The 54,720-nt window shown below is 64.4% G+C and carries 60 protein-coding genes, 1 tRNA gene and 1 pseudogene (1 of these 62 only partly in view); 17 read left to right on the forward strand and 45 right to left on the reverse strand.

Annotation, left to right across the window (positions count from 1 at the left end):
- From RIN79_RS15195 to RIN79_RS15215, 5 genes are all read right to left on the reverse strand, one after another.
- Positions 1–553, reverse strand: a 553-nt coding sequence (locus RIN79_RS15195; protein WP_309085519.1) for an electron transfer flavoprotein subunit beta/FixA family protein, incomplete at its 3' end; no start/stop codon positions are given.
- A 213-nt stretch (positions 554–766) separates the two neighbouring features.
- On the reverse strand, positions 767–1,480 hold the full coding sequence (locus tag RIN79_RS15200; protein ID WP_309085520.1) for a rhomboid family intramembrane serine protease: 714 nt from the start codon (positions 1,478–1,480) through the stop codon (positions 767–769).
- 30 nt (positions 1,481–1,510) lie between these two features.
- Positions 1,511–2,089 (reverse strand): cob(I)yrinic acid a,c-diamide adenosyltransferase, encoded by a 579-nt coding sequence (locus tag RIN79_RS15205; RefSeq protein ID WP_309085521.1) that lies wholly within the window; start codon positions 2,087–2,089, stop codon positions 1,511–1,513.
- Between the two features lie 21 nt (positions 2,090–2,110).
- Positions 2,111–2,311, reverse strand: a complete 201-nt coding sequence (locus tag RIN79_RS15210; RefSeq protein WP_309085522.1) for a twin transmembrane helix small protein — start codon at positions 2,309–2,311, stop codon at positions 2,111–2,113.
- A gap of 27 nt (positions 2,312–2,338) precedes the next feature.
- Positions 2,339–3,172 carry an SDR family oxidoreductase gene (locus RIN79_RS15215; RefSeq protein ID WP_309085524.1) on the reverse strand — a complete coding sequence of 278 codons (834 nt, stop codon included), beginning with the start codon at positions 3,170–3,172 and terminating at the stop codon, positions 2,339–2,341.
- Positions 3,173–3,257: 85 nt separating this feature from the next.
- Here RIN79_RS15215 and RIN79_RS15220 point away from each other — a divergent pair, with 85 nt between their 5' ends.
- Positions 3,258–4,109, forward strand: a complete 852-nt coding sequence (locus RIN79_RS15220) for a YihY/virulence factor BrkB family protein (protein ID WP_309085525.1) — start codon at positions 3,258–3,260, stop codon at positions 4,107–4,109.
- Here the strand turns inward: RIN79_RS15220 and RIN79_RS15225 are convergent.
- Together RIN79_RS15225 and gluQRS are read right to left on the reverse strand one after the other, a co-directional pair.
- Complete coding sequence (locus tag RIN79_RS15225) at positions 4,069–4,965, reverse strand: DMT family transporter (RefSeq protein ID WP_309085596.1); 897 nt, start codon at positions 4,963–4,965, stop codon at positions 4,069–4,071. The two genes, RIN79_RS15220 and RIN79_RS15225, sit on opposite strands and share 41 nt — an antisense overlap.
- An 88-nt stretch (positions 4,966–5,053) precedes the next feature.
- On the reverse strand, positions 5,054–5,941 hold the full coding sequence (gene gluQRS, locus RIN79_RS15230) for a tRNA glutamyl-Q(34) synthetase GluQRS (protein ID WP_309085526.1): 888 nt from the start codon (positions 5,939–5,941) through the stop codon (positions 5,054–5,056).
- Positions 5,942–6,021: 80 nt separating this feature from the next.
- Here gluQRS and RIN79_RS15235 point away from each other — a divergent pair, with 80 nt between their 5' ends.
- Together RIN79_RS15235 and RIN79_RS15240 are read left to right on the forward strand one after the other, a co-directional pair.
- A complete protein-coding gene (locus tag RIN79_RS15235) occupies positions 6,022–6,666 on the forward strand; it encodes a DNA-3-methyladenine glycosylase (RefSeq protein WP_309085527.1) in 645 nt (214 codons plus the stop codon).
- Between the two features lie 128 nt (positions 6,667–6,794).
- Positions 6,795–7,352 carry an HNH endonuclease gene (locus RIN79_RS15240; RefSeq protein WP_309085528.1) on the forward strand — a complete coding sequence of 186 codons (558 nt, stop codon included), beginning with the start codon at positions 6,795–6,797 and terminating at the stop codon, positions 7,350–7,352.
- A 43-nt stretch (positions 7,353–7,395) separates the two neighbouring features.
- On the opposite strand, the gene RIN79_RS15245 is transcribed toward RIN79_RS15240, so the two are convergent.
- The gene (locus tag RIN79_RS15245; protein WP_309085529.1) at positions 7,396–7,899 is read right to left on the reverse strand and encodes a disulfide bond formation protein B; all 504 of its coding nucleotides are present in this window, start codon (positions 7,897–7,899) and stop codon (positions 7,396–7,398) included.
- 355 nt (positions 7,900–8,254) lie between these two features.
- On the opposite strand from RIN79_RS15245, the gene RIN79_RS15250 reads away from it, so the two are divergent.
- Positions 8,255–8,339, forward strand: a tRNA-Leu gene (locus RIN79_RS15250).
- A 482-nt stretch (positions 8,340–8,821) separates the two neighbouring features.
- On the opposite strand, the gene RIN79_RS15255 is transcribed toward RIN79_RS15250, so the two are convergent.
- The 5 genes from RIN79_RS15255 to RIN79_RS15275 form a co-directional block, all read right to left on the reverse strand.
- Positions 8,822–9,319, reverse strand: a complete 498-nt coding sequence (locus RIN79_RS15255; protein ID WP_309085530.1) for an N-acetyltransferase — start codon at positions 9,317–9,319, stop codon at positions 8,822–8,824.
- 36 nt (positions 9,320–9,355) lie between these two features.
- Complete coding sequence (locus RIN79_RS15260) at positions 9,356–10,090, reverse strand: SIMPL domain-containing protein (protein WP_309085531.1); 735 nt, start codon at positions 10,088–10,090, stop codon at positions 9,356–9,358.
- A 44-nt stretch (positions 10,091–10,134) separates the two neighbouring features.
- The gene (locus RIN79_RS15265) at positions 10,135–10,629 is read right to left on the reverse strand and encodes an AAA family ATPase (RefSeq protein WP_309085532.1); all 495 of its coding nucleotides are present in this window, start codon (positions 10,627–10,629) and stop codon (positions 10,135–10,137) included.
- 69 nt (positions 10,630–10,698) lie between these two features.
- Positions 10,699–11,406: a glyoxalase superfamily protein gene (locus tag RIN79_RS15270; RefSeq protein WP_309085533.1), complete on the reverse strand. Its 708-nt coding sequence runs from the start codon at positions 11,404–11,406 to the stop codon at positions 10,699–10,701.
- A 3-nt stretch (positions 11,407–11,409) separates the two neighbouring features.
- The gene (locus tag RIN79_RS15275; protein ID WP_309085534.1) at positions 11,410–12,915 is read right to left on the reverse strand and encodes an amidohydrolase family protein; all 1,506 of its coding nucleotides are present in this window, start codon (positions 12,913–12,915) and stop codon (positions 11,410–11,412) included.
- A gap of 230 nt (positions 12,916–13,145) precedes the next feature.
- Here RIN79_RS15275 and RIN79_RS15280 point away from each other — a divergent pair, with 230 nt between their 5' ends.
- From RIN79_RS15280 to RIN79_RS15290, 3 genes are all read left to right on the forward strand, one after another.
- A complete protein-coding gene (locus RIN79_RS15280) occupies positions 13,146–14,585 on the forward strand; it encodes a pyridoxal-dependent decarboxylase (protein ID WP_309085535.1) in 1,440 nt (479 codons plus the stop codon).
- Positions 14,586–14,736: 151 nt separating this feature from the next.
- Entirely contained in the window at positions 14,737–15,078 is a 342-nt protein-coding gene (locus RIN79_RS15285; RefSeq protein WP_309085536.1) for a TfoX/Sxy family protein, read from the forward strand.
- A 144-nt stretch (positions 15,079–15,222) separates the two neighbouring features.
- Positions 15,223–15,807 (forward strand): TetR/AcrR family transcriptional regulator, encoded by a 585-nt coding sequence (locus RIN79_RS15290; RefSeq protein ID WP_309085537.1) that lies wholly within the window; start codon positions 15,223–15,225, stop codon positions 15,805–15,807.
- A gap of 124 nt (positions 15,808–15,931) precedes the next feature.
- On the opposite strand, the gene RIN79_RS15295 is transcribed toward RIN79_RS15290, so the two are convergent.
- Entirely contained in the window at positions 15,932–16,702 is a 771-nt protein-coding gene (locus RIN79_RS15295) for a class I SAM-dependent methyltransferase (RefSeq protein WP_309085538.1), read from the reverse strand.
- Between the two features lie 434 nt (positions 16,703–17,136).
- Here RIN79_RS15295 and rlmN point away from each other — a divergent pair, with 434 nt between their 5' ends.
- The 3 genes from rlmN (at position 17,137) to RIN79_RS15310 (ending at position 19,570) form a co-directional block, all read left to right on the forward strand.
- Entirely contained in the window at positions 17,137–17,976 is an 840-nt protein-coding gene (gene rlmN, locus RIN79_RS15300) for a 23S rRNA (adenine(2503)-C(2))-methyltransferase RlmN (RefSeq protein WP_309085539.1), read from the forward strand.
- 1 nt (position 17,977) lies between these two features.
- Positions 17,978–18,508 (forward strand): GNAT family N-acetyltransferase, encoded by a 531-nt coding sequence (locus RIN79_RS15305; RefSeq protein ID WP_309085540.1) that lies wholly within the window; start codon positions 17,978–17,980, stop codon positions 18,506–18,508.
- Between the two features lie 126 nt (positions 18,509–18,634).
- The gene (locus RIN79_RS15310; RefSeq protein ID WP_309085597.1) at positions 18,635–19,570 is read left to right on the forward strand and encodes a LysR family transcriptional regulator; all 936 of its coding nucleotides are present in this window, start codon (positions 18,635–18,637) and stop codon (positions 19,568–19,570) included.
- Positions 19,571–19,578: 8 nt separating this feature from the next.
- Here the strand turns inward: RIN79_RS15310 and RIN79_RS15315 are convergent, their stop codons facing one another.
- From RIN79_RS15315 to trbB, 11 genes are read right to left on the reverse strand one after another with little or no spacing between them, the layout of a single operon-like run.
- A complete protein-coding gene (locus RIN79_RS15315) occupies positions 19,579–19,827 on the reverse strand; it encodes a DUF2274 domain-containing protein (protein WP_309085541.1) in 249 nt (82 codons plus the stop codon).
- Between the two features lie 2 nt (positions 19,828–19,829).
- A complete protein-coding gene (locus tag RIN79_RS15320; protein WP_309085542.1) occupies positions 19,830–21,023 on the reverse strand; it encodes a TrbI/VirB10 family protein in 1,194 nt (397 codons plus the stop codon).
- Complete coding sequence (gene trbG / locus RIN79_RS15325) at positions 21,020–22,006, reverse strand: P-type conjugative transfer protein TrbG (RefSeq protein WP_309085543.1); 987 nt, start codon at positions 22,004–22,006, stop codon at positions 21,020–21,022. Before trbG ends, RIN79_RS15320 begins: the two co-directional genes overlap by 4 nt.
- Positions 22,003–22,686: a conjugal transfer protein TrbF gene (gene trbF, locus RIN79_RS15330; protein ID WP_309085544.1), complete on the reverse strand. Its 684-nt coding sequence runs from the start codon at positions 22,684–22,686 to the stop codon at positions 22,003–22,005. The genes trbG and trbF overlap by 4 nt, the downstream gene beginning before the upstream one ends.
- On the reverse strand, positions 22,686–24,047 hold the full coding sequence (gene trbL / locus RIN79_RS15335) for a P-type conjugative transfer protein TrbL (protein WP_309085545.1): 1,362 nt from the start codon (positions 24,045–24,047) through the stop codon (positions 22,686–22,688). The genes trbF and trbL overlap by 1 nt, the downstream gene beginning before the upstream one ends.
- A 4-nt stretch (positions 24,048–24,051) precedes the next feature.
- The gene (gene trbK-alt, locus RIN79_RS15340; protein WP_309085546.1) at positions 24,052–24,384 is read right to left on the reverse strand and encodes a putative entry exclusion protein TrbK-alt; all 333 of its coding nucleotides are present in this window, start codon (positions 24,382–24,384) and stop codon (positions 24,052–24,054) included.
- Positions 24,385–24,395: 11 nt separating this feature from the next.
- Positions 24,396–25,166 carry a P-type conjugative transfer protein TrbJ gene (trbJ, locus tag RIN79_RS15345; RefSeq protein WP_309085547.1) on the reverse strand — a complete coding sequence of 257 codons (771 nt, stop codon included), beginning with the start codon at positions 25,164–25,166 and terminating at the stop codon, positions 24,396–24,398.
- Positions 25,163–27,601, reverse strand: a complete 2,439-nt coding sequence (gene trbE, locus RIN79_RS15350) for a conjugal transfer protein TrbE (protein WP_309085548.1) — start codon at positions 27,599–27,601, stop codon at positions 25,163–25,165. The genes trbJ and trbE overlap by 4 nt, the downstream gene beginning before the upstream one ends.
- 12 nt (positions 27,602–27,613) lie before the next feature.
- Positions 27,614–27,895 (reverse strand): VirB3 family type IV secretion system protein, encoded by a 282-nt coding sequence (locus tag RIN79_RS15355; protein WP_309085549.1) that lies wholly within the window; start codon positions 27,893–27,895, stop codon positions 27,614–27,616.
- The gene (locus RIN79_RS15360) at positions 27,895–28,227 is read right to left on the reverse strand and encodes a TrbC/VirB2 family protein (RefSeq protein WP_309085550.1); all 333 of its coding nucleotides are present in this window, start codon (positions 28,225–28,227) and stop codon (positions 27,895–27,897) included. The genes RIN79_RS15355 and RIN79_RS15360 overlap by 1 nt, the downstream gene beginning before the upstream one ends.
- Positions 28,224–29,207, reverse strand: coding sequence for a P-type conjugative transfer ATPase TrbB (gene trbB, locus RIN79_RS15365; protein ID WP_309085551.1), 984 nt, complete (start codon positions 29,205–29,207; stop codon positions 28,224–28,226). The genes RIN79_RS15360 and trbB overlap by 4 nt, the downstream gene beginning before the upstream one ends.
- A gap of 433 nt (positions 29,208–29,640) precedes the next feature.
- Between trbB and RIN79_RS15370 the strand changes: the two genes are divergently transcribed.
- Positions 29,641–30,243, forward strand: coding sequence for a hypothetical protein (locus RIN79_RS15370; protein WP_309085552.1), 603 nt, complete (start codon positions 29,641–29,643; stop codon positions 30,241–30,243).
- A 93-nt stretch (positions 30,244–30,336) separates the two neighbouring features.
- Here RIN79_RS15370 and RIN79_RS15375 read toward each other — a convergent pair whose 3' ends face one another.
- The 18 genes and pseudogenes from RIN79_RS15375 to secA form a co-directional block, all read right to left on the reverse strand.
- Complete coding sequence (locus tag RIN79_RS15375) at positions 30,337–30,771, reverse strand: CopG family transcriptional regulator (protein WP_309085553.1); 435 nt, start codon at positions 30,769–30,771, stop codon at positions 30,337–30,339.
- A 10-nt stretch (positions 30,772–30,781) separates the two neighbouring features.
- On the reverse strand, positions 30,782–32,767 hold the full coding sequence (locus RIN79_RS15380; protein ID WP_309085554.1) for a conjugal transfer protein TraG: 1,986 nt from the start codon (positions 32,765–32,767) through the stop codon (positions 30,782–30,784).
- 24 nt (positions 32,768–32,791) lie between these two features.
- Entirely contained in the window at positions 32,792–34,531 is a 1,740-nt protein-coding gene (locus tag RIN79_RS15385) for a DUF3363 domain-containing protein (protein ID WP_309085555.1), read from the reverse strand.
- Between the two features lie 244 nt (positions 34,532–34,775).
- Positions 34,776–35,540, reverse strand: a complete 765-nt coding sequence (locus RIN79_RS15390; RefSeq protein ID WP_309085556.1) for a lytic transglycosylase domain-containing protein — start codon at positions 35,538–35,540, stop codon at positions 34,776–34,778.
- A 3-nt stretch (positions 35,541–35,543) separates the two neighbouring features.
- Positions 35,544–35,891, reverse strand: coding sequence for a DUF736 domain-containing protein (locus tag RIN79_RS15395; protein ID WP_309085557.1), 348 nt, complete (start codon positions 35,889–35,891; stop codon positions 35,544–35,546).
- 45 nt (positions 35,892–35,936) lie between these two features.
- The gene (locus tag RIN79_RS15400) at positions 35,937–36,482 is read right to left on the reverse strand and encodes a S26 family signal peptidase (protein ID WP_309085558.1); all 546 of its coding nucleotides are present in this window, start codon (positions 36,480–36,482) and stop codon (positions 35,937–35,939) included.
- Positions 36,479–36,997: a DUF2840 domain-containing protein gene (locus RIN79_RS15405; RefSeq protein ID WP_309085559.1), complete on the reverse strand. Its 519-nt coding sequence runs from the start codon at positions 36,995–36,997 to the stop codon at positions 36,479–36,481. Before RIN79_RS15405 ends, RIN79_RS15400 begins: the two co-directional genes overlap by 4 nt.
- Positions 36,994–37,248 (reverse strand): hypothetical protein, encoded by a 255-nt coding sequence (locus tag RIN79_RS15410; protein WP_309085560.1) that lies wholly within the window; start codon positions 37,246–37,248, stop codon positions 36,994–36,996. Before RIN79_RS15410 ends, RIN79_RS15405 begins: the two co-directional genes overlap by 4 nt.
- A complete protein-coding gene (gene parA / locus RIN79_RS15415) occupies positions 37,245–37,883 on the reverse strand; it encodes a ParA family partition ATPase (RefSeq protein ID WP_309085561.1) in 639 nt (212 codons plus the stop codon). Before parA ends, RIN79_RS15410 begins: the two co-directional genes overlap by 4 nt.
- Positions 37,884–38,091: 208 nt before the next feature.
- Positions 38,092–38,979, reverse strand: coding sequence for a replication initiator protein A (locus tag RIN79_RS15420; protein ID WP_309085562.1), 888 nt, complete (start codon positions 38,977–38,979; stop codon positions 38,092–38,094).
- A gap of 11 nt (positions 38,980–38,990) precedes the next feature.
- A complete protein-coding gene (locus RIN79_RS15425; protein ID WP_309085563.1) occupies positions 38,991–39,278 on the reverse strand; it encodes a helix-turn-helix domain-containing protein in 288 nt (95 codons plus the stop codon).
- Between the two features lie 126 nt (positions 39,279–39,404).
- Positions 39,405–40,157, reverse strand: coding sequence for a DNA -binding domain-containing protein (locus RIN79_RS15430; protein ID WP_309085564.1), 753 nt, complete (start codon positions 40,155–40,157; stop codon positions 39,405–39,407).
- 36 nt (positions 40,158–40,193) lie between these two features.
- Positions 40,194–40,550: an XRE family transcriptional regulator gene (locus RIN79_RS15435; protein ID WP_375165948.1), complete on the reverse strand. Its 357-nt coding sequence runs from the start codon at positions 40,548–40,550 to the stop codon at positions 40,194–40,196.
- A 13-nt stretch (positions 40,551–40,563) separates the two neighbouring features.
- The gene (locus RIN79_RS15440) at positions 40,564–40,929 is read right to left on the reverse strand and encodes a type II toxin-antitoxin system RelE/ParE family toxin (RefSeq protein WP_309085566.1); all 366 of its coding nucleotides are present in this window, start codon (positions 40,927–40,929) and stop codon (positions 40,564–40,566) included.
- A gap of 515 nt (positions 40,930–41,444) precedes the next feature.
- A pseudogene (locus RIN79_RS15450) lies at positions 41,445–42,635 on the reverse strand (tyrosine-type recombinase/integrase); the annotation flags it as partial.
- Positions 42,636–43,004: 369 nt separating this feature from the next.
- On the reverse strand, positions 43,005–44,282 hold the full coding sequence (locus tag RIN79_RS15455) for a GNAT family N-acetyltransferase (protein ID WP_309085568.1): 1,278 nt from the start codon (positions 44,280–44,282) through the stop codon (positions 43,005–43,007).
- Positions 44,282–45,688 (reverse strand): lipopolysaccharide biosynthesis protein, encoded by a 1,407-nt coding sequence (locus RIN79_RS15460; RefSeq protein WP_309085569.1) that lies wholly within the window; start codon positions 45,686–45,688, stop codon positions 44,282–44,284. Before RIN79_RS15460 ends, RIN79_RS15455 begins: the two co-directional genes overlap by 1 nt.
- A gap of 1,138 nt (positions 45,689–46,826) precedes the next feature.
- The gene (gene secA / locus RIN79_RS15465; protein WP_309085570.1) at positions 46,827–49,559 is read right to left on the reverse strand and encodes a preprotein translocase subunit SecA; all 2,733 of its coding nucleotides are present in this window, start codon (positions 49,557–49,559) and stop codon (positions 46,827–46,829) included.
- A 262-nt stretch (positions 49,560–49,821) separates the two neighbouring features.
- Between secA and RIN79_RS15470 the strand changes: the two genes are divergently transcribed.
- Positions 49,822–50,754, forward strand: coding sequence for a peptidyl-prolyl cis-trans isomerase (locus RIN79_RS15470; protein WP_309085571.1), 933 nt, complete (start codon positions 49,822–49,824; stop codon positions 50,752–50,754).
- Here RIN79_RS15470 and RIN79_RS15475 read toward each other — a convergent pair.
- A complete protein-coding gene (locus tag RIN79_RS15475; protein WP_309085572.1) occupies positions 50,726–51,355 on the reverse strand; it encodes a TetR/AcrR family transcriptional regulator in 630 nt (209 codons plus the stop codon). The genes RIN79_RS15470 and RIN79_RS15475 overlap by 29 nt on opposite strands.
- 105 nt (positions 51,356–51,460) lie before the next feature.
- Here RIN79_RS15475 and RIN79_RS15480 point away from each other — a divergent pair, with 105 nt between their 5' ends.
- The 5 genes from RIN79_RS15480 (at position 51,461) to RIN79_RS15500 (ending at position 54,627) form a co-directional block, all read left to right on the forward strand.
- A complete protein-coding gene (locus RIN79_RS15480; RefSeq protein ID WP_309085573.1) occupies positions 51,461–51,739 on the forward strand; it encodes a hypothetical protein in 279 nt (92 codons plus the stop codon).
- A gap of 72 nt (positions 51,740–51,811) precedes the next feature.
- Positions 51,812–53,053 carry a bifunctional glutamate N-acetyltransferase/amino-acid acetyltransferase ArgJ gene (gene argJ, locus RIN79_RS15485; RefSeq protein WP_309085574.1) on the forward strand — a complete coding sequence of 414 codons (1,242 nt, stop codon included), beginning with the start codon at positions 51,812–51,814 and terminating at the stop codon, positions 53,051–53,053.
- Position 53,054: 1 nt separating this feature from the next.
- Positions 53,055–53,828, forward strand: coding sequence for a GNAT family N-acetyltransferase (locus RIN79_RS15490; protein WP_309085575.1), 774 nt, complete (start codon positions 53,055–53,057; stop codon positions 53,826–53,828).
- A gap of 3 nt (positions 53,829–53,831) precedes the next feature.
- On the forward strand, positions 53,832–54,245 hold the full coding sequence (gene mutT, locus RIN79_RS15495) for an 8-oxo-dGTP diphosphatase MutT (RefSeq protein ID WP_309085576.1): 414 nt from the start codon (positions 53,832–53,834) through the stop codon (positions 54,243–54,245).
- Positions 54,246–54,324: 79 nt separating this feature from the next.
- Entirely contained in the window at positions 54,325–54,627 is a 303-nt protein-coding gene (locus RIN79_RS15500) for a hypothetical protein (protein WP_309085577.1), read from the forward strand.
- 54 nt (positions 54,628–54,681) lie between these two features.
- On the opposite strand, the gene RIN79_RS15505 is transcribed toward RIN79_RS15500, so the two are convergent.
- Positions 54,682–54,720 carry the end of a methyltransferase domain-containing protein gene (locus RIN79_RS15505; protein WP_309085578.1) on the reverse strand. 840 nt of this gene lie beyond the right edge of the window, so 39 of the gene's 879 nt are visible here — the last part of the coding sequence; the start codon falls outside the window, past its right edge; the stop codon is at positions 54,682–54,684.

A 54,720-nucleotide genomic window follows, 5' to 3' on the forward strand; every position in this document is an offset into this window, starting at 1 on the left:
AGCGCGGCTGGTTCAGCCGCAGGTCGGTGGTCACGATCGCCGGCAGCTTCAGCTCCACCACCTGCAGGCCGCCATCCACCTCGCGCGTCACCCTCGCCTTGCCGTCGCCGAGCTCCAGCTTCGAGGCGAAGGTGCCCTGCGCCCAGCCGAGTAGGGCGGCCAGCATCTGGCCGGTCTGGTTGGCGTCGTCGTCGATCGCCTGCTTGCCCAGGATAATCAGGCCGGGGTCCTCGGCTTCCGCCACCCCCTTCAGGATCTTCGCCACGTCGAGCGGCTCGACCAGCCCGTCGGTCTTGACCAGGATCGCGCGGTCCGCACCCATGGCGAGCGCGGTCCTCAGCGTCTCCTGCGCCTGGGCCGGGCCGATGGAGACGGCCACGATCTCCTCCACCTTGCCGGCCTCCTTCAGGCGGATCGCCTCTTCCACCGCGATCTCGTCGAACGGGTTCATCGCCATCTTCACATTGGCGAGCTCGACGCCGGAGCCATCCGCCTTGACGCGCGGCTTCACATTCGCGTCGATCACCCGCTTGACCGGTACAAGAACCTTCATGCGCTTTCACCTCTTGCTCAAGCTCTGGCCGCGGGAATACTCCCCTGCAACCCGAACCGATTGCCTATTTCCGCCGTTTTCGGGGAAAACGAGACAGGCGGCGCCATGGTGCCAACCGTCGCCCGCAAGCCGCGCGGACCGTAATTAGGCCTGACGCGCACGTCAATACGGCCTGCCGCCCGGGCATTCCTGCAGCTGCGGTTTGGATCGATTTTATTCCAGCTCCACCGCCTGCGGCGTCACGATGCGGCGATCGAACAGCGGCACGCCGCGCCGGCGCAGGAGGATCACGAGCACCGCGCCTGTGACGAAGCCGCCTATATGGGCGGCGAAGGAGATCTGGTTGCCGGGATCGATCAGGAACATCACGAACTGCGACCCGATCCACAGGAGGAGCACTATATAGGCGGGCAGGCGAAGCGGAATGCGGGCGAAGGCCAGCACCCACAGCTTCACGCGCGGATGCAGCATCAGATAGGCGCCGATGACGCCCGCGACGGAGCCGGACGCCCCGATCAGCGGCGCCTGGGAATCGGGCACCATCATGCCGTGGAAGAAGGCGGCCGCGGCGGCGCAGGCGAGATAGAACATGAGATAGCGCAGATGTCCCAGCGCATCCTCGACATTGTCGCCGAAGACCCAGAGGAACAGCATGTTGCCGCCCAGATGCAGGATGTCGCCGTGCAGGAAGGAGTAGGTGACGAAGGTAAGCGGCGCCGGCACCAGCTCCAGCTCCGGCGGCAGGATCGCGATATCGTTCACCACCGACGGGATATAGCCGAGGCCGATGACGGTGGCCTGCGCAAACTCCAACCCGCCGAGCGAGGTCATGGCCCAGACCAGGATGTTCAGACCGATCAGCGTGAGCGTCACATATTGACGCTTGATATGGCGCAGGTGGTTCGCGTCATGAAGCGGTATGAACATGGCCCTGCGCCCCCTCCGCCGCCACCCCGGTCAGCGGTTCTGCCCCGGCACCCATAGCACGTCGCGCGCGCCATTGTCATTGACGGCCCTGGCGGCGACGAACAGGAAATCCGAGAGACGGTTGATGTAGCGGATGGCCTCGTCGCCCACCGCCTCGTCCGGCATCTGCCGCAACTCCACCATCAGCCGCTCCGCGCGGCGCGTGACCGTTCGGGCAAGGTGCAGCGCGGCCGAAGCCGGCGAGCCGCCCGGCAGGACGAAGGAGCGTAGCGGCGCAAGATGCGCGTTGAGCGCATCGATCTCCCGCTCGAGCCGCTCGACCTGCGAGGCGGCGATGCGCAGCGCCTCGCCGCGCTTCTCGCTGCCGGCCGGCGTCGCGAGATCGGCGCCGAGATCGAACAGGTCGTTCTGGATTCGCAGCAGCATCGCATCCATCGTGGGATCGCTCCCGGCGGTGTGCACACGCGCCATGCCGATGCAGGCGCTCGCCTCGTCCACTGTTCCATAGGCGGCCACGCGCAGGTCGCATTTCAGCCGCCGCTCGCCGCTCGCCAGCCCCGTCGTGCCGTCGTCGCCCGTCCGCGTGTAGATCTTGTTGAGCTTCACCATGGGCGTGGCCTTCCCCGAGGATCAGTTGCCCGCCTGGCTATACCACATCGCCAGAACGATCAGCACCACGGCCACGAACTGCAGCGCCACGCGCGCCTGCATCAGCTTGTTCGACGTGTTGCCGGAGCCGCCCCGCATCATGTTGATCAGTCCGCGCACGAGCACGAAGACGACCGCCACCATGACGATCACGGCAAGGATGTTGAAGATGGTCGAAGTCATCGGTTCCGCTTTCCTTGAAAGGACGGATCATTCCCGGTTGGCAATGAGCCGGTAGAAGAGCTGCGCGGGCAGGACGCGTTTCAGGAAGACTCCGATCTTGGCCGGCAGGGTCACGACATAGTGCGGCCGCGGGCGCGGGTGAAGGAGCGCGTGGCGCAGAACCTTATATACCGCATCCGGCCCGAGTTTCAGGCGCGACTTGGTGCCGCCGGCCCTGAGCCGCTCCAGCTGGCCCCGATAGGCCTGCCGGTGGGGCGAGTTCTCCACGTCGATATTGCGCTCAAACCAGGGAAGCCCGTTCGAAGCGATTTTCGAGGCGATCGGCCCCGGCTCGATCAGCGAAACTTGGATGCCGGAGCCTGAAAGCTCCGCGCGCATGCAGAGCATCAGCCCTTCGACCGCGTGTTTGGAGGCGGCATACGCCCCGCGGTATCTTATCGGCAGCAGGCCGAGGATCGACGAGCAGCAGACGATGCGGCCATGACCCTGCCTGCGCATGATGGGCACGATGCGGCGCGTCAGATCGTGCCAGCCGAAGAAATTCGCCTCGAACTGCTCGCGCAGCGCTGCTACCGGAAGGTCCTCGACGGCGCCGGCCTGGGCATAGGCGCCGTTGTTGAACAGCGCGTCTAGCCTGCCGCCGGTCCGGGCCATGACATCGTCCACCAGCGCGGCGATGGAGTCCGGTTCGCGATAGTCGAGATAAAAGGCCGCGATCCCGTCCTGTTCGAGCGCGGCGAGGTCTTCCGCCCTGCGCGCAGTGGCGAAAACGCGCCAGCCATCGCGCTGCAACGCCCGGGCACAGTATGCGCCGATGCCGGACGATGCGCCGGTGATAAGGATGGTGCCGTTCTTTCCCATGCGGAACCGATTCGCTATGGCTTCTTGTCGATCCACGAAGCGGTTTCACATATTCGGGCTACCCAACACAATCGAAGAGGTCTGCGTGCGAAGGTTTGTGGCGCTGCGGAGGATCGTCAGGGACGCTTTCGGCCATTTCAACGCCGATGACGGCTGGGCCATGGCGAGCCATCTTGCGGTCAGCGCCATCATGGCACTCTTCCCCTTCCTCATTTTCGCGGCGGCGCTGGCCAGCTTCCTCGGCGCCGACGCCTTCTCCGAGACGGCGGTGCACCTCGTCTTCGATACATGGCCGAAAGAGGTGGCGGAGCCGATCGCCAAGGAAGTGGCGAGCGTCCTCGGGGTGCGGCGCGGCGATGTGCTCACCTTCGGTGTGGTGCTCGCCGCCTTCTTTGCATCGAACGGGGTCGAAGCTCTGAGGCTGTCCCTCAACCGCGCCTATCGCGTCGAGGAGAACCGCTCCTTCTTCTTCCTGCGCCTGCAGAGCCTGGGTTTCGTGCTCATCGCGACGCTCGGCTTCATGGCCATCAGCGTGCTCCTGGTCATCGCACCGGTGGCCGCCAACATCGCCCTTTCGCGTATGGAATGGCTGGAGCCCTATATGGGCACAATCACGCTGTGGCGGTATATCATCGCCGTCGTGGTGCTGGTTTTCGCGCTCGTAGTCGTACATATCTCGCTGCCGGCGGGGCGGCGCACGCTTGTCGACGTGCTGCCCGGCATCGCCTTCACCCTGCTTGGCTGGATCGCCGGATCGAGCCTCTTTGCCGCCTATCTCGGACGCTTCAGCAGCTATACGACCACTTATGCGGGCCTTGCCTCGATCATGATCGCGGTCGTCTTCCTCTACATTATCTCGGTGATCTTCATCCTCGGCGGCGAGCTCAACGCCGCCATCATCCGCTACCGGGAGGCACGGCGGGCCGTGGCCGGCTGACGGTCGCGAGCGCGACGCCGAGCGTGGTTACCGCCATGCCGCCGATCTGCACCAGCGTGAGCGTCTCCCCGAAGAGCGCCCAGGCCATCACCGCCGTCACCGCGGGCACGAGATAGAAGAGGGAGGCCACGCGCGCGACGGCGCCCTTCCGGATGAGCAGTATCAGCAGGAACACGGCGCCCAGCGAGAGCACGAGCACCAGCCATATCATGGCGAAGACGAGTTCGCCGGTGAGCACAAATTGCTGCCGCTCGAAGAGGAGCGAGACGGGAAAGGCGACGAGCCAGCCGCCGAGATACTGGTAGAGCGTGCCGCTGATGAGATCGGCATTTCCCACGAAGCGCTTCTGCCAGACAGTGCCGGCGCTCATGGCGATCACCGCCGCAAGGCCGGCGCCGATGGTGGCAAGCGTCACGCCGCCCGTGACGGCGCCAAGCTTGGGCGAAAGCACGATGGCGACGCCGGCGAGCCCTACGAAAAGCCCGGTCCACACGCGCGAATCCACCCTTTCGCCGGCAAAGGCGCCGGCCATCAGGGCGGTCAGCAGCGGCTGCAGGCCGATGATCAGCCCGGCGAGCCCGGCCGGCAGGCCGTTGCGGATGGCCCAGAACACGCCGCCCAGATAGATGCCGTGCATCAGCACGCCCGCCACGCCCGAGTGGAAGGCGATGCGCGGGGGCAGGCTGCGCGCTCCCACGACCGGTATGAGAAGGAGCAGGAGGCCGACGCTCAACGCGAAGCGCACCCACAGGAAGGTGAAAGGTTCGGCCCAGGGCATGGCGTAGCGCGCGCCGATGAAGCCTGTCGACCACAGGACGACGAAAAGCGCCGGGGCGGCCTTGGCAAGGTCGGGCATGGCGATCCGGGAATTGCGTTCAGTTTCGGGCGCGAGCATGTGCATCGCCCGCCCGTGCAAGAAAAGCGAAAGTTTTGCAAGCTGCGCTTCAGCGGGACAGGTCCAGTCCCACCATCCTGGCAATATCCCCGGGCGTGGCGCCGGCCGCGCGCAGCGCGTCGATCCCCGTGTCGCCGCGGCTCTTCGACAGTTTCCTGCCGTCCTCGCCCAGGATCAGCGCGTGATGATGATAGCGCGGTACCGGCAGCCCCAGCAGCTCCTGCAGCAGGCGGTGCACGGCGGTCGCATGGAACAGGTCGCGGCCGCGCACCACATGGGTGATGCCCTGCAGCGCATCGTCCACCACCACGGCCAGATGATAGCTCGTCGGCACTTCCTTGCGCGCGAGCACCACGTCCCCCCAGGCATCGGGCCGGGCGGCGATGCGGCCCGTCTCGCCCTTGGGCCCGCCGCCGGTTTCCTCCCAGAAGAAGGGCGCCGCCACGTGGGCGAGCGCCGCCTCCATGTCGAGCCGCCAGGCAAAAGGCTCGCCCTTCTCCATGCGCCGCCGGCGCTCGCTGTTCGGGCGCTCCTTGTCGACGGGCGGAAAGAGCGGCGCGCCGTCGGGATCGCGCGGCCAGGGCGTCCCCTGCGCCTCGGCATCGGCGATATAGGCGCGCATCTCGCCGCGGCTCATGAAAGAGGGATAGACGATGTCCGCGTCGACCAGCCGCTCGAGCGCCTGGGCGTAATCGTCGAAATGGTCGGACTGGCGGCGCACCGGCTCTTCCCATTCAAGGCCAAGCCACTCAAGATCGCGGAAGATCTGCGCTTCCCGCTCCGGCGTGCAGCGGATGATGTCGATATCCTCGATGCGCAGGAGAAAGCGCCCGCCGGCGGCGCGGGCCATCGAATGGTTCAGCAGAGCCGAGTAGGCGTGGCCGAGATGCAGCGCCCCGTTTGAGCTCGGCGCGAAGCGGAAGACAGGAACTGTCATGAGCCTCGCAGGAAACGGATTGTGGCGGCCATGGCCGCATTGCTAGGCTCGGGGAAAGGAAAGCGCAAGGATCACCGCCCATGCAGCGGATCGAAACGGAGGTCGACATCGCGCGCGGGCTGGACGCGCTGGTTCTGATCGACCGCAGGCTGGCCCCCGTGCGCGCGGCCGCCGGCCAGGTGCCGCTGCGGCGCAGTCCGGCAGGCTTCCACAGCCTTGCCTCGGTCATTGTCTCGCAGCAGGTCTCGCGGGCAAGCGCCGACGCCATTTTCGGGCGGCTCTGCCGGCTCGTGGATCCGCTCACGCCCGCCGGCTTTCTCGCCGGCGGGGAGCGCATCATGGTGGAGGCCGGCCTCTCCCGCGCCAAGCAGAAGACGCTGACGGCGCTTTCCGCCATGCTCCAGGCGGGCGAGCTCGACCTCGCCCTGCTCGGCGCGCTTCCTGCGGGGGAGGCGATCGCGTCGCTGACGGCAGTGCCCGGCATCGGCCCCTGGACGGCCGAAGTCTATCTCCTGGTCGCCGCCGGCCATGCCGACATCTTCCCCGCCGGGGATGTTGCGCTGCAGACGGCGGTCGCCCGCGCGTTCGGCCTCCAGCCCCGTCCCGAGGCGAAACAGCTCGCGCTCCTGGCCGAATCATGGAGCCCGTGGCGTTCCGTCGCAGCGCGGCTTTTCTGGTCCTATTACCGGGAAATCCGCGGTGCGGAGGCGGCGCCGGCCGCGTGAGCCGCTGAAAACCCAAGAAAATTCTGCGTATCGCTCCATTGGAACCCAGAATACCGGCTTCACATTCCTGTCATCGCCAGATTAGACTATCCGCGCCGATCGATCTGCCCAACAGGAGCTTAGAGGACGTGACGATCGCCTTCTCGCCGGACGGCATGCCCGCGCTGGTGCTCAACGCGGACTACCGTCCGCTCAACTACTATCCCCTGTCGCTGTGGTCGTGGCAGGATGCCATCAAGGCCGTCTTCCTCGATCGGGTCAATATCGTCGCGGAATATGAGCACGCGGTCTCCTCGCCCTCCTTCACCATGCGGCTGCCCAGCGTCGTCAGCCTGAAGACCTATGTGAAGCCGTCGCGCTTTCCCGCCTTCACGCGGTTCAACGTCTTCCTGCGCGACCGCTTCCAGTGCCAGTATTGCGGGGCGCGGGAGGAGCTCACCTTCGACCACGTCACCCCGCGCCGGCACGGCGGCGTCACCTCGTGGGAGAATGTCGTCGCCGCCTGCTCGCCCTGCAATCTGAGGAAGGGCGGCCTCATGCCCGAGCAGGCGAAGATGTGGCCGCAGCAGAAACCCTACCGGCCGACGGTCCATGATCTGCACAATAATGGGCGGCTTTTCCCGCCCAATTATTTGCATGAAAGCTGGATGGACTATCTCTACTGGGACGTCGAGCTGGAGCCGTAGAACGGCCGGGTTCCCATCATCCGGCTCTCGCCTTGCGCGACCGTCAACGCTTCAGCGCCGCCCGCAAAGCCACCGCCGCCAGGATAGCGCTCGCCACCACGTTCCAGCCGGCAAAGGAAAGGCCGAGGAAGCGTCCTGCCGCCTTGTCGCAGGAGGGCGGGACCACCTCGTTCAGCTGGTCGAGCAGGCTGCCCGAGCCGGTCGGCGCCGCCACCACGCCGCAGTCGGTCGGCCCCTGCCAGAAACCCCACTCCACCCCGGAATGGTAGACGCCGAGATAAAGCCCCCAGAGCATGAGCAGGCCGCCGGCCAGCAGCAGGACGCGCGTGACGACCGCCGGCGCTTTGAGCGCCGAGCTGGCGAGCGCCAGCAGCATCACCGGCACGCCGACATAGTAGGGCACGCGCTGCTCGAGGCAGAGCTTGCAGGGGATGAACCCGCCGATATGCTGGAAGCCGAGCGCGGTGCCGACCACCGCGGCCATGGCGACGGCGAGGAAGCCGGCCGTCAGTGTCTGGAGCCTGCCCGTCGGGGCCGTAAGCGTCATGGAACCGCCTTTGCGCGTGGTAGCGAGGCGTCGCTGCGAAGCGTCGCCTGAGCGGCTATCTAGCGGCAGCTTGAAGGCGGCGCAACGGCGCAGCCTGCGGAGAGTTGACGCGGCCGCGCTTCCCCGTATAGTCCGCGCCTGTCCGCCCTCGCGGCGCGGGCCCCTGTGGCGGAATTGGTAGACGCGACCGACTCAAAAAGAGGTTTGTCTACCATATCCACAAGTTTTGCGACGGGCCGAAAGTGTAGTAGGTTGAGTGGGTTAGAGAGATAGGAGTCTACGCCGCCAGAAGCCAAAAATCGCGCTAGGTGCAGTATAGGTGCAGAGAGCGACGGCTAGAATCGGCGGCAAATGTGCGGGTGTGGTGGAATTGGTAGACGCGCTGGATTCAAAATCCAGTTCCGAAAGGAGTGCCGGTTCGACCCCGGCCACCCGCACCACCTTCTAAGCAAGCCAGCGCGCTTCGGCGAAAAGCAGACTGTTCAGCTTCGCTGAAGGTGTAACGCATAGCTCACGCGCTTCTTGAGCTGGTAATGGAGATGCATTAGACCCTGGCTGATTGATCCTCGTGTGAGTCCGCCATGTGGCTGCGCTAGCCTTCAGAAACAGGAGGTCGGTTATGATCGCCACTGCGCCGGCCACCCAGCTATTCACTCATCCCACGAGATCGTATCGGCGAGAGGAACGTCGACGCCGAGCGATGCTTGCGGCACTTCACGCATCTCCACGGGAGCTCAATACTGCGTTGTCTGTGCTCAGTACACGGAGACGGCTTGGGAAAGGAGCATCCATACTGCCGACAGTAAGTGTCTTAGATGAGAGGCAACCTCTGAACGAGTGATTGGCGAGAAGGCTCAACCTGCGTGGAAAATCGATAGCGCGATTGCCTCATCGCGATGCGGTGGGCTCCGTGAATCGCACGCTAACGCGTGTCGAATGCGAGATGGTATGCAACCGTTCCGGCCGGCGTCTCGCCTTCGAAGGTGAGCTGCATGAAGAACTCCGGCGGAACGCCGTCGAGCCGCAGGTGGGCGTCATGTTCGAATCCGAAGCGGCGATAGTAGGCAGGATCACCGAGGACGACACAGCCCCTTGCGCCGTCGGCCTTCAGCGTCTCCAGTCCCTTTCGGATGAGCGCATCGCCAATCCCCTGCTTCTGCCGATCGGGGAGTACCGACACGGGCCCAAGCCCGGCCCATCCATGGTCTTCCCCATTCACCGTGATTGGCGAGACGGCGACATGACCCACGAGCTCGTCATCCACAAGCGCGACGAGGGATATGCTCAACGCCCCGGCGTCGCGCAGAGCGTCGATGATGGCGCTCTCGGTTCCGCTACTATGCTCCGCCGATTGGAAGGCGGCGGTGGTAACGGCCCGAATACCGTCGACATCACCTGGCAGCTCCGACCGTATTTCCAATGCTTTCTCCTCAACTCGGCAGGAATGAAGAACGGGCTATTTCAGGAGGAAGCGAACGGTCACGGTCGTCAGCAAATCCTGCTCACCCGGTATTACGCCAGTTCGGGCCGCCTCCATATCAGCCATATAGTTCGCGCGCCCGGCGACGAGGGGGATAGGGCCGGGCACAGGGCCGGCTTCGCTGATGGAGAGGATGCGCTCGACCCGCATTCCAAGGGCGCGGGCATAAAGCTCGGCGCGAACGCGTGCCTTGGCCAATGCGTCGGTGCGCGCCTCGTCGAGTGCGGCGTCCGGCTGCGCAAGCATGAAGTTGGGGCCGTCGATCTGGTTGGCCCCCGCACGTACCAGTGAATCGAGAATCAGGCCGGCCCGTTCGATATCCCGGAATTTCACCGTCAACATGTTCGATGCCTGGTAGCCGATGATGGTCGGAGGCGAATTCTCTGCGTGGCGATATTGTGGACTGAGCGATATGCTCGCGGACTGGATATCGCGGTCCTCGAGGCCGCTCGACTTGAGCGCTGCCACCAGTCGCTTCGCGCGCTCCGCATTCTGCGCGATTGCTTCCGCAGCGGTCGCGGCTTGGGTGACGACGCCCGTGTTGATTACGACCAGGTCCGGCCGGCGTGTAGCCTTACCCTCGACGGCAAGATCCAGCATTGTGCCCTCCGCCGGCACGAGCAATCGCGTCGTCTCCTGCGCCGTTGCCACGGCGGGGGAGAGGACGATAGCCAAACCCAGGATGTAACGAATAGCGATCCGCAGGCGCATGTTTCTCAACTCCTTACTCATGAACACAGGGCGACGTACGGTCTTTAATCCCGTACGAGTGCGGCGATTTCCTCTACCGTCTCTGACAGGGGTCCGGTGGTCGCGATCTCGACGTCCGCGACTTCCCTGAGCAAGGGTTCGACCGTCGAAATTAGAGCCACCACGTTTTCTCGCTCCTCCTTGTCCCGGCCGTAAGCACCCGGTCCACGCTGAGCGAGCCGGTCAAGGATCGTTGGAAGCGGGGCGGAGAGGAGGACGATCCTGTCGATCCAGGGGAACAAGCGCTCCATGTTCTCGGCGCAGCCGCTCACGAAAAGCGGTTGCTCGCGAGGCGCCGACAGAAGCTCGCGCACCCGGTGCTCGCGCCAGACCCAGTCTTTGCCTTTGGTCGGCGTCAAGGTGTCCGATGGATCGCAATCGATCCAGTGCGACCACTCCGGTGTATCGAGGTCGACGGCGTCGAAGCCTCTGGCGTGGAGTTCCGTGATGACGGTCGACTTTCCTGTCGCCGACATGCCTGTGATCAATACACGTCTCATCGGCTACTTCTTTGGTTCGTGGCAAAGTTGGCTCGAGGTCCGGCAGAGCGGACCCCGAGCTCGTGTGGCTCACCGGGATGCGGTGAAATTCAGGTTAGACGGACGATCGAGGTGCCCCGGCTCGGCCGTCGGTTGCGTGTCCTCGGCGGCGACCTCGAACGCGAAACCTCTTGCGCGAACGCTCCCGAAGCCGTGCAGCAGGACGCCGAAATGGATGGAGGCCGCAAATGCCGGAACGTCGGAAACGATTCGGCGTTCGCACCAATCCGTGGTGCCGTGCAACGCTCCGCGTTCACCGTGATCGAGCATGTTGTCGAACATGAGAACACCGCCGGAAGCGTCATCGACGCGAATCCAGATCGAAGCGGCCGTGGCGTCGACGGTCCGCAGGTCCGCACGCACTGCAATCCGAGCGTCCTTGTACGGCTCGGCGCGAATGCTCTGCATGAGCGTCGCGAAGTCTTCCTCGCCCGGCGCTGCTGCCTTCGCAGGATCCAGGCGGCACTCGATCAGCGCGACGCCAGGTTCGTCAGGATCGAGGCCGATCCGATAATGACGGCCCTGGCTTTGGTCCAGTCCGATCCAGTCAGCCGGCAGTAGCAGGCTTTCGCCGCTCGTGGCGTTGCCAATCTTGGCGGCGAGCACATTCCAGTTGGCGTATCCGAATTGGCGCGCCACGATCTCCAGGCATTCGCCGTGAGATACTTCGACATTCTTCTCCGCCAGCGTCTGGCGAAGGGTCTTCGCCATGGTTTTCGCATCAAGAAACGAGTGCATCGTTCATCCTCTTGCGGGCGATCGCATCGAAATCAGTGCTCGCGTTGCTGACGGATCGCCCAGGCAAGGGTCGATGTGGACGTCACGTGCATTCACCGTCCCAATTAGGTGCGAGCGGCCGGCTGCACGAGCCGAGTCAAGAGGACGGGCCGGCGCGGAGGCCTGACCATAAATGCCCTTCACCGAGGCGAGGAGTTGGGCGAGCGACGCGGCATCGTACCAGCGGCCTCCCGCGAGCACGCCTAGTGGCGTTTCCAGCGTTCGAAGGTCTTCGAGAGGATTGGACGCGGTCAGGAGCAAGTCAGCCCGAGCGCCCGTCGAGATCGTTCCGAAAGGTACGCCGCCCGGCTTGGTGGCCGCGATGAAGCCGCCGGCATTACGTGTGGCGGTGGCGAGGGCATCGAAGGGGGTGAGGCCGGCGCGCGTGAGATAGCGGAGATGATCGTGAAGCGCGAAGCCGGGAGCCAGACCGGGAATATCTGGGGCATCGGTACCGGAGAGGAGCGGAACACCGGCGGCGCTCATTGCCCGCACGAAAGCGTGCAGGAACTCGAGGCGGCGAGAAAGGCTACCATGACGCTTGGCATAGTTAGCGAGTGGCCAGGCGGCCCGTACGCTGGGAGCGACATAGCCCGCCGAGGGGCTTTCCAAAAATCTTTGGACCGCCTCCGGCTGACCCCATTGCTCAGCGATCCGCGCGTAGGTGAGCAGATCGGCAACGACGAACGCGCCGTGGCGTACAATGAGCTCGACCGCGCCATCTATTGCACTGGGTTCGGGCGCCGCGAGCGGATCGTTCTCCGGCGGCTGTGGGAAGTAGGTGTAGAAGAACTCTTCAGCGTGAGCGACCATGCGTTGGCCAGCGGCAAGTTGGCGGGCCAGGCCGACCTTGGCGACCCCGTGGCCAACGAGGGGAAGGCCGGCTATGGGGGCCTCGCGCGCGAGCGTGTGAAAGACTTCGGGCGCGAGATTGTTGTAAACCTTGAGGAAGTCGTAGCGATTGGTGCTCGCTAGGCGCAGCGCCGCGCGTACATCCTCAGCGGTCTTCAGGATGAGGTGGCCGTATTCCGATGTGCCGTCGACCGCGAGGGCGGCAAACGCCCGAGGGCCGGGAGTGTCACCCCGCTCGATCGCGAGGCGCAATCTCCCGACGTAGCTGTTGCGCGCCTCGCCCATGTTCAGGGTCGTGGTGATTCCCTTTGCGAGCATGACCGCCATGTCGTGGCGGGTATCGCAGTGGTTGTGCATGTCGGCGAGACCAGGCGACACCCACAGCCTCCCGTGTCCGTCGATCGACTGCGCCTCGGCAGGCGGTACGATGCCGCGACCTAAGGCAGCCACAACTCCGTCGCGGATCAGCACGGTTTGCCCGCGCAGAACATGTGGCCCGTCCATCGGCACCACATTCACGTTGACGAAAGCGACCGGCCTCGGGAGGGCCGCGCTGACTTTCGTGGGGAGACCGGCTGCGGCCACGGAAGCGATGAAGGAGCGCCGGCTCAGCTTCATGAGTCGGACCGGGAATATTGTTCAATGGACCGAAGTGTCACGTTCTACTCCAGAACACGCGGCATAGGATTCATCACCATACTCTATATCATCTACGAGCTTGTTTCAAACCGTCGTGTCGGTTATAAAAGGGGGCGTTAAGAAGTGTCGGCCCTTTCCGCCCGTCAGGAAACGGGTGGCGGCATTCGGGGCTAGGGCGCAGCTTGAACAGCGAAGAAGCAGGACGCCAGATGATAGACCGTACCACTGCAGCCCTTTCCCGCGCTTTCGCGCACGCTAACGCACACCTGAATGGTCTCGATACAGCCCCGGTTTGCGCGACTGCCGACCTCATGACGTTGCGCCAGCGGCTCGGGAGGCCCTTCGAAGAAAAAGGGATCGATCCTGAGCAGGTAATCGACGAACTCGTTTCTGATGTTTCCGGGGGAATCTTAGGTTCTGCCGGAGGTCGTTTCTTTGGGTGGGTGATCGGTGGCGCGCTACCCTCTGCTCTGGCTGCCGATTGGCTCGCCTCCGCCTACGATCAGAACGCCGCGTTGTATGCCTGCGGACCTGCGGCAGCGGTGGTGGAGGAGGTTGCGGGCGCGTGGACCAGAGAGCTACTCGGCCTACCCACAAAAGCGAGTTTTGCCCTCACCACTGGTTGCCAGATGGCTCATTTCACCTGTCTCGCCGCCGCGCGACACGCGCTCCTGAAAGAACAAGGCTGGGACGTTGAAGAACGGGGCTTGGTCGGAGCGCCTCAGATCACAGTGCTCACCGGCGAAGCGGCGCATGGGTCGATCGATCGAGCTATACGACTGTTGGGATTGGGTAGCCGTTCCCTTGTGGTGCTGGCGACAGACGAGCACGACCGCCTGTCGACTGACGCGCTCGTAAGTCACCTGGAGAGCCGTAAGGGCGAACCACAGGTCGTCGTGCTGCAGGCAGGTGACATTAACACGGGCGCCTTCGATGATTTTGGCGAACTCATCCCGCTTGCCAAGAAAATCGGATCGTGGGTGCACGTCGATGGCGCCTTCGGACTTTGGTCGGCCGCCTCACCAGTCAAAAGGCACTTAGTAAAAGATGTTCATCTCGCCGACTCCTGGGCGACCGACGGTCACAAGTGGCTAAACTTGCCTTACGATTGCGGGATCGCTTTTGTGGCGGATCCGGAAGGGCACCGAGGGGCCGTTTCCCACCGCGCGAGTTACCTCACCCACGATGAGGACGCTCGTGACCAGATCGACTGGAATCCGGATTGGTCGCGCCGCGCTCGCGGCTTCGCGCTCTATGCGGCGCTTCGTGAACTCGGCCGCTCCGGCGTTGCAGAGCTTATAGATCGCACGTGCCGGCACGCCAAAGCACTGGTGGACGGCATGAGCGTAGTTCCTGGAGTTGAAGTTCTGTCATGGCCTACACTCAATCAGGGGCTAGTGCGGTTTCCCGACCTCCGTGCCGGAGCGAGCGAGTTGGATCACGACCGCCACACCGACGCGGTTATCGCCCGCGTCGTCGCCACAGGTGAGGCGTTCTTTGGGGGAACAACGTGGCGTGGTAGACGGGCAATGCGTATCAGCGTGTGCAACTGGCGCACGAACGAAAGCGACGTGCGTCGCGCAGTCGAGGCAGTCAAGGCGGTGGTTTGTAAACCTCGGATCGAAAACCACTTCGATCCTGTTATCTAGTGGTGCCCCCGCACAACAAGTAGCTTCCAGACGGACTAGGGGGCGCTCCCGACGATCTGCTGATGAAGACTAGCAGAGAAACGCCGCTTCCAAACGCCCCAAGCTTCCTTGGAGCAAGGAATTCCAACCAAGAAGGACCAGAGCGTTTGCGATGGCGAGAGATCCCGGTCTCGAGCAATTGATCAGAGAGGACCTGACAAAAGTGTCGGGCCTTTCAGAAAAGTCGCTGTTTGGCGGCTGGGCGTGGCTGCTGGATGGCAAAATGTTTTGCGCCGCGCGCGATGACGGGATGCTGGCGAGGGTTGGCGACGAGAACTCACGGCGCGCGCTTCTATTACCAGGAATCATTCCTATGATCTCTCGCGGCAAGCGAATGCCTGGCTGGGTTAGATTGAAGCCGCAAGCGTATGGTGATGACGCGCTCCGGAGGAGAATGCTGGAAGACGCGGCAGCTTTTACCCGCTCGTTGGGCAGTTGCCAGGCACTCCCGTGAGTGCTCGACCGTCGTCCGTCTTCCGCCGCTCGCCGTGGCGACCGTGAAAGGATGTATATAACCGCCTTATCGGTTATACAGGTGCAAGGGCCACCTGTGGCCAAACATTGACCCAGAGCCGTTCTATTTCTCGGCTGTTTCAGGATGGATTTCAGCGTGCCGAGGCCCAAACTCCACAGCGACGATCAAATATTGCAAGCTGCCCAGACAGTGCTTCTGAATAAAGGGCCTGCAGAGTTCACATTGTCAGATGTTGCCAATGCGGTGGGCATTTCCCGTGCCGCCTTGATCCAGCGCTTCAAAGATAAGGCTAATCTCCACCATCGCGTGATGGAGCAGATGACACAGGAGGTCCGTGACTACTTCGCGACGGCACCGACGGAACGTGGCTTGGCGCCGCTGTGGGAGATGCTCAAGGACCTAATTGCAGGGATGGGTCCCGGCCGCGGATCGGAGGTTCACCTGCTGCTCCTTTGGGGAGATTGCACAAACCCGCAGCTGAGAGCCTTAGCCGGTGAGCGCAACGAGTTGGTGCGGGCGGCGATCGAATTTCGGCTGCCTGCGGAACCGCACGATCCGAGGCCGACCTCCGCCTTGATTCAAGCTGTTATTCAGGGCGCCTTTATGCAGTGGATGGTAGCCAGAGAGGGGGAATTAGCCGCGTTCATGGCCGTTAGGACGCGCCAAATTCTGACAACTCTCTATCCCGGCCATCCCTTCGCGGATTAGCGGCGAAGCCTACGTAAACTGCGTCGGCGCCTCTGGCTCTACTGTCACGCAAGAACATCTCGATCGGTTCGTGATTTCCACTCCAAGCAACAAGCAACTGCCGTTCGGGCTCCCTTGATGCGGGCTAGCCGCAACTGGATACCGAGCTTTCGAAGCTCAGGTTTCTTTGAAGAACGTAAAACACGTAGCCATAGCTTCCCTGCGACGTCCTAAAGACCTCAATCTCGCGCGAAACTTGCTGTGCAAGATGACGGACAGCATCATCTTCATGGTCCTGGAGTGCCCGCGCGCGAGGTTCAAGGACATCGTAGTATCGATCGATCCAAGCCTCTTGGGGGAGTGTATGAGTGTCGAGTACGGTATAACCCAATTCCCGGGCCGTAGTCACATTTTCAGGCGCGGCCCGCATATCAGGATAGCAGGACCGGAAGAACTCGGAGGCGGCGCGGGAGGGGTTGTCCTGCAACCACGCGAGCTCACTAACCACGGCGATGCCGCCAATCCGAAGCGCTGAGGCCCAGTTCTTAAGGGCATTCGCAAAGCCGATATTATAAGCAGCCCCCTCCGACCATAGAAGATCGATCTCGGAAAACCGCTCGGGAATAGCGCCAATGTCCATGCGGTGCGCGTGGATGAGCGACCTGACACCCGCTTGTTGAGCAAGCCGGTCCAGCTCATCAAGAAACGGCTGATGTGAATCGATGGCATGAATTGGAGTGCGGAGCTCCCTCGCCAAAACGATCGTTTGCCGCCCCGCTCCGCATCCTGCGTCTACCACGAGGTCAAACCGATTATCGGGGAGATGCTGCAGCACGCGTAGCGTTTCCGCATCACTGCCCGGACCTAGCTTCTCCATCCCTCCGAAAAGCAGGTCAATCGCACCGCTGCTTGTCATTGTTCCTCCTGCCTGTGCACGCGAACACTCTGCCGGGGCGAGCGCCTATTCCAGGCCGGTCTGGTCACACCTGCCAGGTCTCACAAAGCGAACCGCGGTGGCAATCCGTGTGCCTTGTATATAACCGTCGCGTCGTTTATATACAAGGCAGCAAGTGATTGGTGTTCCTTTAGAGCAAGCGTATGTCCTCCATTACTGAACAACTTTGCCTTCCAGGGGAGGCGGCTAAGCCCGATCGCAGCGGCGCTGCGAAGCTAGCGCTTGGCTTGACCGCCTCGGAGTTTGACGCACTCCCTTCCACCAAGGGTGACGCGGTTGCCTATCGCGATCTCTTCGCTCCCCATCGCGATCTTCCTCGCAAGCTACAGAGATGGGCGCAGGCCAATAGTCTCGCCCTTCGATCCCTCACGATCCTCAACCGGGACCGGGGCAGCATGTCGGAGAAATTCTTGTTCGGTTTGCCAGACGGGTACGCGGTCGAAAGTGTCCTCATTCGTCGTCGGGACGGATATACAGCCTGCGTCTCCTCTCAAGTGGGATGCGCTTTTGCTTGCCGCTTCTGTGCTTCAGGACAAGCCGGACTAAAGCGCAATCTGGCTGCCGCGGAGATTGTGGAACAGGTCGTCCAGTTAGGCCCGAAGGTGAACCGTATAGTGTTCATGGGAATAGGTGAACCCTTGAACAACTACGGCAACGTACTCAGGGCGATCCGAATATTGCGCGACCGGCGGGGCATGGATTTTCCAACCACTGGGATCACAATCTCCAGCATCGGCATCCCGAAAGCGCTTCGTGATCTTCGGGAAGAACATCTTGGCATAAACCTCACCATTTCTTTGCACGCCACGACACAGGAGGTCCGCGCCAAGCTTATTCCTGGCGCGAAGAAGCACGAGCTTTCTCAGGTGGTGCAAGCCGCTCTATCGTGGGCGAGACGACATAATCGCACGGTGACCTTCGTCTATCTCTTGCTGCCAGGGGTAAACGATAGTGTTGAAGATGCGCAGAGGCTTGTGGCGATGTTTGCCGACACGCCCGCTCGACTGAATCTGATGCGGTGGAACCCAGTCGATTCGATCGACTTTGGCCGCACAAGCGACCGCACCCTCCAGCTATTCAAGTCGAGACTGGAACGTGCAGGCGTGCCCGTCGTGGTGCGAGATACGCAAGGAATGGATATCGATGCCGCGTGCGGACAACTTTGGCTCCGCGATTTGCGAGGCGGCAGAGCGCTAGCGGCTAGCGCAAGCGTCGCGACTGCTAAGGCTATCTAGCATGACCATGGACCGACCAGAGCGTCTCTTCCGACGGGATGAAACCGCGTCTCTTAAGGAAACCATCATTTTGGAAGCTAGCGAGGCTGATTACTCCGCACTTCTGAATCATAACGCGCCCCGGAATCTCACACTGCCTGACACGCCGATTGCGAGCCTGGGGGTTCTTCAGATGCTCGCTGACGTGGCGACGTCGGTTCGCCCGATTTTCTCGCCAGCTTCATGGCTCATTGTTGAGGCGGGGGAGGTCGTCGGATTGTGCTCGATTACCCGGCCACCGCAGGCGGGAACGATAGATATCGGCTATGGGATTGCACCGTCGCGTCACCGCAGAGGCATCGCAACAAGAGCAATTGGTCACGTAGTAAGCTGGGCGCACAGCCGGCCTGAGATCGCGATCGTTACCGCAGAGACGGGGCGCGCTAACCAGGCATCTCAATCCGTTCTTATCCGTAATGGCTTCGTCGTGATCGGAGAGCGCATTGATCCCGAGGACGGCGAGCTAATCTGCTGGCAGCGCCCTGTGGGGTAGAGCGCCCGCTCCAATTGGTCGACCTTTGATGTTCGGGATCTGGCTCGCGAACATGTTTGAAGTGGTAGGTTCGAAGTGTTCTCTTCGCCAGCACTCGCCTCGCCGATCTAGGGAGGCTAGGTGATGATGCACGCCCTTCGGCAACTTCGTTATCTCCAACTAGCAGCTCAAGTAGGTAGCTTCAGACGCACGGCGGAGATGTACCAGGTCGATCAGTCGAATGTCAGCCGCGCGCTGAAGCAGCTTGAGGACAATCTAGGCATATCATTGTTCGAGCGAGCTCGAAGCGGTGTGCGGTTGACTCCGGCAGGCCAGCGGTTTCTGGCGGAAGCCTTGCCAGCCCTCGAGCAGCTTGAATCCGCTCGGCGCTCGGCGCGCGCAGCGCAGCGGGGAGGCTCAGGCGTGGTCCGCATCGGGATACTGACGTCGCTGGCAGGCGGGCTTCTACGACAGCTCATTCAAAGCTACGCGGAGAGGCATCCGCAGGTTACCATTGACGTTCGTGATGGAGGTCGGCAAGAGCATCTCGCGTCAGTTAGAGCGGGCAGATTAGACGCGGCCATCATCACGGGCTCGGACCCTGTCCAGGGGTTCGAAACACGAGAGCTATGGCGCGAGCGCGTCCATGTCGCGCTGTCCGAATGCCATCCGCTAGCTGCTAGGCCCAAGCTTGACTGGTCGGATCTCAGGACCGAGCACTTCATCGTGAGCCGGGGCGAACCCGGTCCCGAGGTGCATGATTACATCGTTCGTCGATCCGCCGACTACAGCACCTATCCCAATGTCGAGGAGAAGGCGGCATTGCAGGACACGCTCATGAACCTCGTCAGTCTCGGCCAAGGCATTACCCTGGTCTCGGCGGCATGGACGGCGGTCAAGGTTCCGGGGCTGGTGCTACGGCCGCTGACCGCGCGGGCGGATATCGTGCCGTTCAGCGTGGTCTGGTCATCGGCTAATGACAATCCAGCCTTCGTGCGCTTTCTCCAGACGGCTCAACTGCTCGCGAGCACCAGTTGCGGGCGCGGCGCCGTTGTACGGAGCGGATTAGGTCTGGCGGGCTGATAACTCGCCTAAACCTCGAGTGAATTCGACTGCGGCTTACTCTGCGACCGCCGCGCCTTGGCAAATCCGCGATCAGTATTCATGAACCGCGCCAGCATTGGCGCGATCAGCTTTAGCGGGTCGCTGATGTCCTGCCTGGTCTCGCGAGCCAGGACCTCTGCATAGGCTACGAGATCACTATGAAGCGCCGCTGGTAGTTCGATCGTCACCTTCACCGGCTTCTCATCGGGAATTCGGCCGAGTTTTAGCTTCGTCATGATCACCCTCCAAATGGCTCGATGACGAGATCGCGCGTCACGATTACGCGCACGGGAAAACCGGGCCGGATCGTGAGGGTTGGCGCGACGTTGAGCTGGCGGCGGACGATTTGCTGTCCCGCATCGTTGATGGTGTCCTGGCCGCCGTCGCGGATCGCCTGGATCAGGCGGTCCTCATCGTTCGTGGCGAGTTCGGCGCCGATGCTCAGCAGGGTCGAGAGACCCGCCGCCTTGGCCAGATCCCACCAGTGATAGTCGACGCCGTCTTCAAGACCGGCATAACCCTGAGTGTCCGCGCCGGGCTGGCGCTCCAGCACGATCGAGCGGCCGTTGGGGAAGATCAGCCGGTTCCAGACGAGCAGGATGCGGCGCTGACCGAAGCCGACATCGTTGCTGTACTCGCCGATGATGCGGGTGCCTTGCGGGACGAGCAGGAGGCGCCCGGTCGGGCTGTCATAAATGCTCTCCGTGACCTGAGCCGTGATCTGCCCCGGCAGATCGGACCTGATGCCGGTGATCAGCGCGGCAGGGATAACGGCGCCGGCCTGCAGGACGTAAGGTGACGCGGGCGGCACCACGCGGTCGGGCGCGACGGTTCGGCGATCGACGCCGGCGCTGAGGAAGGCCACTTGGCGATCCTGTGCGGTCGGGGCGGATTGCCCCGGCATGCCAAGACCAGCCAGGCCAGGAAGCGCGGTTGCGCCGCCGCTGATTCCCGGCGCGGCCGCCGTTCTCGTCTCGGTCTGGAAGAACACGCGTGAGGTCCGCGCCGCTTCCTCCTCGGCCAGCCTGCGTTGTTCCTCTGGGTCTATCGCGGGCGTCGCGACAGGTGGCGGCACGACGGGTTGGCCGCGGTTCTGCGCATCGAGGATCGGGCGTCCGAGATCGCCTGGCAGGGGCGGACCGAGCACAGGACCGGTATAGTCGCGCGGCAGCCCGGCGAGGCCGTCCGCTGTCGGCCGATTTTCCGTCGAATAGAGCTCTTCGCTGGTCCTGCCGGCGTCGCGCGTCTGGAGCGCATAGATCAGCGCGCCGCCGAGGCCGACGGAGGCGATCAGGCCCAGGCCCGCCAGCACTTTTCGCGAAACCCGTGTGACGCGGGGCGGGTCTGAGCGGAGCCGCATCGATGCCGCCGATGGTGACGGAGATCCCGTCAGCGGGAGATCGCCTTCTGCCTTGGCTTCGTTCTCGCTCATGACGAGGGCCTCCCATCGGTCCGGATGATCCTGACGGTCTGCTGGCGCTCTCCGCTGCCGAGCCGGAGCTCGGCGGCGCCGAAGAGCCGGTCGACGATCAGGATGTTCTGGTGGATGCGGCTGTTGACGATCTGAGCCTCGCCGTCGGCGCCGATGGCGAAGAGCGGCGGCATCTCGCCCTGCACGATGCCGCGGGGGAACTCGACATAGACGTGCCGGCCATCATCGTAGACCGAGACTGGCCGCCAAGGCGGCGTGTCGCCGGTCAGACCATAGCGGTAGTTGCGTGCGGCGATCGCCGGGATGACCGGCGTTGCAGGAACGGTCTGCCGCTGCGACGCCGGCGGCTGGGGATAGGCCCAGGCGACAGCCGGCATATAGGGCCGCTCGCCCGAGCGCAGCTCGATCATGTAGATGCGCCGGTCGGTGGTGATGACGAGGTTGGTGGAGAGGTCCGGCCGAGTGGGCTTGACCAGAACATGGACTCGCCGGGTCACGCCGCTACCGCTCTCGGTATCGCCGATGATCCAGCGTGCGGTGTCCCCGGCCGCTATCGGGCCGGCACCGGTCAGGCTTTCGCCGGGCTCGAGCGCGATATTGGTGATCTGCCCAGGCGCCGCATAGACCTGATAGAGCGCCCCTTCGCTCCAGGGATAGATCTGGATTGAATTGTAGTAGCCTTCACGGCGCGGCTCGACCCGCGCGGCAGCATTGGCGTTCTGTACACGCCCTGCGGCCGTGGTTGCTGCGGTTCCACCCCGCGCCGGCGTCCATGCCGGAGGAATGTGCAGCGGGCGGGGCCGCTCGTCCGTGACGGCTGCCGGTAGGGCCGGCAATGGTGGAACATCGGCGTCGTAGCTGATCTGGGGCGGCTTCGGCGCCGTGGCGCAGCCGGCGAGCGCGGTGGCGGAAAGCAGCACTACCGCAAATGCGGATTTTCGGAAAAGCGGCTGACCGGTTTTGCGGGAATGATGCCCGTTCATTGGCCCATCTCCCGCGACCAGTTGATGGCATTGACGTAGATGCCGAGCGGGTTCGCCCTCAGGCGCTCGGCATTGCGCGGCGTCTGGATCGCGATTGTCAGGATCGCGGTCCAGCGTTCGGTCGTGGCAAGCTGACCGTTCTCGTAGTGGCGCTCCGTCCAGGCGACGCGGAAGCTGTTCGGGGACGCGCGGATGACGCTGGATACTTCGACGGCGACCTGCTGGCGGCCGACTTTGATGAAGGGGTCGTTGGCGCGGGCGTAGTCGTTGAGCGCTGCGGCACCGCGATCGGTGGTGAATTCGTAGGCGCGCAGCCAGTTCTGCCGAACGATGATGGCGTCGGACGGAATCGAGCGGACCTGCTCGATGAACCGCGCAAGGTGGAAGGCGATCTGCGGATCTGTCGGTTGATAAGCAGCATCGGCCGGCGCCACGGCTTGCGCCTGACCGAGCTGGTCGACCTGCACGACCCAGGGCACAACGGTGCCACGCGCCGATTGCCAGACAAGCGCGGTCGCGAAGCCCGCGGACAGGATCAGCGAGCCGAAAGCCGTGAAGCGCCAGTTACGAGCCTGGACGCGGGCCGATCCGATGCGCTCATCCCACACCTGCGCAGCGCGCTGATAAGGGGTCTCGGGTTCGGGCGCTTTGCCGTAATGGGTGGAAGGACGTTTAAACATCAACGATCGCCTTGGGACAGGTTGACTGAAGAGCCGCCGCCATGGGCGTCACCAGAGCGGATGGCATGCGCCGTCGCCTGAACGGCATGGGTGATGCGTTGGGAGCGACGCATGCGCTGCGCCCATTCGGGTGGGCCACCAGCAGCGGCGGCGGCCGAGCCGCCGTGATCTCCGGCAGCGTCACCGCCGACAGTCCCCATCGACGAGGAGCCTCCGGTGGCTTCAAACGCCGCCTTGCTGCCGGCATTGAAGCTCGCGCGCATGCTTTCGGAGGCGCGTGAGGCCGCACGGCGAAGCGGTGAGACAGCTGCGCTGCCGCCGGCGCGGGCAACACCGCCGAGACCTGACGCGATACCAGCGGCGCCCGACTGGCCGGCCGCCCCGATGCTGTAAGCAGTAAACGCTCCGCCCGTGATCGCGGCGCCACCCCGCGCAGCGGCGGCAGCGCCTCCAGCAAGCGCCGCACCGCCTGATGCAACCGCGCCGACCGCGCCGGCACCGACTGCGACCAAGCCGCCTGCAGCGAGACCCGTACCAACGGCCGCCCCAGCACCGAGCTGCGGGCCGCCCGAGACGATTCCGCTGGCGATGCCGGGGCCAAAGATGCCGAGGCCGAGGAGCGACAGCGCGGCAAGCACGATCGCCATTGCCTCGTCGATCGAGGGGCTCTGGCCACCGAAGCCGGAGGTAAATTCGGAGAAGAGGGTCGAGCCGATTCCGATGATGACGGCGAGGACCAGAACCTTGATCCCCGAGGAGATGACGTTACCGAGCACGCGCTCGGCCATGAAGGCGGATTTGCCGAACAGGCCGAAGGGGATGAGGACGAAGCCGGCTAGCGTGGTCAGCTTGAACTCGATCAGCGTGACGAAGAGCTGGATGGCGAGGATGAAGAAGGCGAGCAGTACGAGCGCCCAGGCGAGGAACATGCAGGCGATCTGAATGAAGTTCTCGAAAAAGGACCAGTAGCCCATCAGGCTGGAAATAGAGTCGAGCAGCGGACGGCCGGCATCGAGGCCGGTCTGTGCGACCTTCCCAGGGCGCAGGAGATCCGCCGTGGTGAAACCCGTGCCAGATGCCTTCAGGCCGAGGCCGGCGAAGCTCTCGAAGACGATGCGAGCAAGGTTGTTCCAGTTGCCGATGATGTAGGCGAACACGCCGACGAACAGCGTCTTCTTGACCAGGCGCGCCATGATGTCGTCGTCGGCGCCCCACGACCAGAACAGTGCTGCCAGCGTCACGTCGATAACAATCAGGGTGGTGGCGATGAACGCCACTTCACCCCCGAGCAGGCCAAAGCCGCCGTCGATGTAGCGGGTGAAGACCTCTAGGAAATGATCGATAACGCCGGTGTTGCCCATGGTCCTATTGCCCTTCAGCGGGCTGTGACGGCGCGGGGACTCGCGGCACCTGAGGTGCGCCGGGTAGTCGTTCGGCCGACCGTGCACCGGGCGCCAGGAATCGCTGGCGGTTCTCCGCCCACGCGCGCCGGCAGCCAGGATCTTGTGGACCGGCCTCGCCGAGTGCCTGGCAGCGCAGCAGTTCGTCACGAAGCGGATCGGTCGGAGCAGCGCTTGGCCGGCCGGAAGTCCAGTTCTCGGCCGGCTCCTCTTTCCGGTTCATTTCGATCGCGGCCGCGGTAATGGCGACTGCGACGAAGACGATGGCGCCGATCCGCGCGAGCACCTTGCCGTCCATAGGAGCGCCCCTCAGTTGCCGTTGTTGGGGAACATCCGGGCATTGCCTGGCTGATAGCCGCTGCCGGGCGTCAGGAAGCGCCGACGCTGTTCACGTCCTTGCTCGGCGGCGGCGGCACGTTCGGCTTCGCTCAGCGCCTGCGCGCGGCCGTTCGCGGCGACGACCGCGGTGAGATCGACCAACTGCTGGGCCTGCAGCGCGAGAAGCTGGTTGCCGGCCTGGGTCGCCTGCAACGCACCGGTTGCGCCCTGGCTCTGGCCGACGAGGGCCGACATCTGGTTCCGGTTTGTGTCGATGTTGCCGACTACGCCGGCCTGGACGCGCATAGCATCCTGCAGACCGCCGACCGTGTTCTGCCAGCGGTCGCGCGCCTGAGCGACTAGCTGCTGATCGGAGGCCGACATGGAGGCGTTGCCATAGGTTGTCCGGAACGCCTGATCGACGTTCTGAACGTCGTAGGCGATACGCTGCGCTTGGCCGAGGAGCTGCTGGGTGCGCTGGACTGATTGCTGGAGCTGCTGAAGCGAGGAATGCGGAAGGCTCGCGAGGTTTCGCGCCTGATTGATGAGCATCTGGGCTTCGTTCTGAAGCGAGGTGATCTGGTTGTTGATCTGCTGCAGCGCGCGGGATGCCGAGAGCAGGTTCTGGGCATAATTTGTCGGATCGTAGACGATGCGACCGAATTGGGCGTGGGCAGGAGCGGCCAGGAAGGGGATCGTGGCGACGGAAGCGGTGAGCAGCGCGGCAGCAAGGCGCACGCCGCGCGAACGGCGCGGGTTCATGATGATGTCTCCAGATTATTGAGGTTAGGAATGAGGTCGGCAGCCCAATCGAGGCCGCGCTGACGCAACCAGGCCGCAAGGAAGTCTTCCCGTCCGTGGGCCGCAACGGTTTGCGCGATCGCAGCCTGATCGGTCTTTGAGGATGTTGCGCAGAGGGCGAGCGCCACATCCGACAGGCCAAGCTCGAACAGGCGATTGCCGCACCGCGACTGGCAGTAATAGTCGCGCTTGGGCATGGCCCGGGCGAGGATCTCGATCTGGCGATCGTTCAACCCGAAGCGGCGATAGATCGCGGTGATCTGCGGCTCGATGGCCCGCTCGTTCGGCAGCAGGATGCGGGTCTGGCAGCTCTCGATGATGGCGGGCGCGATGGCCGAGCCGTCGATGTCCGACAGCGACTGAGTGGCGAAGATGACGCTGGCGTTCTTCTTGCGCAGCGTTTTGAGCCATTCGCGGAGCTGCCCCGCGAACCCTTCGTCGTCGAGCGCGAGCCAGCCCTCATCGACGATCAGCAGCGTCGGCCGACCGTCGAGACGGTCCTCGATGCGATGAAACAGATAGGCGAGCACCGCGGCCGCTGCGCCGGTGCCGATCAGTCCTTCGGTTTCGAACGCCTGGACCGAGGCTTGCCCAAGATGTTCGGCTTCGGCATCGAGCAACCGGCCATAGGGACCGCCGACGCAGTAGGGCCGCAGCGCCTGCTTGAGATCATTGGACTGCAGCAGGACCGACAGGCCCGTCAGCGTGCGTTCGCCAATCGGTGCTGAGGCGAGCGACGAGAGCGCCGACCAGAGATGCTCCTTCACCTCTGGTGTGATGGTGACACTTTCGCGCCCGAGGATCGCCGTCAGCCAGTCGGCCGCCCAGGCGCGCTCGGCCACATCGTCGATCCGCGCCAGCGGTTGCAGCGATACGCTTTCGTCCGCGCCATCAGTCAGGCCGCCGCCGAGATCGTGCCAGTCGCCGCGCATGGCAAGGGCCGCAGCGCGGATCGAGCCGCCAAAGTCGAAGGCGAAGACCTGAGATCGCCGGTAGCGCCGGAACTGCAGCGCCATCAGCGCCAGCAGCACCGACTTGCCAGCGCCGGTCGGGCCGACGATCAGCGTGTGGCCGACATCGCCGACATGGATGGAAAGCCGGAACGGGGTCGAGCCTTCGGTCTTGCCGAAGAGCAGTGGGGGCCCTGCCAGATGCTCATCCCGTTCCGGTCCCGCCCATACCGCCGAGAGCGGAATCATGTGGGCGAGATTGAGTGTGTTGATCGGAGGTTGCCGGACATTGGCGTAGGCGTGCCCGGGCAGGCTGCCGAGCCAGGCGTCGACGGCGTTGATGGTCTCGGGCATGGCGGTGAAGTCGCGGCCCTGGATGACCTTCTCGACGAGTCGCAGCTTCTCGGCGGCGATCCGCGGATCCTCGTCCCAGACAGTGATCGTTGCCGTCACATAGGCTTGCCCAGCATAGTCGGCGCCCAGTTCCTGGAGCGCCATATCCGCGTCGGCGGCCTTGTTCGCGGCGTCGGTGTCGACCAGCACTGACGCCTCGTTGGTCATCACCTCCTTGAGGATGGCCGCGATCGACTTGCGCTTGGCGAACCATTGCCGCCGGATCTTGGTCAGCAGCTTGGTGGCGTCGGTCTTGTCGAGCAGGACGGCCCGGGTCGACCAGCGATAGGGAAAGGCCAGACGATTGAGCTCGTCGAGGATGCCGGGCGTGGTCGCGGTCGGAAAGCCGACGATGGTGAGGATGCGCAGATGCGTGTCGCCAAGGCGCGGCTCGAGCCCGCCGGTGAGCGGCTGATCGGCCAGCAGTGCATCGAGATAGACCGGCGTCTCGGGCACCCGGACGCGATGGCGTTTCGTCGAGACCGTCGAATGCAGGAAGGTCAGCGTCTCGGCGTCATCGAGCCAGGCGCATTCCGGCATGAAGGCGTCGATAAGCTGGAGGATGCGATCGGTGCGATCGGTGAAGCCGCGCAGGACTTCGTGGGCATCGACGCCGGCGTGATCGCGTCCTTCGTAGAGCCAAGTTTCGGCGCGGGCGGCATCTTCGGCTGGGGGCAGATAGAGAAAGGTCAGGAAGTAGCTCGACTCGAAATGCGCGCCGGCTTCCTCGAAATCCGCTTTGCGTTCGGCGTCGACCAGCGCGGAGGCGCTGTCGGCGAAGATGCTGTCGGGGTAGGTCGCGGCGCCGTGCCGCTGTGCCTCGACGAAGATCGCCCAGCCCGAGCCGAGGCGGCGGAAGGCGTTATTGAGCCGTCCGGCGACCGCGATCAGCTCGGCAGGCACGGCGCTGTCGAGGTCGGGGCCCCGAAACCGGGCGGTGCGTTGCAGGCTGCCGTCCTTGTTGAGGACGACGCCTTTGCCGACCAGTGCGGCCCAGGGGAGGAAGTCGGCGAGCCGGGTGTTGCGGTTGCGATATTCGGCGAGGTTCATCATGGCCGCGTCCCATTAAACCGACAGGTGGCCGGGGATGCGCAGATGCCGGCGCACCACATCGACGAACTGTGGATCGCGTTTGGCTGCCCAGACGGCAGCGAAGTGACCGATAGCCCAGAGGCCGAGGCCGACGAGCCAGAGGCGCAGGCCGAGACCGAGCGCCGCCGCCAGCGTCCCGTTCAGGATAGCGATCGAGCGTGGCGCGCCGCCGAGCAAGATATGCTCGGTGAGCGCCCGATGGACCGGCACGGAGAAGCCGGGAATCTCGGCTGCAGTGTCAGCCGACGTCGCCATCAGACCAGCGCGCCGCCGCCGAATGAGAAGAACGACAGGAAGAAGCTCGACGCTGCGAAGGCGATCGACAGGCCGAAGACGATCTGGATGAGGCGTCGGAAGCCGCCGCTCGTGTCCCCGAAGGCGAGCGTCAGGCCGGTAACGATGATGATGATCACCGCGATGATCTTGGCGACCGGCCCTTCGATAGACTGCAGGATTTGCTGCAGCGGTTGCTCCCAGGGCATGGACGAACCGGAGGCGTGGGCGGCAGGCGCGAGCGCCAGGCTGAGGAAGGTGACCGAAGCCGCCGTCACGAGATGGCGGCGGATGCGCATGGCATGCTGGATCATGACGGATCTCCTGCGGGGTGCTGGCTGGCGGGGATGACGCGGTAGTCGCCGTCGGCGCCGAGCCCTTCGACCCAGGCGAGCTCGGCGAGGCGGCGCGAGGTTCCGCGGCCCGAGAGCACGGCCACGAGATCGATGGTCTCGGCGATCAGGGCGCGTGGAACGGTGACGACGGCTTCCTGGATGAGCTGCTCGAGGCGCCGCAGTGCGCCGGTGGCGGTGCCGGCGTGGATGGTGCCGATGCCGCCGGGATGCCCTGTGCCCCATGCTTTGAGGAGGTCGAGCGCCTCGGCGCCACGCACCTCTCCGATCGGAATGCGATCGGGGCGCAGGCGCAGCGAGGACCGCACGAGATCGGACAGCGAGGCAACGCCGTCCTTGGTGCGCATGGCGACGAGGTTCGGCGCTGCGCATTGCAGCTCGCGAGTGTCCTCGATCAGCACCACACGGTCGGAGGTCTTCGACACTTCAGCGAGCAGCGCGTTGGTGAGCGTGGTCTTGCCGGTGGACGTCCCGCCGGCAACGAGGATGTTACGCCGCCCGGCGACGGCAACGCGCAGCGCCTCCGCTTGGCCCTCGAGCATGATGCCGGCCGCGACATAGTCGTCGAGGGTGAAGACGGCGACGGCGGGCTTTCGGATCGCGAAGGCCGGCGCGGCGACGACCGGCGGGAGCAGGCCCTCGAACCGCTCTCCCGTTTCCGGTAACTCGGCCGAAACTCGTGGGGCGCGGGGATGAACCTCCGCGCCGACATGGTGCGCGACGAGACGAACGATGCGTTCCCCATCGGCCGGCGACAGCCGCTCACCCGTGTCAGCCAAGCCCTCGGAAAGCCGGTCGATCCAGAGCCGCCCATCGGGGTTGAGCATCACCTCGACGACAACTGGGTCTTCCAGAAACTGCGCAATCGCCGGTCCCAGGGCGGTGCGCAGCATGCGCGCACCGCGAACGATCGCCTCCGATTTCTGGTGAGTTGCCGCCACGTCGTCCCCGTTCTCGTGCGGGCCCGCGATGCGCGGCCCTGGATCGGGGTTGAGTAGAAGAGGCAGAATTCAGGGCAGATCAACAACCGAAATGTGGTCGTCGTACTGTGGCGGACAAAGACAGGGAAACGGCGGAAGTGAGTAGCGGTCGATGTTCGGGAATGATGAGGTCAACCAGTCCATATATTTGAGTTGGCGGCGGCGAGGATCTTTCGGCCACGGACTCCTGCGTGGCCGAATTCGGCCTATCGGCCGCTAGTGCACCGATCGCGACGGTGTGGGACTACCGAGTGCTTCAGAAACATGCATTCTTCGCTTACTGAACTAGCTCCGGTCCACGCAGATGTGACGCGGCCCACCACTGGCCTTTGCTTGTCGGCAGGATGCTCCCTCAAGGCCGTGCGGCACCCATATGACCACGCAAGAGGAACAAATGCCTGACGCTTTGGAAATCCAACACACACTTCAGTCCGAATCTGACGTCCTGGTGCGAGATCTTCATTTGGATGAAATGCTGTCCAGCTTGGGAAAAGTAACCCGTGTCGGAAGTTCCGCTATGGGGTTGATGGTACGGCGCGACATCGACATTACGGTCACATGTTCCAAAATTGATGCCCCAACGACCGACGCTTTTGCGCTTGTTGGCGCGCGCCTCATGTCGATGACAGAGCAGGTCATGGAAGTGCGCTACCGAAACGACACTGGGACGTGGAATGCTGACCCGGAAAAATATCCAGACGGTCTGTATCTGTGGCTTTCCGTTCGAGGGAAGGATCGAGCGATGTGGACAATCGATATCTGGCTGGTGGATGAACCTGAAAGGCAGCCAGATCTCACCCATCTCAAGACCTTATTGCCGCGGCTGACTGAGGAGAACCGGCGCATAATACTGGCGATCAAAAGCGCGTTGAATTCCGGACAGCAAAACAAAAACAGAGTTCCAAGTGCTCTCGTCTATGAAGCGGTTGTAGACTACGCTGTTCTTAATGTTGCGCAGTTCGAAGGCTGGCTGAAAGAGCGAAGCGGCGTCAATTGAAGCCGGATTGCGGTGAGGATCGGGTCGGCCACTCAGCGGAACACCCAGAGGCGCATTGTAGGGCATAGCCGCCCCGGTTCCGGTCTGCTCGCGCTAGTCAGCGTCGCGCGCGGGATCGACGTCCTCGGAAATCTCCTGACGCAGCTTCGGCCCGTTAGCGAGCCGGCGGCCGAGCGCGGCCACGAATGCATTGTAACGCTCTGCTGCTTTGGCGCGCGCGGCCTGAGCTGCCGGCTCCGGGAGGGCCGGCGTCGTCTGAAGCCAGAAGCGAACGAAGATCGCCAGCGTCTCGACGGCAATACCCAGGTCGCGTTCCATGCGCGTCATCCGTCGGTCGAGTTGATCGAGCCGTTTGGTAATCGCCGCCTCCTGGCGTTCGGCCGCGTCAGGTGACAGGAAAGATGCAATCCCGGCTTCGGCGACCAGAGACAGGGAGTGCCCGCGCCGGACTGCATGGGCCGAAAGAGCCTTCATGACCTCAGGCTCAAGATACACGGACAGCCGTTGTTTCTTCGGTGATTTCGTCATGGCGCGGGTCCTACAACTCAATTCCGTCGCCGGAATCGAGCGAAGCCTGGCGTGCGACCTGCCGCATGGCATCGCGCATGCGGCGGCTGCGAGCGACGTCGTCGTCGATGTCGTCGGCCGGGTCGATCTCGAACTCGTTCTCGATCGGCACTTTCTTCTCGATCGGTTGCAAGCGGTTCAGTTCAGGTTGGTGGCGGCGCTCGGATTCCGTGGTGTCCTCGTCATTGCGGCTGGCTGCCTTCGCCGCGGCCAGGATCTCCGGCGCCGGCGGCACGGCCAGTTTGCTCCAGTCGTCGGTCGATGCCGTCGTGGATCTGACGTGCGCTGGCGGCGGCAGGATTCGCTCCTGAAACCGCCGGTCCTCATAGTAGCGCGCTTTCTTCGCCCGGATCGGCGGCGTACCTGCCACCATGACGATCTCATCGGCCGGCGGGAGCTGCATGATCTCGCCGGGCGTGAGCAACTGGCGGGCGGTCTCGGATCGCGACACCATCATGTGGCCGAGCCAGGGGGACAAGCGGTGACCAGCGTAGTTCTTCATCGCCCGCATCTCGGTTGCGGTCCCAAGCGCATCCGAGACTCGCTTGGCCGTCCGTTCGTCGTTCGTGGCGAAGCTCACCCGGACGTGGCAGTTGTCGAGGATCGAGTTATTGGGCCCGTAGGCCTTCTCGATCTGATTGAGCGATTGTGCGATCAGAAAGCTCTTGAGGCCATAGCCCGCCATGAAGGCCAGGGCGGACTCGAAGAAGTCGAGGCGGCCGAGCGCCGGGAACTCGTCAAGCAGGAGCAGCAGTCGGTGCCGCCCACCCTTTGCCTGCAGGTCCTCGGTTAGGCGCCGCCCGATCTGGTTGAGGATCAGGCGGATCAGCGGCTTGGTGCGGTTGATGTCGGAGGGCGGCACGACGAGGTAGAGCGTCGTCGGAGGCCTGCTGCCGACGATGTCGGTGATGCGCCAATCACAGTGTCGGGTCACCTCCGCGACGACCGGATCGCGGTAGAGACCGAGGAATGACATCGCGGTCGAGAGCACGCCCGACCGCTCATTGTCCGACTTGTTCAGGAGCTCGCGCGCGGCGCTGGCGATGACAGGGTGCGGACCGGCCTCGCCCAGATGGGCCGTTTTCATCATCGCGGCTAGCGTTGACCCGATTGGTCGTTTCGGATCGGACAGAAAAGCGGCGACTCCGGCGAGCGTCTTGTCGGCCTCGGCGTAGAGGACATGGAGGATCGCGCCGACCAGGAGCGCGTGACTGGTTTTCTCCCAGTGGTTCCGCTTCTCGAGGCTGCCTTCCGGATCGACCAGGATGTCGGCGATATTTTGTACGTCGCGGACCTCCCATTCCCCTTTGCGGACCTCCAGCAGCGGATTGTATGCGGCCGACTTCGGATTGGTCGGATCGAACAGCAGCACGCGCCCGTGCCGGGAGCGGAAGCCCGCCGTCAGCGTCCAGTTCTCGCCTTTGATGTCATGGACGATTGCCGAGCCCGGCCAGGTCAGGAGCGAGGGCACGACCAGGCCGACACCCTTTCCCGAGCGTGTCGGTGCGAAGCAGAGCACATGCTCGGGTCCGTCATGGCGCAGATACTCGCGATCGAGCTTGCCGAGCACGACGCCATCGGGACCGAGTAGACCGGCCGCACGAACTTCATCGACCTGCGCCCAGCGGGCCGAACCATAGGTCGCGACATTTTTCGCCTCCCGCGCCCGCCAAACCGACATGCCGATGGCGACAGCGATGGAGATGAAACCGCCGGACGCTGCGATCAACGCGCCCTCGACGAAGATCGGCGGCGCGTAGGCGTCGTAGAAGTACCACCACCAGAAGAAGGCGGGCGGGTAGTAGATTGGCCAACCGGCAATTTCGAACCACGCAGACCCGAGCTGGGCCTGGAAGCCGAGCCGCCACGCGGTCCATTGCGTCGCCGCCCAGGTCGTGAGCAGCACGATCGTGAAGACGGTGAGGATCTGGCCCCAGAGGATTTTCGTCGCGGACATGGCGCGGCTCCTTTCTGATTGCGGCTACAGGCCGAGACCGCGCTTGCGGCCGAAATTCCAATCGACGCCGCCGTCGCTGCGGGCGACGCCGGAGACATGCTGGCCGAGATGGCGGTCGAGGGAAGGCGACCAAGGCACGAGCTGAAAGCCGAGACCGTCGTCGATCATGGCGAAGCGGCCGGAGGCGAGCGCGATCCGCTGCCGGTAGGCGCCGGCGACATATTCCCCGGCCCCGGCCTTGGCGAACGGGCGGCCTGTTTCGGCCGCGAGCTTCTCGCCGATCGCTTCGATTTCGCGCTGACGCAGCATGTCGATGAGGTTGCGGGAGAAGATGACGTTGCGGCCGTGGCGTTCGGCCAGGCGCTGCTCGATCAGATGTTCCGCCCGGCGGTCCATCGCCTCGCGCACCTCGGCGCCGAAGCCGCCGCCGCCAAGCGCCACAGGTTCGCGGGCGATTGCCTGCCGGTCGAGCCAGGTCGCGCCGATTGCGATGACCTGGGCAGCGATGTCGAGATCCGAGCGGACAGCAAGCGCCACGCGCCGCTGCCCCCGCGCATCGTCGAACCTGCGCAGCTCGACGATCGAGCCCGGCGCGCTGTCGCCGGCGGCCTCGAGGTCGGGCAGCTTGATGTGGTGGGTGCGGCCGTCGACCCCGTCGACGACGGCGTAGGCGGTGCCCTTGAGTTCGTCGTCGAGGCCTCGCGCCACGAGCCGGCCGACAATGGGGTCGTTCAGGCTCTCGCCGGCGAGCACATAGCTTGGTGCGCCGCGCTCGATGCCGCGGTCGGTCAGCGCGCGGTGCATGCGCTTGATGATGTCGCCGCGCTCGCCGAGCTCGCGCAACGTCGCCTCAGCCTTCTCCGAAATCGTCCATTGACCGGGACCGGTCTCGTCGGCGAGGCCGAGCCCTTCGAGCTTGCGAAGTCGCCCGACCTTCAGTGCGTGAAATTCATCGGGCTGCCGGTCCGGATGCGGGGCGAGGTCGACGACACCGGTCCTGTAGGCGTCGCGCGCGAGCTGACGATCGAGATTGGTCCAGCGCTCGGACTCGACCTGGCGCTCGATGGTCCGGCGGATTTGGTGATCGGTGCGCGGTCCCAACTCCTGCGTGATGAGATCCCGCGCCCGGTCACGCATGCCCTCCTTGATGTAGTCCCGCGCGATCACGAGGTTCTCGCCGTCGTCGCGGACGCCGCGCACGATCAGATGCACATGCGGATGCTCTGTGTTCCAATGATCGACGGCGACCCAGTCGAGCCTCGTGCCGAGATCCTTCTCCATCTGCCCGACCAGCTCGCGGGTGAAGCTCTTGAGGTCCGGCATCTCCACCGCGTCGTCGGGCGACACGATGAAACGGAAATGATGCCGGTCGTCCTCGCACCGCTCCGCGAACGTTTTGGGATCGGCGTCATCCCCGCCGGGACCGAACAGCCGGGCCTTCTCTCCATCCCGGGTCACGCCCTCGCGGCGCAGATAGGTGAGGTGGGTGCCGAGCGGCGCATTGCGTCCACCCTGCCGCACGACGCGGGCCTTGACGACCGCGCCACGCGAGCGGGCCGTCAACAGCCGGTTGGCCTGCACCGCCGCACGCTGGCCGCGACCAAAGCGCGAGCGGTTGCCGGGGCCGATCCTTCCTCGCCGGGACACCGCGCCGCCGGCCTTCTGCGCGGCAGCAAGCGCCTGCGCGATGAAGGGCCTGACTTGCTGGGCGCGGGTCGAGCGGATGCGCCCTGGCCGGATGCGGAAATCGTCCTCGGCGCTCATGGGCGTGGCTCCGCACATCGCGTAACGCCGAGGAGATTGTTGGGAAAACGCCGCGCGCGCAGGCTGCGCCGATCAGGCGCACCTCGCGCAAACGCGCCATAACCCCTTGAAAAACCACAACCGCCCAAAGCCGCACATCGCGGCCCTTTATCCTGCCATCGTGCGGTTGTGGTGACTGCTCTTCCCGCTTCTGACGCCAATTCCACGCCAGAGCCCGACAATACCGCAGAGAGTGCGAAGTCGATCATTGCGGCCTCGCACTGTCGGTTCGCGCCACGAAGAGGCCATCCGAACGCGGTGCAGGCGGCGTTGGATCGCGCACGGACTCCGGCGCAGATGGTGCAACGGGATCGCCGTCGGGCTGCGGCTGATCTGCACGCGGCCTGCTATCGACCTGCACGATGAAGAGCGGTGCGCGGGTCCAGGCGAGTGGATCGGCGGTCGCCACGGTGACGGGAGCAGCAAGGTCGACGCCGCCAATGATCGGCGCGAGAGCGGCGACATAGGCGCGCGTTTCGGCAGGCAATGGGCGACCGGTCGTGCGATATTCCTCGTAGCGGCCGGGACCGGCATTGTAGGCAGCGAGAAAGCCCGGCGAGCCGTACTGATCGTGCATCGCGCGCAGGTATGCTGCGCCCGCCATGATGTTGTCGCGCGGGTCGAAGGGATCGCCGCCGAGACTGTGGCGAGCGCGCAGATCCGCCCAGGTTGCGGGCATGACCTGCATCAGCCCTATTGCGCCTTTGTGCGAGATCGCGCGCACATCACCGCGGCTTTCGACGCGCATGACGGCGCGAATCCACGCCTCCGGGATGCCGAACCGGCGCGCTGCCTCTGCGATATGGCCGGCATAGGGATCGCTGGGTGAAGTGCGCTGCACCGGCGTGTCCTGGGCTGCGGCCGAAACGGCAGGCGCAAGGGGGATGAGCAGGCCGGAAAGGAGAAGGATGGCTGTGCGCCGGACGGTGGGAAACCGTCCGGCGACAGCGCGATGGCGGTGGACTTGCATCGCTCAGTCCCGCTCGCCGCGCTTCGGCGGGCGGTTCCAGTGCAGACCCCAGGAGACCTTATCGTCGGCCGACTGGAACAGGTTAGCGCGGATCGGCTGGCTGAAGGTCGGATCGTCGAGCTGCAACGAGACGTAGTCGCCGGCCTTCTCGCCGGTGCGTTTCCAGCCCGCGCCGATCTCGGCGCCGGGTTCGTTGTGCATGCTGTCGAAGACGTGGACGCGGAAATCCGGCGCATTCTCGGCGTCGGAGTGATCGGCAGGAATGATGATGATGTCTTGGTGCAGCAGGAGTGTTTCCAAGTGACCGACGAAGCCGCTGTCGTCGCAGGTGAACTGACCGATCAGGGACATGATTGCCTCCGTGAATTTGCGGTGAGATTGGGATTGGGCACGCCGTCACCGCGTCGACGCGCGCCAGACGAAGCGGCCGTCGCCGTCCTCGTCGGTGTAGAGAGGGATGGCCCGGCCGATCACGGCGGAGGCGGGAAGCGGGCCGAAGTAGCGGCCGTCGAGGCTGTCGCGCACTTCCCAGTTCATGAGGAACAGTTCGCCCTCGGCGACGACGCGGCAGCCCTGCCAGACGGGCAGCGGATTGCCGCGACGATCGCGATCGAGCGCCTCGCCCATCGGCACGGTGTCGACGGTAATCGCGAGGCCCGTCCTGCAAACCCGCTGGCCAGGGAGCGCCACGACGCGCTTCATCAGCGGTACACCGCGCGGCAGATAACCGCCCTCGGCGAGGAAGCTCGAAAGCGGTTCGGGCGCGCGTACAGCGACCAGATCAGCGGCTTCCGGGGACGGGTCTGGCTCGATGGTATAGAGGCCGATCGGCGTGCTGGCCGACGCGTTCCAGACCAGCTTCGGCGCGAAGGAAACGAGCGACAGGATACCGAGTAACGACACTGCCGCCGTCGTGGTGATGGCGTAGGCAAGCCGGGTCATGCGCCGATCTCCCGGCGCAGAAGGAAGGCGCGATGGCGCTGCATTGAGTAGGCGCGCGGCGTCTCGCCGGCGGCAAGGCGGTTATGTACGTGCCGCCAGTGATCGGGCGAGACCTCGGCGGAATCGATGCCGATCGCCTCGATCGCGTCGATGAGCTGGAGCATGCGCTTCACCGTCGGCCAAGCATCGACGCGCAGCAGGATGTCGCCGCCGGGCGTCACGGTCGGGATCGTCTGGCAGACTTCGCCGGCACCGACCGCGCGGAGTATGTCGAGCCGCGAGAGCACGGTGCCGTGCTCGTTCGCGGCCCAGCGTACGAGTGCGAAGACCGAGCCGGGAGGAAAGAAGAGGATGCGACGGCGGCGGTCTAGGACCTTTTCGCGCACCTCGCGGCCGAAGCGGATCCAGTGCTCGACTTGCTTCTCGATCCAGACGAGCTCGACCTGGGTGAGATCGTCGAGCGTCAAACCGGCGGCGCGGCCGGCGCGCGTGGATGCGGCGGCAAGGCCGGTCATTGGGCGTCTCCTTGGGCTGGTGGGAATTCGCGCTCGAACAGCGCGCGCAGCATGTCGGCGACCGTCTGGCCCCGCTGAAAGGCCGCGATCTTGATCCGGCCGCGCATGTCGGCGGTGACATCGATGGTCAGCCTGGCCGAGAACTCGTGGGCGGCCTGAGGTGGCTGCGTCTGGCGATCGGGCGCCTTGATCCAGCTCTCGGCATCGCCGGGACGAGATGCGAAGCCGCGCTTGGGGGATCGTTCGCTCATGCGCCGATCCTCGCGACTTCGGCCGCGAGCGCGGCGATCTCCCGCGCGCCAGGGCAATCCTCGTCCTGCTCGGCAGCGATCCGTCCGGTCTGCACGACATCGGCGAAGACGATGCGCTGACCGATGGTGGTCGCGAGCAATGGCGGATCGTGATCGGCGAGCGTCTCGGCGGTTTCGCGCGCCAGCACAGTGCGGGCCGCGCATCGGTTCAGCACGAAACGAGCGGCAAGCTGCGGGCGATAGATGCGCGCTTCACCGAGCAGCGCCAGCATCTCGGCCGACGCCCAGCCATCGAGGGGCGACGGCTGCACCGGGATCAGCACGAGATCGGCGGCGAGCAGCGCCGAGCGCATGAGACCGGCGACGCGTGGCGGCCCATCGATAACGACATGGTCCGCATCACGGGCCAGCTCGGGCGCCTCGCGATGCAGGGTGTCGCGGGCAAGTCCGACGACACCGAACAGCCGCTCCAATCCCTCTCGGCTACGCTGCTGCGACCAGTCCAGAGCCGAGCCTTGGGGGTCGGCGTCGATCAGGGTGACGCGCTGCCCATGCCGAGCCCATTCGCCGGCGAGATGCAGCGCCAGCGTCGTCTTGCCGACGCCACCCTTCTGGTTGAGGAGCGCGACGATCATGACGGGCTCCCGGCGATCGGGGACTCGTCCACATGGCGCGAAAAAGCGGCTTCCGTTAGAAAGATTCCGAAGGAATCTAGGTTAGATAAGTTACGGGGCTCGCAAGCTGCTGATTCAGCGCGAGGAATCGGCGATTCCGGTCCCCGATAGCACGAGAGTCCGGTCCCCGATGGCACGATAGTGCCGGTCCCTGATAGCACGAGACTATTCACAGCTTATCCCCAGGGCGAGTTGTCGAGCGACAACGGCGGCGCGGGATGCCGAGCGCGTCGGGATCGGTGGGTGCGAAGGACAGGATTTCTGGACCGCCGAGGCATTGCTCGATGGTCAGCCGGTAGCCCGGCAGCGGCTGGCGGCGGACGATTTCGCGCAGGTCGTAGGCGAAGTGCTTGAGTGGCGAGAGGCTGCCGGACTTCGCGTGGAGATGCGGGAAATCGAAGCTCCAGCCGAACTCTTGGCGGCCGCCGTGCTTGCGCACGAGACGGTAAAGCCAGCGCTCCAGACCGCCCGTGAGACCGAAATAGTTTCGGTCAATTGTGAGCACGAGCGCCTTGTCCAGCACGGCGCCATAGAACCAGTCTGGTAGGATCAGCTCGAGGCCGAGCGGACGGCCGCGGTGATCGGCACGCTCCTTCCACTCGTTGATCCAGGAGAAGCGGTGCATCCGCCGCTCAGTCGGTTGGCGGATGGACGTCGCGACCGTGGTCGACTGGAGCCGGTCGAGCGCGGCCTTCAGGCGGTCGTAGTCGCGAAGCGACACGCCGCGGCCGATGAAGTTCAGAATCTCATAGGGTGTGGTCGCCATCAGGCGCGAGGGGCGTAAGCCGACATCGCGCGCTTCGACGATCTGCGAGGCGGCCCAGATCAGGACGTCGGCGTCCCAGATCGTGGCCATGCCATGCTCAGGGACGGCCTCCACGCGGATCTTTACCGAGCCGGCCTTGAAGTCGATCGGCGCCAGCCGTTTCGACTTGGCGAGCGAGAAGAAGGGATAGGCCATGAGGTCCTGCGCATCGCGAGGCGCGAGATCGCCCGGTAGCGCCCGGAACAGATCGAGCTGTGCGCGTTCATCGTGATGCGTGTGGCGGGACAACACGGCCGGACACCTCAGCGCGCGAAGCGGCCGCCGGCGGTGGCGTAGGACGCGGCGGCCTGGCGTTTGGCTGGGAGAACGGTGCCGCCGCGCGGATCGGAGGTTGAAGTAACGAGACCTCGGTCCGCCCAGCCCTGCAGGTCCTCGACGGAATAGACGACGCGGCCACCGAGCTTGCGATATGTCGGACCGGTTCCGTAGGTGCGGTGTTTCTCAAGAGTGCGCTCGGACAGGCCGAGGAAGCGTGCCGCTTCCTGGGTCCTCAGATAGCGCGGCGGTATATTGGCGGCTTTTTCGGCCATGATCGAACCTCCGTGGTCTCGCGGGTGGCCGCTGCGAACAAGCGGCGGGTTGCGAACACGGTGGCGTGGCGACGGCGCTTCCGGCAGGAACGAAGTTAGGAAGTTATTTTCGACACCGAGCGCAGCTCAGCGGGAGCGGCGCGGACGGCGTAGCAGCGTTCGGTAGCCGCCGCGCACGTAAGACATTCCGTCGCGCGCAAGGCGGGCGATCGACACCCGAACTGGGTTTTCGTCCCACGTCGCGGCATCATGTCTGAGTTTGGGAAAGATCTGTTCGGCAATCTTGCGATAGCTCGCGCCGGCTACGCGAGCGTCGAAGACGCGAAGCATCAGGCGTGCCCGGTGACGGCGCTGCGGTGTGAGGCGTGCAGGATCCTGGATCAACTCGCCGCCCTTAGGTTGAACAAGGCGAACGATAGAATCAATGAGAGCCCGTGGGGTGAAATACTGACCGGCTCCAGATCGCGCATCCTGGGAATTCTTTGCGATCAGACCTTCATAGATGTCGCCCATCATGTCGGTGGAGATGGATCGCCAGTCGAGTCTATCTATACCGTCAATGACGGCTCGCAGATTTTCACTGTGTGAAAACACGGTGGTCGGAAACGCATAAATTTTCCGAACACGATCGTCTTCTGCGTGACCGCCGAGGAATGTCAGAACATCTCGATAGTGGGTGAGGAGGTCGCCACCGGTGTAACCGACAATATCGTCCCAGCGATAGCCGGCCGGTATGAGTTCTTCGGTTTTGTTTTCCGCAGCAATCTTAAGGAACAAAAGGTAAGTTAGCTCAGATATGTACTCATGGTAACTGACGCCATCGCCCCTGAGAACGTGACACAAGTTCCAAATCTTTTGAACGATGTTGTCGTATAGCAAATGCGTGGCCCCCAGGTCTTATCGATGTATTGCTGACTAGGCAGGCCTTCTGCGCCGCGCCGAGGTGTGGCTTCCTGCATCCCGATCAGCTGCCAGGTCACCAAGGTTGTGAAGCCGGAGCAGCGGCCGGGCCGGCAACTTCACGGTAAGCTCAAGCTTTCCACCAATCGCTTCGACGTAGCTCCGTAGCGTCGACAAATACATGTCGGCTTGGCCTTCGATCTTCGAGACCGAAGGTTGTTTGATGTTGAGGGCGGTCGCGATGTCAGCCTGAGCCTTGCCCGCGATCTGGCGCAATTCCCGGAGACCTTCCACTTCCTGCTTCAGCTCTTGGTACCGCGCTTCGACCGCCGCCTGCTCATCCGCAGGGAGCGAAGCGATGATATCGGTCAAGTTCCGGCCCATCTCACATTCCCTTCTTCGCGGCTTTCAGGTTTTCCAGATGCACGGAGAACCGCAAATCCGCTTTTGCGATAAGCTGCTTGTAGAAGCGCTTCTGGCTGCCACCAGATTTATCGCCCGCCACCAGCAGGATTGCCTTCCTCTCTGGGTCGAAGGCGAAGGCCGCACGCCATTCGCCACCGGACGCCCCGAAACGCATTTCCTTCATATTGCAGTGCTTCGACCCTTTGAGCGTATCGACATGCGGGCGACCAAGCTGCGGGCCGTAGTCGGCAAGCAGCTTGGCGACAGCCAGCAGTTCGGTCTGCACCTCTCGCTCGAAGGCCAGAAACTCCGCCTCGAAGGCATCGTCCAGTCTGACTTCCCACATAGCGATATAGCCTGTGAGCTATGTTCGGTCAATAGGAAGGCGGCGTGGGACAGCCGGCGAAGCCGTGGTCACGCGACGGCAACTTTCGGCCCAGGCGTCGAGATCATCGACCGCGTAGCGGACCCATTTTCCAAATTTATGGAAAACCGGTCCGCCCCCCAGCGAGCGGTAACATTCCAGCGTATGCGCCTCGAGCGCGAGGTAGCGGGCGGCCGCATCGGTATCGACGAAGCGGATCGGCCCCGCGTCGTCGACGAACCTGGCCCGACGCAGAATTTCGGGCGTTGGCCAACGGCGCTGCGGGTTGGCGTCCTTATGCATGGCTCGCCTCCTTTCGCTCGTCGCGCTTGGAGCCGGGAGGTACGGCGCGGTTCTCGCCCGAGTTTGGTGCGGGAGGCATATTGGCCGTCCTCGTAGCCGAGGGGCTTGCCGGCCGCTGTCAGCACTGGCTCGATCACCTCGACGTCTGGCGCCACCGGAGGCACGTCCACGACCGGCGCCGGCGTGGAGATCGGAGCCGGGCTCGCTGGCTGACCACCGAGCAACGCCTGCCGCCGCTGGTTCACCGCCTCCGCCGCAGCGCGCACCGGGTCGTCCTCGGTGTGCACGTACTTCATGAACATGGTCACCGTCTTGTGGGCCGTGAGCGCCATGCCGACCTTCACCGGCACGCCGGAGTTGGCGATGTCGGTTGCCGAGCGGTGTCGGATGCCATGCGTTCCGATATGCGGGAGCCCGGCGCGCTCAAGAATGCGCCGCCAGCCCTGGTAATAGGTGTGCTTCGACATCGGCAGGTTGGGATCGAAGACCGATGGGCAGACGAACGGCGATTCCTCAAGGCGCGGCGCGGTCTCGAACAGCCGTTGCGCTTCGGCGCTCATGGGCTTGGACATGCCGCCGGTCTTGCTGTCGGGCCAGACCACCCGGCTATTGTCGTAATCGATCCACGACCATTCGAGTTGGAGGATCTCCGACATTCGCGCAGCGAATTCGAACTGGAGCCGGATTGCGAGGAGAATGAAGGGATGCTCAAGACCCTCCGCCTCGGCGCGCGCGAGGTAGGCGAAGAGCTTCTTCATTTCGCTGTCGGTGATGAGCCGGGTCTTTCCCCGTTCCGGGAACTTCGGGACGTGGCGGCACGGGTTCGACCCGTCCGGGCGCATGCCCCAGACCTCGGCCATGTTGAACATCTTCCGCACGGCCGCGAGAACGCGGTTCGCGTTGGTCGGCTTCTTCGACATCTTCTTCATCAGGTTCGAGATGTCGGCGCGCGTGACGTCAGGCACCTTCAGTTGGCCGAGCACCGGGATGATGTAGCGCTTGCCGTAGCCGCGGTTCGATTCGACGGTGGACGGCTTGTTACGGGTCTCCGAGTAGTCGGTGATGAAGCGGTCGAAGAGTTCCTTGACCGTGGGCGCCTGGCGGGCGGTCGCTCGTTCGGCGCTTGGATCGACGCCGCGGCGGACCTCGGCCAGCCAATCCTGGGCGATCCCCCGAGCCTGCTCGACAGTGATCTCACCGTAGCGGCCGATAGCGGGCTTTCGGCGCTGCCCGTTGTGAGCGACATAGGCCACCATGAAGATCTTGCGGCCAGCCGGCGTGACCTTGACAAGGAACCCGGGTATCGTCGTATCGCGGAGTTCGTAATCGCGCTCCTGGGCGGTTGCGGCGTCGACGGCGGTCTTTGTGAGTTTGATTTTGGGCATTCCTAACCTCCGTTGAGGTCGGATTTCAGGTGCAACATAGGTGCACCTAGAAAGCCAACCGTAGCGTACGTCCGGCTAGGTATGTGTGTTCTGAAAACCGAAAAAAGCTAGTGCTGACAATCGGTTATCGGGAAAACGGATACTGCCGGATACACAAAGGATAGGGCATATCCGGTCTCTCAAAATCGGTTTCCGCAAGGAGTGCTGGTTCGAGTCCGGCCAGGGGCACCATCCCGTTTCCCCATCCGCCGCAAGGAGCCCCGTGGCAGCAGCCGACGTCCTCCGCGCCGGTCAGCGGCGCGCCATCTGCAGCAGCTTGCAGAGCTCGATCAGGTCGCGTGATGGCGGGTTCGGGTCGGCCCGGCCGCCTCAGCGCCGCAGCAGCCGGCGGATGCCGTTGCGCAGGAGGCGCAGCCGGTTGCGCGCCGCGCGGTGGAAATGGATCTGCCCTGCCGCCTGATGGGCAAGCCGCTCCGTGTCCGGCGTCAGGCCGACGACGAAAGTGCCGATCGGGCGGCGCTCCGACCACAGGCGGCTCATCACCGGGTGGTCAGGCACCGCGCAGGAATCGGTGGCGCTGATATTCGGGTCCTCCAGATGCGTCTTCGTCACCTCGATCATCAAAAGCGTGCCGGGCGAGAAGGCGGCGTAATTCTCGTCATAGGCCGTCTTCCAGGTATAGGCTATGCCCGATTCCACGAAGACGATGAGGCAGGCAAGCGCGTGGTTGTTCAGGACCAGCGTGTGGATGCGGCACAGATCGCGCTCGGCCAATAGATGCACCGCCTCGCGGGCAAAGGCGGCGCGGTAGCGATCAACCGCCATCGCCGTGCGCTCGCGGCCCTTCCAGCCCGACGCCTCCAGCGTGAGGAAGGTCTCGATGCCGTGGCGGATCTCGTCGGGCTGGCGGGCGATGCGGTGCTCCAGCCGTCCAAGATCGGCCAGGCGCCGCTTCAGGCGGCGGAACTCGCGATAGTGATGCGGGCGCAGGCTCTGCTTCAGATAGGCCTCGCCGTCCAGGTCGCTCTCAAGGAACGGCCGCTCCGCCTCGCTAGCGGTGATCAGCGGCAGGTTGCGCGTCTCGGCCACGGCGCGCAGGGCCGCGGCGAAGGGGCCGTCCATGCGCGTCTCGGGAAAGACGAAGACCTTAGGCAGGTGCAGATGCGGCCGGGCGAGCATGGCGAAGAAGTCTTCGATCACGCCGATCGGGTCATCGCCGTCCACCAGCGGCGTGCCGAGCGGGCCGAAGGGGTGCGCCCAGGCGCGCATCACCGTGGCGCCCAGCGGCAGCGGCGGCTTCTCGATGGAGAAGGGGACGAGCAGGCGCAGCCTGTTCTTCTCCTCCGTGCCGTCGCGGATCACGGCAAGGCGCACCTCCCGGTCCTCCAGCCGCGGCATTGCGGGGGCGAGGAAGCGCGGGTTGAAGAAGACGTTGGGCTCGATGGCCCGGGCGGCGAGGTAATCGAGCTCCTCCACCAGCTCGATCCCCGCCGAGGCGGCATAGACGGCCATGCGGCGCATCGGACGGCTGGAGGAGAACAGCTCCATATCGGCGCGCTCGCGCCCCTCGCCGATGCCGGCCAGGTCGCTGATCAGGGCGCCGGATGCGCTGCCGCCCATTTCTTCCAGGAGTGGGGTGGAGACCATCAGGCCGCCTCCTTCGGTGCGGGCAGAAGCGCCACCATGACGATGCCGAGCTTGCGCCATACGGTTATGGCAAGGAGCGCCGTCTCGACGGCCATGGCGAGCGCGGTGGCGATCGCCACGCCCCAAAGGCCGAGGGCCGGGATCAGCGCGAAATTGAGCGCGATATTGACCGCGAGCGTCACGCCGTAGATCACCACGCAGATATTCTGGTGGCCGCTCATGGTCAGCAGGCTTTCCGCGGGCCCGACCGCCGAGCGCAGCACGACAGCGGCGACCAGCAGGAAGAGGAGCGGGTAGCCGGCGTCGAAGCCCGGCCCGAACAGCATCAGGATCGGCTTGCCCAGCGCCAGCACCACCAGTCCCATCAGGATGGCAGGCCAGAAGGTCCAGTAGACCGTCTCGCGGGCAAAGCGCGCCAGCTCCTTGCTGTGGTCGCCATGCAGATAGGCGGCGTAGCGCTGGGCCACCCCTGTCTTCACGGCGAAATACACGAAATGAACGAGCGCCAGCGTCTTCACCGTGGCGTAGTAGACGGCAACGTCCGTCGGCTGCATGAAATAGCCGACCATCAGCACGTCCGCATTGGTCAGCAGGAAGAAGAAGCCGTCGGCAAGGAAGATCGGAATGGAGACGGCGATCCACTCGCGCAGCCGGTATTCGGGCTTCGCCTGCCTTACCCTTGCCTCCGCGCCGGCACTGGTGCTGGCGAGCTGCAGGATGGTGGTGATGTAGGTGGCGAGGATCGCCGCCAGGACCGCCGTGGTCGCGTCGGGCTCATAGCCGGTGACATGCAGCCCCCACAGGAAGAGGAGGATTAGCGTCGGACGCACCAGATAGGCCGGCGCCATGGCCCAGATCGCCCAGGAATGGGCACGGGCGACGCCCTGGAGCTGGTCGCCCAGCGCGATCATCGGCAGGCAGACGAGGCCGAGATAGAAGGGCACCACATAGTAGCTCTCGATCGCCGGCTCGAAGAGCCAGATGCCGAGCGCGCCGATCAGCGCAAAGGCGGTGGAGGACAGGAGCACGAGACGGCGGCTCGCAAGCAGGATCCCGCGCAGTTCGGAAAAGCGGCCCTTGGCTTCGTATTCCGGGATGAAGCGGATCACCGTCGTGTGAAAGCCGAGACAGGCGATGTTACCGAGGATGACCATCGTCACCCAGACGAGCACGAAGATGCCGTATTCAAAGCCGCCCATGTAACGGGCAAGCAGCACCTGGCTGACGAAGGCGATGACGGCGTTGACGAGGCGCAGCGCGAAGGCGATCAGCGACATGCGGCCGGCCGGGCCGCGCGCGTCGGGCGTGGAGACAAGCGCGTCCAGCCGCTGCGCCCAGGGGCGCGCAAGCGCCGCCAGCCGCCCGGGCAGGAAACGTTCAGCCGCTATCGCCGCTGAAAAGCGCACTCGTTACACTCCGCTTCGCCAGTCCGGCATCCTTGGTATGACAGGAGTCTTTAAGAGCAGGTTGCGATGGAAGAAAGGCCGGGGGATGGTCACGGAAAGCGAGTGCCGGCACTCCACACCCTCCCGCTTGAGTGGAGTCGCGGAGCACAGTCGCGAAGCGACTTTGCGCTGCGGGGTGGGGGTGATGACGGTTGCGCTTGTTCTTCGCCACCCCGCTCACTTCGTTCGCGACGCCGGCCGTGGGCCCGCGGCCTTTAGCATTTCCCCGGCGTTCGAAGCCTTTCATCGTGCCACTGGCACGATGAATTCGCTTCGCGAACCGGCTTCTCACCCCACAAGGGGAGGGTGGGGCGCGCTCCATTGCCGCCGCGCAAGGCCGGCGCCCCCGCAACCGCTCACCTTGTCGATCAGCGGTGAAGCCGGATGCCGGCGGTTGTCTCTCCCCCTGCGGGAGAGAAAGCAAATTCTTGGGCTTGGGCGTCTTGTCCGCCGCAGCCCAGAGGGCGGAGGCGGAAGCCCAAGTCCTTAGAATTTGCAAGAGAGGGGTACCTCGGAAACCTATCCCCCAGCACGCCGGCCTTGAAGGGTGGGGATGAAATTGGCCTCGCCGTCCGGATGCGCAAAAAAAATTTGCAGCAAAAACAAGCTCCTACACGATTTCCGCATTTTTTCGCCGGAAATTTTATCCCCACCCCCGGCAGCCCTCTTACAATCCGTCCCATCGCTCTTGCGGGAACCGGATGCGCACCGGGTGTTCGGGAGAGCGGCGGCAACCTCCCCCTCCAGGGAACGGTACCTGGAGGCATGCTGAGGGCCCGCGACAGGCCGGCGGTGCCGGGATGCAGGGTCAGAGACTGCATCTCGGAAAAACGGATGCTGGGTGAGAGACAGCATCGCGGAAACCGCGGAGAAGCCGCTAGGGTTTTTCCTTCGGCCCGGCAAAGACCACCCCCTTCATTGGGTGCAGCCGGGACGGAAGAAGAGCCCGAGTGACCGGCCAATGTCGGGACAGCGGCCGGCGGGGCGCGTGGAACGCGCCACGTAAACTAACAGAGAGGCACGGATCACGCGCCCCGCTTCCCACCTTCTTCAACGGCCAGACGGCGAAAGCCGGGCGTGGCGGCGATGTTTGTCGCGCCTATGCGAAGGTCCCGTGGCAGTGCTTGTATTTCTTGCCCGAGCCGCAGGGGCAGGCCTCGTTGCGGCCGACCTTGCCCCAGGTGGACGGATCGTTGGGATCGCGCTGCTCGGCGGGCACGACGCGGGTATCCGCACGGGTGAGCGTCATCGTGTCGCCGTCGTCGAACTCGTCCTCGCCGGTCGAGCTGTCGATATGATGCGGCTGGACGTTGCGCGGCGCCTGCGGGGGCGGCGCCTCGGCCGCCTCGCGCACCAGCTCGACGCGCATCATCTGCGCCGTTACTGCCTGGCGCAGATTGCCGAGCATGGCCTGGAAGAGCTCGAAAGCTTCGGTCTTATACTCGTTCAGCGGATCGCGCTGGGCATAGCCGCGGAAGCCGATCACCGAGCGCAGATGATCGAGGTTCACCAGATGCTCGCGCCAGAGGTGATCCAGCGTCTGCAGCAGGACGGATTTCTCCACATAGGCCATGATGTCCGGCCCGAAACGCTCGGCCCGGTCGGCGGCCGCCTTGTCGGCGGCTTCCGTGATGCGGTTGCGGATGTCCTCCTCGGCGATGCCCTCCTCCTGAACCCATTGCTCGATGGGAAGCTCGAGATTGAGGGAGGAGCGCACGGCCTCCTTCAGACCCGCGGCGTCCCACTGCTCCGCATAGGCGTTTTCCGGGATGTGGCGGCTCACCATGTCGTCGATGACGTCCTGGCGCATCTCCGCCACGGTCTCGGAAAGATTCTCCCCGTCCATCAGCTCGAGGCGCTGCTCGAAGACCACCTTGCGCTGGTCGTTCATGACGTCGTCGTATTTGAGCAGGTTCTTGCGGATGTCGAAGTTGCGCGCCTCGACCTTCTTCTGCGCCTTTTCCAGCGCCTTGTTGATCCAGGGATGGACGATCGCCTCGTCCTCCTTGAGGCCGAGCTTCTGCAGCATGCCGTCCATGCGGTCGGAGCCGAAGATGCGCATCAGGTCGTCCTGCAGCGACAGGAAGAATTTCGAGCGGCCGGGGTCGCCCTGGCGGCCGGAGCGGCCGCGCAGCTGGTTGTCGATGCGCCGGCTCTCGTGGCGCTCGGTGGCGAGCACGTAGAGGCCGCCCGCGGCGAGCGCCTTCTCCTTGAGCCGCTGCACGTCCTCGCGGATCGCCTTTTCCTTCGCCTCGCGCTCCGGGCCCGCCGGCATGTCGCCCAGCTCCTCGGCAATGCGCATATCGGCATTGCCGCCGAGCTGGATGTCGGTGCCGCGGCCCGCCATGTTGGTGGCGATGGTGATGGCGCCGGGCTTGCCTGCCTGGGAGACGATGTAGGCTTCACGCTCGTGGTGGCGGGCATTGAGGATCTCGAAATCCTTGATGCCCTCCTTACGCAGGCGCTCCGCCAAAAGCTCGGACTTCTCGATCGAAGTCGTGCCGACCAGGATCGGCTGGCCCTTCTCGCGCGCCTCCTTGATCTCGCGCACGATCGCCCGGTACTTCTCCTCGACTGTGCGGTAGACCTCGTCGTCCTCGTCGAGGCGGCTGATGGGCACGTTGGTCGGGATTTCGACCACCTCCAGCCCGTAGATGTTGCCGAACTCTTCCGCCTCGGTCGCCGCCGTGCCGGTCATGCCGGCCAGCTTGTCATACATGCGGAAATAGTTCTGGAAGGTGATGGAGGCGAGCGTCTGGTTCTCCGGCTGGATCTTGACGTGCTCCTTGGCCTCCAGCGCCTGGTGCAGCCCGTCCGAATAGCGCCGGCCCGGCATCATGCGGCCGGTGAACTCGTCGATGATCACCACCTCGCCGTTGCGCACGATATAGTCCTTGTCGCGCTGGAACAGCTTTTGCGCCTTCAGCGCATTGTTGAGGTGGTGCACGATGGCGACGTTCTCGACGTCGTAGAGCGAGTCACCCTTGAACAGGTTCGCCTCGCGCAGCATCGCCTCGACTTTCTCCGTGCCTTCCTCGGTGAAGGTCGCGGTGCGCTGCTTTTCGTCGATCTCGAAATCGCCCTCGGTCAGCTGGAGGACCAGGGCGTCGATCGTGTTGTAGAGCTCGGAGCGATCGTCCAGCGGCCCGGAAATGATGAGCGGCGTGCGCGCCTCGTCGATCAGGATCGAGTCCACCTCGTCGACGATGGCGAAATTGTGCCCGCGCTGCACCATCTGGGCGCGCTCATACTTCATGTTGTCGCGCAGATAGTCGAACCCAAGCTCGTTGTTCGTCGCGTAGGTGACATCGCAGGCATAGGCCGCGCGGCGCTCCTCGTCGGAAAGCCCGTGCACGATCACGCCGGTGGTGAGGCCCAGGAAGCTGTAGATCCTGCCCATCCATTCGGAGTCGCGCTTGGCCAGATAGTCGTTGACCGTGACGACATGGACGCCCTTGCCGGCAAGCGCGTTCAGGTAGACAGGGAGGGTGGCGACAAGCGTCTTGCCTTCGCCCGTCTTCATCTCGGCGATCGAGCCCTCATGCAGCACCATGCCGCCGATGAGCTGAACGTCGAAAGGGCGCAGCCCCAGCACGCGTCGCGCCGCCTCGCGCACCACCGCGAAGGCCGGGACGAGCAGATCGTCCAGGCTTGCGCCATCGGCGAGCTTCTTGCGGAACTCCTCGGTCTTCCCGCGCAGCGCCTCGTCCGAGAGCGCCTGCATCTCCGGCTCGAGGGCGCCGATGGCCTCCGCCTTGGGACGCAGGCCCCTGACGCGACGCTCGTTCGAGGATCCGAAAATCTTGCGGGCAAGGCCGCCGAGACTGACCATGTCCTGGTCCTTTCAATCACGATCTGCCGACTTCTTGCCGGTTCGTTCCGCCAGTCGGCCAATGTAGGCAGGCAGCAGCTTTGGTGCGCCGGAAAAGCTTCTGGACGCAGAATTGAGGCAGAGATAAGAGGGGCCACCCCTTATGTCAACTTTGCGCGGGAAGGGGTGCCGGGCCGCACAAATCCGCCACATCTGGGTGCTTATTGGCCGCCCAGGGCCTCATTCTCGGCCACTTCGAAACTGACGACTGGAGTATTTTTCGATGACCCATTCCCTCCGACGCTATCTGATCGCGCGTGCCGGCGCGGCCGCCATCATCGCCGCACTGAGCGCCGCCCCAGCACTGGCGCAGGAAAGCCCAGTCGTCGCCACGGTCAACGGCCAGGAGATCACCGAGGCCGACCTCAAGCTGGCGGAAAGCGAACTCGGGCCGCAATTCGCGCAGATGCCCGAGGACCAGCGGCGCGCGGCAGCCCTTTCGGCCGTCATCGACGTGCGGCTGTTCGCCGCCGAGGCGGAGGAAGCGGGGCTGAACAACGACGAAGAGTTCAAGCGCCGGGCCGAGTTCCTGCGCCAGCGCGCCCTGCACAGCGCCTATATCGACGAGAAGGTGGTGAAGCCGATCACCGAAGAGGAAGTGCGCGCCCGCTACGATACGGAAGTGGCCAAGATCCCGCAGCAGGAAGAGGTCCGCGCCCGTCACATCCTGGTGGAAAACGAGCAGGAAGCGAAGGACATCATCAAGCAGCTCGACGAGGGCGGCAACTTCGAGGCGATCGCAAAGGAGAAGTCCAAGGACGGCGCGGCCGCACAAGGCGGCGATCTCGGCTATTTCACCGCCGACGCGATGGTGCCGGAATTCGGCACTGCGGCCTTCGCCATGGAGCCCGGCACCTATTCAAAGGAGCCGGTGAAGACGCAGTTCGGCTGGCATGTGATCAAGGTTGAAGACAAGCGCATGCAGCAGCCGCCGGCCTTCGAGCAGGTGCAGGAGCAGATACGCTCTCTCGTCATCCGCGACAAATACATGGAAAGCCTCGCCTCTGTCAGGCAGAACGCCGAGCTCGAGATCCCGAATGCCGAGTTGAAGACCGCCGTCGACGGCCTCCTGCGCCAGCAGCTCGGCCAGGCCGAGCCTGCCGCCGCGGCAGAGCAGCCCGCCGCCGCTACCGGCGAGCCGGCGAAGACGGAATAGCGGCGCTTTTCGCCGCGGCGCCGTGGACGATGATGCGCATGATGGCGCGAAGCTCGTCCTCCCCTATCTCGCAGCGGTGGGTGAAAAGCCGGTTCCAGGCGAAGGAGACGGCAAGCTCGGCCACCAGCTTCGGGTCAATGTCCGGGGCAAGCTCGCCCCGGCGCTGCGCCCGCTCGGCCATGCCGGCCACGTAGTCGCGGCGGTCGACGAAATAGTCTGCGACCGCCTCGGCGGTGATCTCGTCATGCTGGGCTTCCGCCAGGATCGAGCGAAAGATCTGCCCGGACCGGTTCGTGCGCCAGTGCCCCAATAACTTGCCCACGAAGAGGGTAAGGTCTTCCGCCAGATCCCCGGTATCGGGGAAGCGGAAATTTCCCTTCGAGCGCCGGTAGACTTCAAGCAACAGATCTCCCTTGCCCCGCCACCAGCGATAGATTGTCGGCTTGCCCGCCCGCGCGCGGCGGGCCACCGCCTCGATCGAGAAGCCGGCATAGCCCGCCTCCTGCAGCACTTCCTGCGCAGCGTTGAGGATGGCCTCTTCCGTTTCCGGGTTGCGCCGGGCTCCGATCGAGCGGCGCGGCTTGTTCTCCCCTTCTTGCATCACCGTCTCCAAAAATCTTGGCGCGTGCATCCTAGCACCTCCCTTGACGAAACGAAACGGTCCGTTCTATATAACGACACGTTCCGTTTATATGGGAGGCCGAACATGACTTCCACTTCTGATACTTCCCCCACCCGCGCTACGGTCCAGACGCGCTTCTCCCGCCTGCGCTTCGCCTTCATCCTCGTCTTCGGCGTCTACCCGCTCATCACAGGGTTACTCTACGTCGTCTTCCCGCTGACCGACGGATGGGCGCTCTGGCAGCGCACGCTCCTCGTGGTGCCGATCATGGTCGCCTGCATGATCTGGGGCTTGATCCCGGCCGTGCAACGGTTCTTCCGCGGATTCCTGAATCCGCCGGCCACCACGGTGCCCGCCTGCTGAGCGCGTTTCGGCTTGCGTCGCGAAACGGCATAGGGCACAGGGGGCGCATCCGAATCCTTTCCGGAAAAGCCCATGTCCTCTGCCGTCTCGCCGCTCGCGCCGAAACGTTATCCGAAGATGCCCAAAATCGAGGGTGTCCGCATCGCCGCCGCAGAAGCGGGCATAAAATACAGGAATCGCAAGGACCTGATGGTCATGGTGTTCGACGAGGGCACGGAGGCCGCTGGCGTCTTCACCCGCTCCAAATGCCCATCGGCGCCAGTCGAGTTCTGCAGAAAGAACCTGCCGGGCGGCAAGGCCCGAATCCTGGTCGTCAATTCGGGCAATGCCAATGCGTTCACTGGCCGCAGGGGGCGTGAGTCCACCGAAGTGACCGCGAGGGCGGCGGCGAAGGCGGTCGGCGCATCCGAAGGCGAAGTATTCCTCGCCTCCACAGGCGTCATCGGCGAGCCGCTCGATGCCGGGCGCTTCTCCCATCTCCTTGGCGAGCTTGCGAAACGGGCTGAGCCCGGTGCATGGGAGGAGGCCGCCCGCGCCATCATGACGACCGACACGTACCCGAAGCTCGTGACGGCGACGGCCAGGCTGGGCGATGCCGAGGTGGTGATCAACGGCATTGCCAAGGGCGCCGGCATGATCGCGCCTGACATGGCCACGATGCTTTCCTTCGTCGCGACGGATGCGCCTATCGCCGCACCCGTGCTGCAGGAACTCCTGTCGAAGTCCACGGCCAAGAGCTTCAATACGGTGACTGTCGACAGCGATACGTCCACCAGCGACACATTGATGCTGTTTGCCACCGGCAAGGCAGCCGCGCGCGGCGCGCCGCGCATCACCAAGGCGACGGACCCGAGGCTTTCGGGCTTCCGGCGGGCGCTCGGCAAGCTCCTGAAGGCTCTGGCCCTGCAGGTGGTGCGAGACGGCGAGGGCGCGCGCAAGCAGATCGAGATCACCGTGTCAGGCGCGAAATCCGCGCGTTCGGCCAAGCGGATCGCCCTTTCCATCGCCAACTCGCCGCTGGTGAAGACAGCGGTCGCCGGCGAGGACGCCAATTGGGGCCGCGTCGTCATGGCCGTCGGCAAGGCCGGCGAGCCTGCCGAACGGGATCTCCTGTCCATCTGGTTCGGCGATCACCGGGTCGCCCATGAGGGCGAGCGGGATCCGGCCTATTCGGAAGAGCAGGTTTCCGCCTATATGAAGGGCGATGAGATCGAGATATGCGTCGATCTCGGTCTTGGCCGAGGCAAGGCCACGGTGTGGACCTGCGATCTTACCAAGGAGTATGTCGCCATAAACGGCGATTACAGGAGCTGACGTGGGAAGGCGGGCGCTGGAGCAACTGGCGACCATACGCCGCTTCGAGGCGGCAGGTTTCCGTGCCTGGCCGGCCACTTCCGTGCAATATGACGGCACCTGGGCGATGCGGCTTACCGCCAGCCATCCGTCAAAGCGTCTCAACTCCGTCAATCCGCTCGATCCTAGCGACCACCACCGGCTCGACAAGCGTATCGAGCGGGCGGCGCGCCTCTTCGAGGCCTATGGCCGGCCGCTCACCTTCCGCATTTCGCCGCTCGCCGCGCAAGTCATCTCGGCGCATCTGGACGAGCAGGGCTGGGCCACTTTCAGCGCTTCGAAGGTAATGCGGCTGCAGCTGAGCGAGGCCGCTGTCGCAGGCGCCATGCACCAGATTCCCCTCAAGGACCTGAACCAGTTCGTCTCCGCTGCCTTCGAGGTGCATGGCTATGGCGCCGATCTGCGGCCCGGCTTCACGGAAGTGGTAAGCTCGATCAAGGCCGAAGCGGGTTTCTTCGTCCTGAAGCAGGAGGATGTTCCCGTCTCAGTGGCGATTTGCGTGCGCGACGGAACGCTAGCTGGCTTGGCGGAGGTTGCGACCGCAGCAGCCTATCGCGGCAAAGGCTTTGGCCGGCGCCTGCTGCTTTCGGCTCTCAAATGGGCGCATTCCCGGGGAGCGGGCACTGCCTGGCTGCAGGTGGAGGAGGAGAACGAGCCGGCCTTGGCGCTCTACCGCTCGCTCCGCTTCGAGGAAATCTATCGCTATCACTATCGCCGGCCGACCGATATGAGCTGACGGATGGACGCTCCCGCTAAGCCTCTGCTGCTGGTCGCCGCCTGCGCACTGATCGACACGGACGGACGCATCCTGCTCGCGCAGCGGCCGGAAGGGAAGTCCATGGCGGGCCTGTGGGAGTTTCCCGGAGGAAAGGTGGAGCCGGGGGAGACGCCCGAGGAGACGCTCATCCGCGAGCTTCATGAGGAGCTCGGCATCGAGACCAAGGTGGAGTGCCTTGCGCCGCTCACCTTCGCGAGCCACGCCTATGATCGCTTTCACCTGCTGATGCCGCTTTACGTCTGCCGGCGCTTCCAGGGCATGCCGCAATCGCGCGAAGGGCAGGCGCTGAAATGGGTGAGGCCTCAGCGGCTGCGCGACTATCCCATGCCGCCCGCAGACGCTCCGCTCATCCCCTTCCTGATCGACCTCCTCTGAACGCGAGCGTTAAATCTTCGTTTAGCCGAAGCTGATAATTTGCTCCTGCGCCTTTGCTGCCACACCGTTGGAGGTGACGATGAGTATTGAGTTCGGCGGCGGCTTCGACCGCAGGGAAACCATGGCGCGCCTTGGCATGGGCGTCATCAGGGTCACGTTGCTCTTCGGCTCCGCGGCGATCGCGATCGCGCTTATCCTTACGCCACTCCTGGACCGGCGGACGCGCGACGTCGCCGGCTACGGGATCGACCCGCTGACAACCGGATCCGTCCCCCAGTCAACGGGCGGCGGGAACTTCACGGTAAGGCGCAGCGTGCTGCAGCCAAGTCCCGATGCAGTGTGCGTCATACGCGACGACGGAACGATGGTGGGTTCCTGCTGAAGCCCGGCTCTGCCTCAGCAGCATTGCAACGGACAATTCCGTCGCCGGCCGCCCTCAACCCTCTTCGCTTCCCGGCGAGAGCACGGTCTTGAG

Origin of the sequence: Chelativorans sp. (assembly GCF_031180965.1) — a bacterium.
GTDB lineage: Bacteria > Pseudomonadota > Alphaproteobacteria > Rhizobiales > Rhizobiaceae > Chelativorans.

Bases quoted from the DNA above. Each gene is read 5' to 3' on its own strand.
- RIN79_RS15200 (WP_309085520.1), bottom strand. From the start codon at position 1,480: ATGTTCATACCGCTTCATGACGCGAACCACCTGCGCCATATCAAGCGT.
- RIN79_RS15205 (WP_309085521.1), bottom strand. From the start codon at position 2,089: ATGGTGAAGCTCAACAAGATCTACACGCGGACGGGCGACGACGGCACG.
- RIN79_RS15210 (WP_309085522.1), bottom strand. From the start codon at position 2,311: ATGACTTCGACCATCTTCAACATCCTTGCCGTGATCGTCATGGTGGCG.
- RIN79_RS15215 (WP_309085524.1), bottom strand. From the start codon at position 3,172: ATGGGAAAGAACGGCACCATCCTTATCACCGGCGCATCGTCCGGCATC.
- RIN79_RS15225 (WP_309085596.1), bottom strand. From the start codon at position 4,965: ATGCCCGACCTTGCCAAGGCCGCCCCGGCGCTTTTCGTCGTCCTGTGG.
- gluQRS (WP_309085526.1), bottom strand. From the start codon at position 5,941: ATGACAGTTCCTGTCTTCCGCTTCGCGCCGAGCTCAAACGGGGCGCTG.
- RIN79_RS15235 (WP_309085527.1), top strand. From the start codon at position 6,022: ATGCAGCGGATCGAAACGGAGGTCGACATCGCGCGCGGGCTGGACGCG.
- RIN79_RS15245 (WP_309085529.1), bottom strand. From the start codon at position 7,899: ATGACGCTTACGGCCCCGACGGGCAGGCTCCAGACACTGACGGCCGGC.
- RIN79_RS15260 (WP_309085531.1), bottom strand. From the start codon at position 10,090: ATGCGCCTGCGGATCGCTATTCGTTACATCCTGGGTTTGGCTATCGTC.
- RIN79_RS15265 (WP_309085532.1), bottom strand. From the start codon at position 10,629: ATGAGACGTGTATTGATCACAGGCATGTCGGCGACAGGAAAGTCGACC.
- RIN79_RS15270 (WP_309085533.1), bottom strand. From the start codon at position 11,406: ATGCACTCGTTTCTTGATGCGAAAACCATGGCGAAGACCCTTCGCCAG.
- RIN79_RS15275 (WP_309085534.1), bottom strand. From the start codon at position 12,915: ATGAAGCTGAGCCGGCGCTCCTTCATCGCTTCCGTGGCCGCAGCCGGT.
- RIN79_RS15280 (WP_309085535.1), top strand. From the start codon at position 13,146: ATGATAGACCGTACCACTGCAGCCCTTTCCCGCGCTTTCGCGCACGCT.
- RIN79_RS15285 (WP_309085536.1), top strand. From the start codon at position 14,737: ATGGCGAGAGATCCCGGTCTCGAGCAATTGATCAGAGAGGACCTGACA.
- RIN79_RS15290 (WP_309085537.1), top strand. From the start codon at position 15,223: ATGGATTTCAGCGTGCCGAGGCCCAAACTCCACAGCGACGATCAAATA.
- RIN79_RS15295 (WP_309085538.1), bottom strand. From the start codon at position 16,702: ATGACAAGCAGCGGTGCGATTGACCTGCTTTTCGGAGGGATGGAGAAG.
- rlmN (WP_309085539.1), top strand. From the start codon at position 17,137: ATGTCGGAGAAATTCTTGTTCGGTTTGCCAGACGGGTACGCGGTCGAA.
- RIN79_RS15305 (WP_309085540.1), top strand. From the start codon at position 17,978: ATGACCATGGACCGACCAGAGCGTCTCTTCCGACGGGATGAAACCGCG.
- RIN79_RS15310 (WP_309085597.1), top strand. From the start codon at position 18,635: ATGCACGCCCTTCGGCAACTTCGTTATCTCCAACTAGCAGCTCAAGTA.
- RIN79_RS15315 (WP_309085541.1), bottom strand. From the start codon at position 19,827: ATGACGAAGCTAAAACTCGGCCGAATTCCCGATGAGAAGCCGGTGAAG.
- RIN79_RS15320 (WP_309085542.1), bottom strand. From the start codon at position 21,023: ATGAGCGAGAACGAAGCCAAGGCAGAAGGCGATCTCCCGCTGACGGGA.
- trbG (WP_309085543.1), bottom strand. From the start codon at position 22,006: ATGAACGGGCATCATTCCCGCAAAACCGGTCAGCCGCTTTTCCGAAAA.
- trbF (WP_309085544.1), bottom strand. From the start codon at position 22,686: ATGTTTAAACGTCCTTCCACCCATTACGGCAAAGCGCCCGAACCCGAG.
- trbL (WP_309085545.1), bottom strand. From the start codon at position 24,047: ATGGGCAACACCGGCGTTATCGATCATTTCCTAGAGGTCTTCACCCGC.
- trbK-alt (WP_309085546.1), bottom strand. From the start codon at position 24,384: ATGGACGGCAAGGTGCTCGCGCGGATCGGCGCCATCGTCTTCGTCGCA.
- trbJ (WP_309085547.1), bottom strand. From the start codon at position 25,166: ATGAACCCGCGCCGTTCGCGCGGCGTGCGCCTTGCTGCCGCGCTGCTC.
- trbE (WP_309085548.1), bottom strand. From the start codon at position 27,601: ATGATGAACCTCGCCGAATATCGCAACCGCAACACCCGGCTCGCCGAC.
- RIN79_RS15355 (WP_309085549.1), bottom strand. From the start codon at position 27,895: ATGGCGACGTCGGCTGACACTGCAGCCGAGATTCCCGGCTTCTCCGTG.
- RIN79_RS15360 (WP_309085550.1), bottom strand. From the start codon at position 28,227: ATGATCCAGCATGCCATGCGCATCCGCCGCCATCTCGTGACGGCGGCT.
- RIN79_RS15370 (WP_309085552.1), top strand. From the start codon at position 29,641: ATGCCTGACGCTTTGGAAATCCAACACACACTTCAGTCCGAATCTGAC.
- RIN79_RS15375 (WP_309085553.1), bottom strand. From the start codon at position 30,771: ATGACGAAATCACCGAAGAAACAACGGCTGTCCGTGTATCTTGAGCCT.
- RIN79_RS15380 (WP_309085554.1), bottom strand. From the start codon at position 32,767: ATGTCCGCGACGAAAATCCTCTGGGGCCAGATCCTCACCGTCTTCACG.
- RIN79_RS15385 (WP_309085555.1), bottom strand. From the start codon at position 34,531: ATGAGCGCCGAGGACGATTTCCGCATCCGGCCAGGGCGCATCCGCTCG.
- RIN79_RS15390 (WP_309085556.1), bottom strand. From the start codon at position 35,540: ATGCAAGTCCACCGCCATCGCGCTGTCGCCGGACGGTTTCCCACCGTC.
- RIN79_RS15395 (WP_309085557.1), bottom strand. From the start codon at position 35,891: ATGTCCCTGATCGGTCAGTTCACCTGCGACGACAGCGGCTTCGTCGGT.
- RIN79_RS15400 (WP_309085558.1), bottom strand. From the start codon at position 36,482: ATGACCCGGCTTGCCTACGCCATCACCACGACGGCGGCAGTGTCGTTA.
- RIN79_RS15405 (WP_309085559.1), bottom strand. From the start codon at position 36,997: ATGACCGGCCTTGCCGCCGCATCCACGCGCGCCGGCCGCGCCGCCGGT.
- RIN79_RS15410 (WP_309085560.1), bottom strand. From the start codon at position 37,248: ATGAGCGAACGATCCCCCAAGCGCGGCTTCGCATCTCGTCCCGGCGAT.
- parA (WP_309085561.1), bottom strand. From the start codon at position 37,883: ATGATCGTCGCGCTCCTCAACCAGAAGGGTGGCGTCGGCAAGACGACG.
- RIN79_RS15425 (WP_309085563.1), bottom strand. From the start codon at position 39,278: ATGGCCGAAAAAGCCGCCAATATACCGCCGCGCTATCTGAGGACCCAG.
- RIN79_RS15440 (WP_309085566.1), bottom strand. From the start codon at position 40,929: ATGTGGGAAGTCAGACTGGACGATGCCTTCGAGGCGGAGTTTCTGGCC.
- RIN79_RS15455 (WP_309085568.1), bottom strand. From the start codon at position 44,282: ATGGTCTCCACCCCACTCCTGGAAGAAATGGGCGGCAGCGCATCCGGC.
- secA (WP_309085570.1), bottom strand. From the start codon at position 49,559: ATGGTCAGTCTCGGCGGCCTTGCCCGCAAGATTTTCGGATCCTCGAAC.
- RIN79_RS15470 (WP_309085571.1), top strand. From the start codon at position 49,822: ATGACCCATTCCCTCCGACGCTATCTGATCGCGCGTGCCGGCGCGGCC.
- RIN79_RS15475 (WP_309085572.1), bottom strand. From the start codon at position 51,355: ATGCAAGAAGGGGAGAACAAGCCGCGCCGCTCGATCGGAGCCCGGCGC.
- RIN79_RS15480 (WP_309085573.1), top strand. From the start codon at position 51,461: ATGACTTCCACTTCTGATACTTCCCCCACCCGCGCTACGGTCCAGACG.
- argJ (WP_309085574.1), top strand. From the start codon at position 51,812: ATGTCCTCTGCCGTCTCGCCGCTCGCGCCGAAACGTTATCCGAAGATG.
- mutT (WP_309085576.1), top strand. From the start codon at position 53,832: ATGGACGCTCCCGCTAAGCCTCTGCTGCTGGTCGCCGCCTGCGCACTG.
- RIN79_RS15500 (WP_309085577.1), top strand. From the start codon at position 54,325: ATGAGTATTGAGTTCGGCGGCGGCTTCGACCGCAGGGAAACCATGGCG.